Here is a 57,671-nt window from a genome sequence, read left to right on the forward strand (position 1 = left end):
GTCAGTTGAGCGCGCGGACCGCTAGCAGGCGGACCCCCGGGCAGGCCCCGCAGACAGGAGAGGCCATGAGGAAACGCAACTGGAAGGCACCGGCGGCGGTGGCGGTGAGCGCCGCGCTCGCCTTCGCCGGCGCGCCGGCCGCCACCGCGGCCGGCCGGCACCCGACACCGGAGCAGCGGGCCACCGCGCTGGTCGCCCGGATGACCCTCGACGAGAAGATCACCGAGCTGCACGGCGTGCAGAACGCCGACCACCAGCGCTACGTGCCGGGCGTCGACCGGCTCGGCATCCCGCCGCTCGCGGTCACCAACGGGCCGGCCGGCGTCGGCCCCGGCGACGATCCGGTGCAGCAGCCGGCGACCGCGCTGCCCGCGCCGATCTCGCTCGCCGCGTCGTTCGACACGTCGCTGGCCCGGCAGTACGGCGTGGTCACCGGCGCCGAGACCGGCGACCTCGGCGAGAACGTGCTGGAGGGCCCGGACGTCAACATCGCCCGCGTCCCGGTCAGCGGCCGCACCTTCGAGGGCTACGGCGAGGACCCCTATCTGGCCGGGCAGCTCTCGGTCGGCAACATCAAGGGCATCCAGAGCCAGGGCGTCATCGCCGAAGTCAAGCACTACGCCGCCAACAACCAGGAGACCAACCGGGGTTCGGTCAACGAGATCATCGACGACCGCACCGAGCACGAGATCTACCTGCCGCAGTTCGAGGCATCGGTGAAGCAGGGCGGCGCCGGCGCGGTGATGTGTGCCTACAACCGGGTCAACGGCCCCTACAACTGCGAGAACGACCACCTGCTGCAGAACGTGCTGCGCGGCCAGTGGGCCTTCGACGGGTTCGTGCAGTCCGACTTCGGCGCCGCGCACAGCACCGTGGCCTCGGCCGAGGCCGGCATGGACCTGGAGATGCCCACCGGCATCTACTACGACACCGCGATGCGGCAGGCGGTGCAGTCGGGCCGGATCAGCGAGCGGTCGATCGACACCCTGCTGGTGGACCGGTTCGCGACGATGATCCGCCTCGGGCTGTTCGACCGGCCGGCCGGCACCTCGCCCGTCCCGATCGCCGCCGACGGCGCCTTCGCCCGTGACGCCGCCGAGCAGGGCACCGTACTGCTCAAGAACAGCGCGGCCCAACTCCCCCTCGACGCCTCCGCGTTGCACTCGGTCGCCGTCATCGGCCCGTACGCGGGCGCGGCCAAGACCGGGGGAGGCGGCAGCTCGCAGGTCAAGCCCGAGTACACGGTGGATCCGGTCGACGGCATCCGCGACCGGGCGGGCGCCGCGGTGAGCGTCGGCTACGACAGCGGCGCCGACCCGGCCGCGGCCGCCGCGCTCGCGGCGAAGTCCGACGTCGCGGTCGTCATGGTGGGCGACGACGAGACCGAGGGCCAGGACAAGCCCAGCATGGCGCTGTCCGGCAACCAGGACCAGCTGGTCGAGGCGGTCGAGGCGGCCAACCCGCACACCGTGGTCGTCGTCAAGAGCGGCGCCCCGGTGCTGATGCCGTGGGCCGCCGAGGTGCCGGCCGTCGTCGAGACCTGGTACCCCGGCGAGGAGGACGGCAACGCGGTCGCCGCCGTGCTCTTCGGCGACGTCAACCCGTCGGGCAAGCTGCCGGTCACCTTCCCCCGCTCGGCCGCCGACGTGCCCGCGCACACCCCGGAGCAGTACCCCGGCGTTAACGGCACGGCCGTCTACTCCGAGGGCCTGGACGTCGGGTACCGGTGGTACGACTCGCAGGGCATCGCGCCGCTGTTCCCGTTCGGATACGGCCTGTCCTACACGACGTTCGCCTTCAGCCACCTCAAGGTGACCCCGGTGCTCACCCCGGACGGGCAGGTCACCGTCGGCGCCGACGTGACCAACACCGGCAGCCGCGCCGGGGCCGAGGTCGCCCAGGTCTATCTGACCGACCCGGCCTCGGCGGGCGAACCGCCCAGGCAGCTCAAGGGGTTCGCCAAGGTGCAGCTCGCGGCCGGCCAGACGAGGCACGTCTCGTTCACGCTCGACCAACGGGCCTTCTCCACCTGGGAGTCGGCCGCCCAGCAGTGGGGCACCCATGACGGCCGCTACACCGTCTCGGTCGGCGACTCCTCCCGCGACCTGCCGCTGGCCGCCGCCGTCCAGGTGCGGAGCACGTTCGGCGCGCAGGGTGTGGACGTCTCGGCGCCGCCGGTCGCCGCGCCCGGCAGCACCGCCACCGTCACCACGAGCTTCACCAACACCGGCGACCTGCCGGTCGCCCAGGTGTCCACCGCCCTGCACCCGCCGGCCGGTTGGACCTCAGCGGCGACCAGCCCGGCGTCGTTCGCGGTCGTCGCACCGCGCAGCACCGTACGTACGACCTGGCACGTACGCGTACCGGCCGACGCGGCGCCCGGCAGCGGCACGATCGACGCCACGGCCTCGTTCGGCGGCCCCCGCCACGGCACCTCCGCCGCGTCCGCGGTCCTCCAGGTGCCGCACGCCTCGCTGGCCGCCGCCTACGACAACCGGGGCGTGACCGATGACGCGGACCCGTCGGCCGGCGCGTTCGTGGACAGCGGCAAGACGTACTCGGCTCAGGCGCTGGCCGCGGTGGGAGTGCGGCCGGGACCGGTGACCTATGCCGGTACCTCCTTCACCTGGCCCGCCGCCGGCAACGGACAGCCGGACAACGTCGAGGCCAACGGCCAGGTGGTGGCGTTCAGCGGATCGGGCGACTTGCTGGCCTTCCTGGGTGCCGCCGCCAGCGGCACTCACGGCGGCACCGGCACCGTCTACTACACCGACGGCAGCAGCCAGCCGTACTCGCTGTCGTTCTCCGACTGGTGGACCCCGGCGGCCGGCGACCAGGTGGTGGCCACAGCGGGCTATATCAACGCGCCGACCGGCCGCTACGAGCACACCGCCGACCTCTACTACGCGGCGGTGCCGTTGCAGGCCGGCAAGACCGTGCAGGCCGTCGCCCTGCCGGCGACCGGATCGTCGCCGAGCCCCGGCCTGCACATCTTCGCGATGGCAGCCCACTAGTGCGCGGGCCGGCCCCTCACCGGGGCCGGCCCGCCACTCCGCGCACAGAGCACCAGAGCACCAGAGCACCGAGCACCAGGCAGAGCACCAGACGGAAGTGCGCAACGTGACCTTGTGAACTCGCTCCACGCCGGCCGTCTCCTCCCGCCGGCCCGAACCAACCGGAGGCAGTCCTATGGCCTTGACCAGATCGTTCCTCATAGCGGGCGCCGCGACCTGCGCGATGCTCGCCGCCGGCGCCGGCGCCGGCGTCGGCGTCGGCGGCAGTGCGGCGGCGAGCGGCCCGCACGCGGTCGGAACATGGGCGGCCAGCCCGATCCAGGGAGCCACCAGCTCGACATGTCCCGCCGGACCCGGCGGGCTCACCGACCAGACCGTGCGCGACATCGTCTTCGCCGCCGTCGGCGGCGACCGGGTGCGGGTGCGGCTCAGCAACGTGTTCGGCACGGCGCCGCTCACCGTCGCCTCGGCGTCGGTGGCAGTGGAGGGGAGCGGGGCGGACACCGTGCCCGGCACGATGCGCGCGCTGCGCTTCGGCGGCGCGCGGAGCGTCACGATCCCGCCCGGCGCCGAGGTGAGCAGCGACTGGGTGGGCCTCAAGGTCCGCCAGCTCCAGAACCTCGCGGTGAGCGCCTACGTACCGCACCTGGACGGTCCCGCGACCTTCCACACCGAAGCCCACCAGACCAACTTCCTCTCCGGTACTGGCGACTTCGCGACGGAACCCGGCGCCGCCGCGTTCCCGACGACGATGTCCTGCTGGATGTTCGCCGACGGCGTGGACGTCGTCCCTTCGACCTCCCGGCTCGCTGGCTCGGTCGTGGCGTTCGGCGACTCCATCACCGACGGGTCCGGGTCGACTAGCGGCACCAACCACCGCTGGCCGAACTACCTCGCCGGCCGGCTTGACGCCCTGCCGGGGCGCACCCTGTCAGTGGTGGACGAGGGAATCGGCGGCAACCGGGTGCTCAGCGACGCCGGCACCTCCGGCGTCAGCGCCCTGTCCCGGTTCGACCGCGACGTGCTCGCCCAGCCGGGCGCCCGCGACGTCATCCTCCTCGAAGGCATCAACGACATCGGCCAGAGCGACATCGGCACCACCCCCAAGGTCACGGCGGCCGACCTGATCGCCGGCTACCAGCAGCTCATCGACCGGGCGCACGCGGCCGGCCTGCGGATGTTCGGGGCGACGCTGACGCCGTTCAAGGGCGCCGGCTACTGGTCGGCCGAGGGCGAGGCGACACGCGACGCGGTGAACCGCTGGATACTCGGCAGCGGCGCCTTCGACGGCACGATCGACTTCGCCGCCGCGACCGCCAGTCCGGAGGACCCGCAGGTCTACGACCCCGCCTATGACAGCGGCGACCATCTGCACCCGAACGAGGCCGGCTACCAGGCGATGGCGCGGACGGTGGACACGTCCATGCTGGTGAACCCGCTGAACCAGCCCGAGCCGGTCAGGCAGACGCTCGGCGCGCAGTCGGTCGGCCTGTCCGCGCCGCACATCGTCGCCCCGGGCGCGGGGACCCGGGCGACGACGACCTACACGAACAACGGCGACCTGCCGGTCGAGCATGTCCAGGTCGGGCTGACGGCGCCGGCCGGGTGGACGGCGCGGGCGACCAGCCGCTCGTCGTTCGCCGTGGTGCCGCCGCACACGTCCGTACGCACGACGTGGAGCGTCGGCGTGCCAGCGGGCACCGCGCCGGGGCATTTCGTGACGAGCGCCGTCGCCTCCTACCGCTGCGCCTCGGGCACCGGCACCGCGGCCGCGCCCAGCGACATGAGCGTGCCGTTCCCGTCGCTCGCCTCCATCATGAACAACCAGGGCGTGACCGATGACGCGGACCCGTCGGCCGGCGCGTTCGTGGACAGCGGCAAGACGTACTCGGCTCAGGCGCTGGCCGCGGTGGGAGTGCGGCCGGGACCGGTGACCTATGCCGGTACCTCCTTCACCTGGCCCGCCGCCGGCAACGGACAGCCGGACAACGTCGAGGCCAACGGCCAGGTCGTGGCGTTCAGCGGATCGGGCGACTCGCTGGCCTTCCTGGGCGCCGCCGCCAGCGGCACTCACGGCGGCACCGGCACCGTCTACTACACCGACGGCAGCAGCCAGCCGTACTCGCTGTCGTTCTCCGACTGGTGGACCCCTGCGGCCACCGACCAGGTAGTGGCCACGGCGGGCTATATCAACGCGCCGACCGGCCGCTTCGACCACACCGCCGACCTCTACTACGCGGCGGTGCCGTTGCAGGCCGGCAAGACCGTGCAGGCCGTCGCCCTCCCCGCCACCGGAACCTCCCCGAGCCCCGGCCTGCACATCTTCGCGATGGCCACCACGCAGTCTGCGCCCGACCAGACCCCGGACGCCGCCCATGGAAGGACGTCATGAACAACGCCCCAGAAACGCCCGGTTCGGCCCTCGTCCCGACCCGCCGGCAGGTGCTCTCGCTCGGCGCGGCGACCGCCGCCGCCCTGGGACTGCAACGCCTCGGCGTCGCACACGCCGACGCCCCCGGCCGGCCGGGCGGCCAGCTGGACGGCGCCCGGGTGCTCCAGTCGCTGAACGGCACCTGGGACTTCCTGCCCGCCGCGGCCGGCGCCGCCTACCCGCCGCCGGACACCGGCTGGGCCGGCATCCCGGTGCCCGCCGAGTGGAACATGAACTCCGGCCCGTTCGCGACCAGTTGGAACGCCTACGACCTCTTCGAGACGCCCGCCGACTGGAACGACGCCGACACCGCCTGGTACCGGCGGAGCGTCACCGTGCCGGCCAAGGCGAAGGGGCAGCGGATCGTGCTGCGCTTCGAGGCGGTCAGCTTCGAGGCCACCGTCTTCTGCAACGGCGTGCAGGTCACCTCCCACCAGGACGGCCTGCTGCCGTTCGAGGCCGACGTCACCGACCACGTCACCTTCGGCGCCGCGAACACCGTGCACCTGCTGGTGCGCTCGCCCGGCGCGGCGGCCCGCCAGCCGGACGGCTTCCACCACCCGGCCGGGTCGTGGTGGGGGCAGGAGGCGGCCGGGATCTGGCAGGACGTGTGGCTGCTGGCCCGCAACCCCGTCTCCGTCGCCGGCACCGCGATCGTCACCTCCGTCACGGACAAGAAGTTGACCGCCACCACCGACCTGCGCAACGACTCCGCCGCCGACGCCGCCGTGCGGGTGGAGCACACCGTGTGGGACGGCGCCCGCCAGGTGTTCCGGCTGAGCAGCCAGGTCACCGTGCCCGCCGGGGGCACCGCCACCGTGGCCGCGGCCACCGGCTGGCGCACCCCGAGGCTGTGGGGGCCGGACGATCCGCACCTGTACGAGCTGCGGGTGGACGTCCGCGGCACGGCGAACGGCCCGGTGCTCGACTCCGCCGTCGAGCGGTTCGGCTTCCGCGAAGTCACCGTGGACGGACCGGCGCTGCTGCTCAACGGCGAGGCGCTGATGCTGCGCGGCGACTCCTGGCACTACATGGGCTCGGTCCAGAACAGCCGCGCCTACGCCGAGATGTGGATGCGGATGGCGAGGGCCGCCGGCGTCAACTACATGCGGCTGCACGCCATGCCGTACCCGCCGGTCTACTACGACGTGGCCGACGAGCTCGGCATGCTGATCGTCGGCGAGTCCGGCATTTACGGCTCGTCGGGCAACTACGCCATGAGCGCCGACGACTTCTGGGCCAACTGCGCCACCCACCTCACCGACCGGGTGGTCCGCGACCGCAACCACCCCTCGATCATCGCCTGGAGCGCGGAGAACGAGATGCTCGCCGCCTTCGGGCAGAGCTGGGTGCCGCAGGTCGCCGCGCTCAAGGCGCCGGTGCTCGCGCAGGACACCACCCGCCCGGTGTACTTCGAGGGCGACGGCGACCCGCAGAGCATGGGCGACCTGCGCAGCACCCACTACCCGCTGGAGATCACCACCGGCAACACCGCGATACCCGAGTCCGGCCGCGCGCTGGCCCCCGGCCAGTCGCGCGGTGACGAATGGGACCGCAAGAAGCCGTTCCTGATCAGCGAGTTCAGCTCCATGTACTACGCCAACCCGTCCGACGTCAGCGCGATCGGCGGCCCGGCGGCATACGCGGACCTCGACGGGCTGTGGTCCGCGCACGCGCTGACCCTGCGCGCCCAGATCGAGGGCTTCCGGTACGCCGGGATCACCGCCATCTCGCCGTGGAACACCGTCTGGTACGGGATGCGTCCGCTGCCGTTCAACGGCACCTCGGTGCCTGCCGCAGACCCCACCGGGTCCGGGCCGCGGCTGAAGCGGGTCGGGCCGTACGCGGCCACCCTCAACCCCGGCTTCCAGCGCGGTCTGCCCGACTACGCGCCGAACCCGATCCACGACGCGGTGGCCCGGGTCTTCCAGCCGGTCGCCGCGCTCGCGCTGGACTACCGCACCCACTACTTCGGCGGGAGCACCCTTTCGAAGGACCTGATGGTCTGCAACGACACCTCCAGCACTGCCACGTTGACAGTCGGCTGGACGCTCAGCGGCCGGGGCATCCCCACCCGCAAGGGCTCGGCGAGGACCACCGTGGCCGCCACCGGGCGCGGCACCGTCACCGCGAAGCTGGCGCTGCCGAAGGTCGGCAGGCCCACCGCGGCCACCTTGCGGATCAGCGTCACCGGCGACGGACGCTTCACCGACGAGATCGCGCTGACCCTGTACCCGGCCGCCGCCGCGAAGCTCGGCTCCCCGCTGAAGGCGGCCGTGCTGGAGGGGACTTCGGGCGGCCCCACCACCCAGGCGCTGACCGCGCTCGGCGTCACCGCCAGGACCGTCACCGGCTTCGCCTCGCTGCCCGACCCCGCCTCCGGCGAACTGCTGGTGGTCGCCGAGGGCGCGGACCCGGCCGCGACCACCGCCGACGGCGCCGCCGTGGCCGCCTTCGCCGCGGCCGGCGGGCAGGTGCTGATGCTCGCGCAGACCGCGTTCCCGCAGATCCTGCCCTGGCCGCAGTTCACCACCGGCAGCCCGCAGACCGTCACCCATGTCGCCGCGCCGCACCACCCGGTGCTCGCCGGGATCGGCGCCGACGACCTGCGCTGGTGGCAGACCGGCGACGAGACCGTCACGTCCAGGGTGCTGCTCAAGCCCCGGTTCGGCAGCTTGCTCTCGCTCGCCGACTCCGGGCCCGCACTGGTCGGCACCGCGCTGGCCGAGGCCAGGTTCGGCAAGGGCCGCTATCTGGTCTGCCAGTACCCGGTGGTGGCCGCGCAGGCAGCCGAGCCGATCGCCGCCGCGCTGCTGCGCAACCTGCTCCGGTATCTCGCACGACCGGCCGTGCCCACCGGCCGGTTCGGGGTGCTGGCCGCCGACGACAAGAGCGCGGCCGTCGTCACCCTGAAGGCCGCCTCCGCCGACCTCACCGTGCTCACCGCGATCGACACCGGCGGCCTCGCGGCCCTGGACGTCCTGCTGGTGGACGCCTCGGCCGGCAACGAGGCACCGCTCGCGTCGCTGAAGGCGGCGGCCACCGACGTCACCGCGTGGACCAAGGCCGGCGGCACCCTGTGGATCAACGGCGCCACCCCGGACACGCTGCCTTCCGTGGCGCCGTTCCTGCCGCAGGGCGCGAAGCTCGACCCGGTCGACGCCGACCACACCCACGGCGCCGTCGTCACCGGCGACTCGCCGCTGACCAGCGGTCTGAACAACGCCGACCTGGACCGGCCGGGCGCCGGCGCCGCACTGGTGTCGTTCACCGTGCGGGCGAAGGGCGGGCACAGCGCCGTGGACACCAGGGCGGTGGCCTGGACCCTGTTCAGCGCCGGCAACGAGCAGACCAAGTACGGCAAGGCCGCACACAGCACCCTCGGCTTCACCGCGGGCAGCGCGCTGTGGCAGACGGCCGCGGGCAAGGGCTCGGTGATCGTCGACCAGCTGCTGTGGGCCGACAAGAACGCGCTGCCCGCGCAGGTCGGCCTTGCCTCGCTGCTGGCCGCCAACACCGGAGCCGCCTTCGCCGCCGGAGCCGGCTCGGGCGAGCTGCCCACCGACGGCTGGAAGGGCTTCACCAACCCCGCCGCCGGCAACCCGGGGGACGCCTACGACCGCAATCCCAGCACCCGCTGGACCTCCGCCGCGCTCCGGGAGCCGGGCATGTACTACGGCCTCGACCTGGGCGCCGCGCACATGCTCGACAAGATCGTCTGGGACGCCTCCGCGTCGAGCGGCGACGCCCCCAGCGCCGCCGACCTGCTGGTCTCCACCGACAACACGACCTGGACCACCGTGCTCAGCCTCCCCGACACCACCCCGTACACCACGGGCGGTGTGATGACCCTGAGCTTCGGGCCGGTGGAGGCCCGCTACTTCAAGGTCGTCAACACCAAGGCCGCCGGCAAGTACCTGTCCGTGCACGAGATCTACGTCTACGAGACGCGGTAGCTTCCCACCAGCCACCGCCGTCCCCCACCCCCCATGCACCCCATCCCCCCACCCGGCCGGCCCGGACCCCGCGTCCGGGCCGGCGAAAGGACATGAATCCCATGTCACACGCCATACCCGCCCGCCGAGGCCGCCCTTGGCTCCCGCTCGGCGCGGCCGTCACGGCCGCCGCCCTCTGGTGGGCCTCGCCGGCCGCCGGCTGGGGCGCCTCCCACACGGACGCCGCCTCTGCCGCCGTCGTGGACACCGGAGGCGCCACCCTGTCGCACCGGGGCGCCGGCACCACCGGGGCCCTCGGCGTCACCTTCGGCTTCGAGGACCGCACGATCAAGGGCGGCCCGTACGACAACCAGGGCAACCAGATCTACAACCTCCCGATGTACGACGCCGCGAAGTCGTCGGCCGCCGACTTCTGGCTGAGCTCGGTCGAGCAGCTGGTCGCCGCCGGGGTGGACTACGTCGCCGTGGACACCCGCGGCTACCTCCCCGGCAGCGCCGTCCCCAACCAGGGCGGCGACCCGCGGGCGCTGACCGACCTGGTCGCCGCGATCAGCAAGGCCGGCGCGGCGGGCAAGCTGAAGATCGCGGCGTTCGACGACATCCCGGCCTCGATGACCGACAAGAAGAACCAGGTCAAGCACCACTCCGGCGGCTACGCGCCGCCGTTCGACATGGGGGACACCACCGGAGCCGGCGAGGGCGGCTACCAGTACCTGTGGGACAACGACCTCAAGGCGTTCTACCAGGCGGTGCCCGACAGCATGCTCTACAAGGTCAACGGGCAGCCGCTGGTCTACCTGTGGTCCGACAACTCCTTCGCGTTCAGCAACCAGGGCAACGGCAACTCGGCCCGGCTGCTGACCTACGTACGCGGGCAGGCGCAGGCGCAGTTCAAGGAGAACCCGTACTTCGTGGTGGACCAGTCCTGGGTCAAGAACGACCCGGCGGTGTCCTCGGTGGCGAACGGCCAGGACGGCTGGTTCGGCGTCCCCAGCCCCACCTACACCAACATGACGCTGAACGGGACGACGACCGGCGCCACCGTGCCGAGCTTCCACTTCGTCAACGGCTCGTCCAATATGGTGATCGACCCGGCCCACGGCCAGACGTTCGTCAACGACCTGGTGAACACCGTCGGCAAGAACGACGCGCTCACCCTCGTCGAGGGCTTCACCGACTGGCCGGAGAACGCGGCGCTGTGGCGCACCGAGAACGCGCCCTACGCCACCACCCAGCGCGACTACCCGGGCCAGGACATCAACATCCTGCGGCGCTACTCCAGGACGCCCTTCCCGGCGACCAGCACCGTGCAGGCCGAGACCGCCGACAGCGTCGGCGACAGCACGCCCGCCAACACCCTCGGCGTCTACCGCGACGACGCCCTCGACGTCCAGACGACCGGTGACACCGGCGGCGGCTGGAACGTCGGCGCCATCGCCACCGGCGAGTGGGAGCAGTGGAACGAGGTGCCGATGCAGGGCACCCAGAACCTGAAGGTGCGGGTCGCCAGCCCGCTCACCGGGGCGCAGGTCCGCTTCGTGGGGACGGCGTGGCCGGACCGACGGTGAACGTCCCGACCACCGGAGGCTGGCAGACCTGGCAGACCGTCGACGCCGGCACGTTCCAGTTCAACGCCGGCACCTACCACACGGTCAGGCTCGAATACGTCAAGGGCGGCCTGAACGTGAACGACTGGCAGGCGGTCGCCCAGTAGGCATTCGCACCGGGCCGCCCACCGGCCCGCCCGCCGCCGATCCCGCTCCCTGACCTCACAAAACGCGGTGCTGCCTCGTCCTGGGTGGTGAAGGCACGTTTCCGGGATCAGGGAGATGATGGTCATGCGGGTGTTCGTGGCGGGCGGAGCCGGTGTGCTCGGGCAGCGGCTGGTGCCGCAGTTGGTGGCGCGGGGACACCAGGTCACGGCGACGACGACGAGCGCGGCCAAGCTGGAGCTGCTGGCGAAGCTCGGCGCCGACGGCGTGCTGATGGACGGACTCGACGCGCTGTCGGTCGGCGAGGCGGTGGCCAGGGCCCGGCCGGACGCGATCGTGCACCAGATGACCGGCCTCAGCCTCGGCCACGCCGGCAAGCCCGACCTGAAGCACTTCGACCGGTGGGCGGTGCCCACCATCCGACTGCGCACCGAGGGCACCGACCACCTGCTCGCCGCCGCCGAGGCGACCGGCGTGCCGCACTTCGTCGCGCAGGGCTACGCCAACTGGAACGGCATCAGGCAGGGCGGCTGGGTGAAGACCGAGGAGGACCCGCTCGACCTGCTCAAGGGCACCGCGGGCCAGAACTCGATGGCGGCGCTCCAGCACGTCGAGGAGGCGGTCGGCAGGGCCGGCGGCACGGTCCTGCGCTACGGCGGCTTCTACGGCCCCGGCGCCACCGACGACCAGGTCGAGCTGATCCGCAAGCGGCAGTTCCCGCTGGTCGGGAGCGCGGCCGGATACTCTTCATGGGTGCACCTGGACGACGCGGCGAGTGCCACGGTGCTCGCCCTGGAGCAGCAGGCGCGGGGCGTGTTCAACATCGTCGACGACGATCCCGCGCCGGCCGGCGAGTGGCTGCCGTTCCTCGCCGAGTGCGCGGGGGCCAAGCGGCCGATGCGGGTGCCGAAGTGGCTGGCCCGGCTGCTGGCCGGCGAGGTGGCGGTGATCATGATGACCGAGGGGCGGGGCTTCTCCAACGCCAAGGCCAAGCGGGAGCTGGGCTGGCAGCCGACCTACCCCTCGTGGCGGCAGGGCTTCAGGGAAGGGCTGGCATGAGGCCGGACGAGGAGTTCCAGGAGCTCCGGCCGCTGCTGTTCTCGATCGCCTACCGGATGCTGGGCAGCGTCAGCGAGGCCGAGGACGCGGTCCAGGAGAGCTGGCTGCGCTACGAGTCGTCCCGCACCCCGCCCGCCTCGGCCAAGGCGTTCTTCTCCGCGGTGGTCACCCGGATCTCGATCGACGTGCTGCGGTCGGCCCGGGTGCGGCGCGAGGAGTACGTCGGGCCGTGGTTCCCCGAGCCGCTGCTGACCGACCCCTACCAGGACCCGGAGCGCTCGGCGGAGCTGGCCGACTCTGTCTCGATGGCGGCCCTGCTGCTGCTCGAACGGCTCAGCCCGCTCGAACGCGCGGTCTTCGTGCTGCGCGAGGTGTTCGGTTTCAGCTTCCGGGAGGTCGCCTCGGCGGTGCAGCGGTCGGAGCCGGCCTGCCGGCAGCTCGCGATGCAGGCCCGCCGGCACATGGAGGCCGGCCGGCCCAGGTTCCAGGCCGACCGCAAGGAGCGCGACGAGCTGGCCGGACGGTTCTTCGACGCCTTCAAGGAGGGCGACGTGGACGGGCTGCGGGAACTGCTGGCCGCCGATGTCCTGCTGGTCGGCGACGGCGGCGGCAAGGCACCGCAGTGGAAGAGCGCCATCCTCGGCGTCGACGACGCGATCAAGGTGTTCGCCGCGCTGATCCAGCCGTTCTTCCGGATCGGCGGCATCCTGGAGGTCCGCCAGGTCAACGGGCAGCCGGGCGCGGTCTTCCGCGACCGGGACGGCAAGGTGGTCAACACCTGGACGCTGGACATCTACGACGGCCGGATCCAGACGATCCGCTCGGTGATCAACCCCGACAAGCTCGCGCACGTGGGCCCGGTCGCGGACGCCTGGGCGGTGGTCCGCGAGACGACCCGCTCCGGCCGGGACACCTAGCAGAACAGCGGCAGGCGGTCGGCGTCCGCGCCGAGCAGTTCGCGTTCCGCCGCGGTCAGCGGGATCCGTCCGGTGGCCTTGCGGGCGTGGAGGGCGTCGTCCCGGCCGGCCACCGGCACCGGCCGGCCGAGCAGCCCGTCCAGCGCTCGGCGAACCTCGGCGAGCCCGAGCACGGACGGGCCGGGCGCGTCGGGCAGCGACCCCGTCAAGTCCAGGTGGTGGACGGTGGCCTCCACCGCGAGCCTGCGCAGCAGGTCGGCGCCCCGCAGCGCGTGGCCCTGTGTGCCGACCACCTGACCCGGCTCCACCCCGGAGCCCGCGTGCACCATCGCGGCGGCGGTCTCCAGGTACAGGCCGCGCAGCTGCCCCGGTTCGAGGAACGTTCCGGCCACCACCCGCGCGACCGGCCCGGCGGAGCTGAGGACGCCGGCCCCGTCACGTTCCATGCCGTCCGTGATCGGGTCGGCGCCCGCCGGGACGGAAGGGTGGGGGAGATGGGGAAGGGCCGGCCCCGTGCCCGGCCCTCCCCGGCTCTGCGCGCGGTGAAGCGCGGTTCAGCGGTAGAGGCGGATGTCGGCCAGGCTCCACCAGCTGCCGGCCGTGCCGGTCTGGGTCACCCGCAGATAGCGGGCGCTGGTGGTGCGGCGCAGATCGACGCCGGTGAGCTGGCCGGTGCCGGCGCCTGAGGCCACATCGGACCAGTGCGTGCCGTCGTCGCTGACCGAGAGCCGCCAACCGCGCCCGTAGTCACCGAGGTTGTCGCCGCTGTCGAGGGCGACCTGCCGGAACGCGGTACGCCTGCCGAGGTCGAGCTGCACGTACTGGCCGGGGGCCTGGGCGGCGCCGCTGGTCCACCTGGTGGTGCCGTCGTCGTCGGTGAGCACCGCGGCCGGGCCCTGGCCGGCGGGGGAGGCGGTCGCGGTGGCGCCGCTCAGGTCCAACTGGTGGGCGGTGGAGCGCAGTTGATCCGAGGCGGGCCAGGTGAAGGTGGCGAGGGCACCGCCGGGCAGCGTGTAGTCGAAGGACCGGCCGCCGACCGCGACGGTGAAGGAGTGCGGGTCGTCGTTCTCGTTGTGGACCACGAGGGCGGTGGAGCCGTCGGGGTTGCGGAAGGCGACATCGGTGAGCTGGCCGTTCCAGCCGGTGGCGCCGTAGCTGGTACTGGCGATCCGGACGGCGCCGGGTTTCACGAACTTCGACAGGTGGCCGATCGTGGAGTACTCGGCGTTGGTGGTGACGGTGCCGTCCGGACCCACTGTGAGCAGCGCCGTGCAGGTGTCGCAGCCGCCGTTGTGCGGACCGCCCGCCGGGTCGAGGGCGAGGTTCCAGTCGGCCACGGACTTGGCCCAGTTGCGGGTGGTGCCGACCGTGATGGTGCGGGCGTGCCAGGTCAGGGTGCCGCGGAAGATCTCGGCGGGGGTGTCGGTGGCGCCGTGCGAGCCGGAGCACTCGGTGAACCAGATCCCCTTGTCGGGGTGGGCGTCGTGCAGCGCGCTCTGCGCGCTCGGGTCGCCGGAGTAGCAGTGGTAGGCGGTGCCCGCCACCCACTTGGCGGCCGGGCCGTCCAGGATCTCGTACGGGTAGTCGGTCTGCGGGTCCTCGCCGAGCCGCTCGGCGGTGGCGATGTCGTCGGGGTGCGTGGTCCAGTTGTGGTCGTAGGCGAGGATCTTGGTTCCGGGGCTCGCCACCCGCAGCAGCGGGCCGAGCGCCTCGATGACCTTGGCCTCCTGCTGGACCGGCAGGTCGGTGCCCGGATACGCGTTCGGCGCCCGGTTCTGCGGCTCGTTCTGGACGGTCAGGTAGTCCACCGGCACATCGGCCGCGCGATACGCCTGGACGAACTTCACCAGGTAGCGGGCGTAGGCCTGGTAGACCGCCGGGTCGTCCTTGAGGTGGCCGCCGACCAGCGAGTCGCTGTCCTTCATCCAGGCCGGCGGGCTCCACGGCGTGGCCAGCACGGTCAGTTGCGGGTTGAGCCGCTCGGCCTGCCGCAGCAGCGGGAGGATCTGCTGCTGGTCGTGGGCGATGCTGAAGTGCCTGAGCCCGAAGTCGGTCTGCCCGGCGGGCATGTCGTCGTACGTGTAGTGCGCGGCCGCGGCGGTGAAGTCCGATGAGCCGACCGGCTGGCGCAGGAAGCTGATGCCGATGCCCTGCCGGGGGTCGAACAGCTTGCGCATCGCGGAGTCCCTCGCTGCGCCGGGCAGTCGGCTCAGTACGGCGGCGGAGGAGTCGGTGAGCGCGCCGCCGAAACCGTCCATCCGCTGGTAGGTCCGGCTGGGATCGACCGTGATCGTGGTGAGGTCGGACCCGCCGGAGCGGAAGGCGACGGGCTGCTGCGGGCTCAGTTGCTCGCTGTCGTCGGCGGTGGTCAGCCAGACCGAGGCCCGCGGCGCCGGCGGCGGGCCTGGGCGGTGGTGGGCCGGCCCGGTGGTCGCGGTGGCGGGCAGGCAGCTCAGACACAGTGCGGCGGCCGTGAGCCCCGCCGCGCCGAGTGCGCGTCTCATGGGTGGGTCTCCTTGCTGACGTGGGCGGCGGCACCAGCCGTGAAACGATGTGAAACACCGCAGAAACCAACGCGATGGCTCACAGCAAAGCCGCGCCGCGCTCGCCGTGTCAAGGTTCGTGCCGAGCCCTCAACCGAGCCTGAGGGCGAAACAATTGGCTGTAACAAAACGGTCCGCCGGTCAGCGCCGCTGTTTCGCCCGGAGGCCGCACTTTTTTCGTTTCGGCCTCTTGACCCGCCCCACGCGCTGCCCCCACAGTGCGCAGCGACCCCCACATCGGAGTGACGAATGAATCCGCAAGGACACCAGCCCGAGCAGGACCGCCACCGCCGGAAACGTTTCCGCGCCCTCCGCGTGCCACGCGGGCGCAGCCGCAGGACGCTGCTGTCGGTTTCGGCACTGGCCACCGGCGCCCTGCTCGCCACCACCGCACTGACCGCGGCCGGCGCGCCCACCGCGACCGCCGCGGGCACCGCGGTCCAGGTGTACTTCAGCTCGGAGTCGCGCGCGGCCGGCTTCGGCCCGAGCAACGCCAACTGGTTCAGCGACCCGGCGACCGGCCTCGCGGCCACCCCGTACCAGCTGTCCAAGCAGGCCGACCTGAGCACCACCGCCGCCTCCGGCACCCCCACCATCACCGCGGACACCGGCACCCGCTACCAGTCCGTGCTGGGCGTCGGCTCCTCGCTGGAGGAGTCGACGATCTACAACCTGTCCCGGATGAGCCCGGCGGTGCGGACCGCCGCCCTGCACAAGCTGGTCGACCCGGTGAACGGCGCCGGGTTCAACATCGCCCGCATCCCGCTGGGCACCAGCGACTTCACCTCGCGGCAGTTCTACACCTACGACGACGGCGCGGCCGACCCCGGCCTGTCGCGGTTCTCCATCCAGAAGGACATCGACTACAAGATCATCTCCGTCCTCAAAGAGGCCAAGGCGATCAACCCGAACCTGCTGCTGTTCGGCAGCGTGTGGAGCCCGCCGGCCTGGATGAAGACCAACAACAGCCTGCTGGGCGGATCGCTGCCCGACTCCAACATCGGGGTACTGGCCACCTACCTGCGCAAGGCGGTCACCGCCTACGCCGGACAGGGCCTGCCGCTGTACGCCGTCACCATGCAGAACGAGCCGCTGTTCAACCCGTCGGACTACCCCGGCATGACGCTGTCGGCCGACCAGGAGCGCCGGGTGGCCGTCGACCTGCGCGGCGAGCTCAACGCCAACGGCGCCGCCGACACCAAGATCTGGGCCTTCGACCACAACTTCTCCGACGGCGCCAGCTACACCGCCGGGGTGATCGGCAGCCCCGGCGCGCCCAGCGACGCGTACAACGCCGTCGACGGCATCGCCTTCCACGACTACGGCGGCGACCCGTCGGCCATGTCCCAGGTCAAGGCGAGCTATCCGGCCAAGACGGTGGGGATGACCGAGCGTGCCGTGTGGGGGACCGCAGGCGCCGACCGCATCGTGCAGTACTTCCGCAACCAGTCGATCATGTACGAGGACTGGGTCACCATGCTGGACCAGAACCGCGGCCCCGAGCAGTGGTCCGGATCGCCCGACCCCAGCATGCTCATCCAGTCCGCCGGCAGCCCCGACACCTACTGGGCGCTGCCCGACTACAACATCATCGCCCAGTTCTCGAAGTTCGTCGCCCGCGGCGCCACCCGCGTCCAGACCAACAACGGCGGCAGCGGCAGCGTCACCAACGTGGCGTTCATGAATCCCGACGGCACGCTGGTGACGGTGGTCGTCAACCAGACCGGATCCGACCAGCCGTTCACCCTGCGGGCCGGCAGCCAGCAGATCAGCAGCACGCTGCCCGCCAAGACGGTCGGCACGTACCTGTGGCCGGGAGCGACCAGCGGCGGCGGCAGCACCACCGGGCCGGTCGACTCCACCAAGTGGTACACGGTGAAGAACGCCAACAGCGGCAAGTGCGTGGACGACTCGGCCGGCTCCACCACCAACGGCGCCGCCGTCCAGCAGTGGAGCTGCGTCGCGGGCAGCACCAACCAGCAGTGGCAGTTCCAGCCCACCGACAGCGGCTACTACAAGGTGGTCAGCCGCAACGCGGCGAGCGCCGCGTGGGACGTCACCGGCGGATCGGGCGCGGGCAACGGCGCGAAGATCCAGCTGTGGTCGTACGGCGGCGGCACCAACCAGCAGTGGAAGCCGGTGGCCGGCAGCAACGGCACGTACACCCTGACCCCGCGCAGCAGTCCCGGCAGCTGCCTGGACGTCACCGACGTCTCGACGGCCGACGCGGCCCGCCTCCAGCAGTGGACCTGCACCGGCGGCCCCGCCCAGTCCTTCACCCTCACCGCCCAGTAGGCCGGTCATCCGGACCCGCGGCGGCGGACGCGAACTGCCGCCGCGGGTCCGGGTGTTCCCACCCGCCGCGACCGTGGACGGCCGCGGCAGCGATCCCCGTGCCGGTGCGCTGGCTACCATCGCACTCACCGGACCGCACCCGAGTGACAGGCGATGGCATGGGCCGCAGCGAAGACCTCCACACCGAACAGGCCGACGACTCCGCGAAGGTGGCGGTGGACAGCCTGCGGGTCGGGCAGGTGCTGCGCGCCCGCCGACACGTCACCGAGGCGGACATCGCCGCCTTCGCGGCCCTGGTCGGCGACGAGGGCAGCCACCACATGCAGGGCGCCGAACGGATCATGGCACACGGCCTGCTGACCGCCTCGCTCGCGACGAAGATCGGCGGCCGGATCGACTTCATCGCCCAGCACATGTCCTGGCACTTCCTGCGCCCGGTCTGGGCGGGCGACACGATCAGCGCGGAGGTCGGCGTGCGCGCGGTGCGCGAGGCGAGGTCGGGAACGGGCCTGGAACTCGACGTCGTCATCGTCAACCAGCACGGCGACGAGGTGCTGCGCGGCGAGAGCACGGGAGTCGTCCGCGGTTAGCGGGGGACTGACAGATCGTCGCCGGGGTGGTTAGGATGATCGTGATGACTGACTCCTCGAAGGGAACGGGGGAATCTTTCGCGCAAGGTGAGTGCTGATGGCACCTGCTTCCGCGAACGAGATTCCCGCCCGCATCTTGATGTGGCAGCGCGTACGCGAGTACGCCGTGCCACCGTCCATGATCGAGACCGCCACCGCACGACGTGCGGCCGGCGACTGGGCGGGGGCATGCGCCGCCGCCCGGATCGATGTCGACCTCGATCTGCGCGCCGTGCGCCACCGCCACGGCACCGAAACCTCCACCCGGCTGCGTACGGATCTGCGCCTGCTGGCGCCTGAGCTGCTGCGCTGGCACATGCCCCGGATCGCCCCCGACGGGCTGCTGCGGCCCGGCCTGACCGTCTCCCTCGCCCGCTACGGGCCGCCCGGCGGCACACCGCTCCAGCTGGTGGTGCGGACACCGCCGGCCTGGGCGGACGCCGGACAGCGGATGTCCCTTGACGTCTGGGACGGCCCGGGCCCGGCCGCCCCGGGGCACCATCCGCACCCCCATCCCGACCGGCGGTTCCGGCTCGACCTGCACCGGCACCTGTGGGATTCCGCGCGGAGCGGCGAACTGGCCCGGCGGTCCGGTGCGGGCCTGGCACCGTTCACCGGGCTCACCGGTCCGCCCTGCGCAGCCGGCCGGCCGGACCTGCCCGCTGAGTGCGCCGGCCCCGATTCGCCGTGGGCGGTGGGGCGTTGGGCCGACGAGGCCGAGCTGCTGCTGCGGGCCGAGGGGCTGCCGCGCGGGGCCTTCACCGTACGGTTCGACGCGCACCGCCGTGCCGTGCTCGAACTCGTCGCCCCCGACGACAGCCACGCTCCGGCCTTCCGGCCGCCGCGCGAAGAGTTGCCGCCGCAGGAGGCCGCGGTGCTCCCGGTGCTGCCGGAGGCGGCGGCCCGGGCGCTGCCCGACCTGGAGCTGCTGGCGTACGGGCTGGTCGCGGCCGAACGGCTGCATCCGCTCGTGGCCGCGGCACTGGACGGGTTCGGCTCGCCGTCGTCGGACGCCGCCGCCGAACCCGGTGATCCGCGACGGGTGGAGTGCCGGGGCGAGATCCACCGGATCGCCCTGCGGGACGGGGAGTTGACCGCGGTCGACCACGAACCGGCCGAACTGCGCCGGGAACAGCTGCTGGTGGAGCTCGGCGGGCCGCCGCTGCCCTGCCTGCGGGTGATCGACGCGGCGCACCGCAGCCCGGAGGCGCTGCCCGCGGTCAGGGAACGGCTCCGGCACGGTGACGCGGCCGGGGCACTGGCCGTGGTCGAGGCGCTGCTCGGCCCCGGTGCGATGCTGCGTGCCGGGCCGCTCAGGGACGAACTGGAGTCGGCCGCGGCCCGCCGCATCGAGCACGGGCTCTTCCGTGCGGGTCTGGCGGCCGGGCGGCCCGCCACCGGGGCGGCGGGGGAGCGGAACGCCTCCGGCCCGGGGTTCGTCAAGGTGAACCACCGTCCCCGGATCGAGCGCTACACGGCACTGGCGATCCGGAACAAGCGGAGCAGCCGGCCGCGGCCCCGAACCGTCCTGGCCTGCTGAGCGCGCCACCGGCCTGCCCGGCGGCCGTCCGCCGCACCGAAATCCCGTTCACACGCTGAGCACCGAGCACTGACTGCCGCGCGCATTCGGCGCGCCGCACGCACGACGAGATCCGGGACGGCCCGTTCCGTCCCCCTACCCCAACCAAGGTGATGCCCATGACGTCCAGCACATTCCTGCCCGCACCCGCACCCGCACCCGCACCCGCGACCGTTCCCGCACCCGCACCCGCATCCGCACCCGCACCCGTTCCCGCGACCGCGACCGTTCCCGCGGCATCAGACGACACCGCGACGGCCGCCGACCGCCAACTCGCCGTCGCCGACGCCCTGTTGACCCTGCTGCGGACGACCACCACCGAGCCGCGCCCCGACGAGCAGCTCGAAGCGCTCACCCTGGCCGTCGCAGCCGACCTGCCCGTCCTGCTCTGGGGCGAGCCGGGCATCGGCAAGACCGCGGCCCTGACCCGGCTCGCCGACTCCCTCGGCCTGCCGCTGACCACGGTGATCGCCAGCGTCCACGAGCCGTCCGACTTCTCCGGCCTGCCCATCGTGGGTGACGACCCGGCCGTTCAGGGGGTGCCGATGGCGCCGCCGCAGTGGGCGGTGGACATCGTGCGGGCCGGCCGCGGGCTGCTCTTCCTCGACGAACTGTCCACCGCCACCCCGGCCGTCCAGGCCGCGCTGCTCAGGGTCGTCCTGGAGCGGCGGGTCGGCACGCTGCAACTGCCGCCGGGCGTAAGGATCGTGGCCGCCGCCAACCCGCCCGCGTCGGCGGCCGACGGGTGGGAGCTGAGCCCGCCGCTGGCCAACCGGTTCGTGCACCTGTACTGGACGCACGACAAGGAGGTGGTGGTGCGCGGGCTCGGCGGGGTCTGGCCCCGGGCGGAACTGCCCCGGCTCGAACCGGAGTCGCTGGCCGAGGCGGTGGAGCTGTCCCGGCGCGCGGTCTGCGGCTTCCTGAAGGCCCGGCCGACCCTGATCCACCGGCTGCCGACCACCGAGACGCGGCGCGGCGGCGCCTGGCCGTCACCCCGCAGCTGGGAGACCGCGCTGATCCTGCTGGCCTTCGGCACCGCGGCCGCCGTCTCCCGAGAGGTGCTCGCGCTGCTGGTGCGGGGCGCGGTCGGGGACGGCCCCGGGCTCGAACTCCTCGCCCACCTGGACCGGATGGACCTGCCCGACCCGGAGACGCTGCTCGCCGATCCGGCCGCCGCCGAACTGCCGGAACGCGGCGACCTGCGGCAGGCGGCACTGGAGGCGGTGGTGGCCGCCGTCGGGGCGCGGCCCAAGCGGGAGCGGTGGGAGGCGGGCTGGGCGGTGCTGGTCCGCGCGCTGGAGACCGGCGCGCCGGACCTGCTGGTCGGCCCGGCGACGGCGCTGGCCGGGCTGCGCCGCGACGACTGGGAGCTGCCCGACGCCATGGACCGGCTGGCCTCGGTGGTGGGCCTGTCCCGGCAGGCGGACCGCTCGGTGGAACGGGTCGCGGCGGCGGCCGGGTCCGGCTGGACGGCGGGTGCGCGCCGATGACGGAGACTGCGAAGCGCCCGGCGCCGAAGCCGCGGCCCCGCCCGCTGCCCGCACCCCCGCGCCGGGCGCGGCCCGCCGTCCCGAGCCTGCCGGCCGGCCCCGCCGCGCCCCGACTCCCGCTGGACATGGACAAGTTGCTGGCCGCCCGGCTGCACGCGGTGAAGGTCCGCCCCTACCTGGCCGCCGCGCTCTTCGCGCTGCGGGTGGTCGAGGACCGCTCCGTGCCGACGATGGCGGTGGACGCGCACTGGCGCTGCTACGTCTCGCCCGGCTTCGTGGCCCGGCTGCCGGTGGAGGAGCTCGCGGGCGTCTGGGTGCACGAGGTCTCCCATCTGCTCAGGGACCACCACGGCCGGGGCGAGCGCTACGCCAGGGAGCACGAGGAGCACGAGGAGCACGAGGAACACGAGGAGCCCGAGGAGCACGGACCGGCCGGGGCGGGGGCTCCCGAGGCAGGCGGCCTGGGCAGGCTGCGGCGCAACATCGCCGCCGACTTCGAGATCAACGACGACATCTACGGCGACGGCCTGCTCCGCCCGGCCGGGGTGGTGCTCCCGTCGATGCTCGGCCTGTCGAACGGGCTGCTGATGGAGGAGTACCTTCGGCAGGCCTCGCTCTCCGGGCTCGCCGCCGCCCTGTCGTGGCTCGACTGCGGCAGCGGCGCCGACGGCCATCGGCGGCCCTGGGAGCTGGGCCCGGACGGGGCAAACGGGCTGACCCGACAGCAGCGGGACGCCGTCCGCTTCCGGGTCGCCGAGGGGATCAAGGGCTGGCCGGGCGACGCCCCGGACGGGTGGCGGCGGTGGGCGGACGAGGCGTTCCACCCGCCGCAGCCGTGGCGGAAGCTGCTGCGCGCGGCGGTCCGCTCGGCGGCGAGCGCGCCGGGCGCGGGCGAGGACCACAGCTACCGGCGCCCGTCCCGCCGCTCGGCGAGCGTCCCCGGGGTGCTGCTGCCGAGCCTGCGCCGCACGCCGCCCCGGGTCTGCGTCGTGATCGACACCTCCGGGTCGGTCAGCGACGCCGAACTGGGCAGCGCGCTGCTCGAGGTGGCGGCGATCGGCCGCGCGGTGGGCGGCCGCCGCGACCTGGTCTCCGTGATCTCCTGCGACGCGGCGGCCGGGATCGCCGTGCCGCTGTGCCGCGCCGAGAGCATCGAGCTGATGGGCGGCGGCGGAACGGATCTGCGCTCCGGGTTCGCCCGGGCGCTGCGCTCCCGGCTCAAGCCGCAGGTGATCGTCGCCCTGACCGACGGCCAGACGCCCTGGCCCTCCGAGCAGCCGCCCTGCCGTACCGTCGTCGGCCTCTTCCCGCGTCCCGCCCGCGGCGTGGACGAGCAGGACCCCGACCACGTCCCGGACGGCCCGCCGCCCTGGGCCCGAGTCGTCACCATCGGCTGAGATCGGCTGAGATCGGCTGAGAGGGACACGTCGAAGGGGCGGTGCGGTGGCGGCCGCGCGCCGCCGCCACCACCTACGGATTCACCACCGCCTACGGCTTGACCGCGACCCGGCCCTCGTCCATCCGGAGCAGGAGCAGCTGCGCCCCGGTCTCCTCCAGGAACTCGTCCACGGCCTCACGCGAGCCCTGCCACCACCCGTAGTCGTCGATCAGCAGGACACCGCCGGAGGCGAGCCGGGGGTAGAGGTGCTTGAGCTCGTGCTTGGTCGACTCGTACCAGTCGGTGTCGAGGCGCAGGATCGCGATCTCCTCGGGCGCCTCGGCCGGCACGGTCTCCTCCACCAGCCCCTGGCAGTAGTGGACATGCTTCTCGGGGTACTCGAGCTTGCTGAACGACTGCTGCACGTCGTCCAGCGTGGCGACGGCCCAGATGGGGCGGTCCTTGCCCTGCTTGGCCATCAGGTCGGCGGCGGCCTCGCCGTCCCGGCGCAGGTCGCGGTCGGTGGGCGGCGGCATTCCCTCGAAAGTGTCGAAGAGGTACAGGTCGCGGTCGGTCACCCCGGCCGTCATCAGGGTGCGGGCCGCCGCCTGCATGCTGCCGCCGCGCCAGACGCCGCACTCCACGATGGAGCCCGGAATGTTGTGCTTGGTGATGTGCCGGACCGCGAGGATGAAGGCGTTGAGACGCTCGGGCGAGGTCATCGTGTACGGCCGGACCGCCTCGATGACCGCGCGGGCCTCGTCGTCGTAGTCGGCCGGCAGCTTCAGCGGCCGCGGTCCCGCCGGCGCGGCGGGCTTCGGCTGCGGTTTGGGCTGCGGCTTGGGCGGTGCGGGGCGGCGCAGTTCGTAACCCGTGAACTTCACCAGGGATTGATTGAGCGTTCGTTTCCAGGCCATGGAGGGCAACCTAGCGCGGTTCGCCGTTCGGGCGTAGCCGTCCACGTGGTCCGGGCCGTTGGCCCGGTTCTACATGACGTAGAGTTCGCCCACGGTCTGTGTGAGCGTTCTGTCATGTACGCCCCCGCTTCCCTCGCCGGGGTGCGCGCAAGTGGAATGAGCTAGACTGTGACGCTTTGTGAGGTCCGCGATTACTGACAGAGGTGCCTGTGCCGAGAGTGACCCCTCCCGTGGGTGAAGAGCCGGTGGGTCATGTGTCGGGCGCCGAGCCTGACATGAGCGTCGTCGTCATCGTCTACAACGACGCCGGGCGACTGCCGGCCGCGGTGCGGTCGGTACTGGACCAGTCGCTGCGCAATGTCGAGGTCGTCATCTCCGACGACTGCTCCACGGACTCCTCCTACCAGGTCGCGCAGCGCTTCGCGGCTGAGCATCCCGGACGGGTCAGGGCGATCCGGCTCGCCGAGAACAGCGGCGGCTGCGGCGAACCCCGCAACCAGGGAATCGCGTTGGCCCGCGGCCGCTACGTGATGTTCCTCGACAGCGACGACGTCCTCGACCGGCACGCCTGCCGCAACATGCTGGAGGCCGCCGAGCGGACCGGCGCCGACCTGGTGTCGGGCAAGTGCGTACGGGTCCAGGTGGACAGCCGCAACGGCAAGCGCGAGGACTGGTACCCGTGGCTGTACCGGACCACCCGCACCCTCGACTCGATCGCCGAACTCCCCGACCTCTTCGTCTTCGACACCCTCTCGACCAACAAGTGCTACCGGCGCCAGTTCCTGATCGAGAATCAGCTGACGTTTCCGAGCGGAATCCACTACGAGGACCTCCTGTTCTCCGCCCAGGCGTACCTGGCGGCCAACCGGATCGCGCTGATCCCCATCGAGGTCTACCGGTGGAACGTCGTTGCCAAGGCGGCGACCAAGTCCATCAGCAACCGCCGCCACGAGATCCGGAACTTCGCCGACCGGATGGAGATCCACCGCAGGATCGACGCCATCTTGAAGGCCCGCGGCTTCGACGGCCTGCGGCTGCACAAGGACATCAAGTTCCTCAAGCACGACCTCGTGCTGTACCTGCGGGATCTTCCCTTCCTCGACGACGAGTACCGGCTGCGCTTCGCCGAGATGGCCAACGACTACACCCGTGACTTCCCGGAAGAGGCGTTCCAGGCACTCGACCCCATTCACGCCATCTGCGCGTACCTCCTGCTCCAGGAGGACTGGAAGAACCTGATGCCGGCCATCGACACCCTGATCAACCGGGCGAAGGTGTCCTCCACGCTGATCGAGCGGGACGGCCGGATCTACTGGTGCGCCGACCACCTGGACGATCCGCGGGCCAGGGCCGTGCTCGACGTCACCGACCGCGGCTACCACGCCATGCCGCTGACCTCCATGGCGCTGCGCAACCAGCTCACCGGCTACCAGGAGAGCCCGACCGGCGTCGTCCTGGACGGTGCGCTGGTCAACCCGCTCGGGCTGATCGGGCCGGAGGCGGCCCTGAGCGCCGAGCTGGAGTTCAAGGCACGGCGGCGCAGCCTGCGCAGCTACCGGATGCCGGTACAGACCCTGACGTACGAGGGCGACTCCATCTCCTGGCACGCCGACGTCCCGCTGCGGCGCGTGCTGCGCCCGGTCGGCGTCTTCGACGAAGTGTGGGACGTACGGCTGCTGTTGACCGCCGGCGGCGAGACGACCACCAGCAGGATCACCGCGGGCAACACGTACCTGGAGGAGGCCGGGGCGATCACCGTCCGCCCCTACCTCGGCCGGGTGACCGCGGACCGGCTCAAGCCGGAGGTCTCGTCCAGGGGGCACCTCGCCTTCGTCCTGGCACAGGAGGGTCCCACCGCCCGCCGCGGCAGATCGCTGATCGACCGCAACCTGCGCGGCCAGGCCGCCCGTTCGGCCAAGAGCGCCGTGCGCAGGACCCGGGCGGCCAAGCGCCGGCTGGACTCCGGGAACACCAAGATCCGGGCCTACCACCGGATGGTCCGGCTGCTGCCGGTGCGCAAGGGCACCATCGTCTTCGAGAGCCACCTCGGCAAGCAGTACAGCGACAGCCCGCGGGCGATCTACGAGGAACTGCGCCGCCGCGGGGTGCCGATGAAGCCCGTCTGGTCGTACGCGGGCAAGGCCCCGAAGGACTTCCCCGACGACGCCGAGCTCGTCCAGCGCTGGTCCTGGCCGTATCTGCGCGCCCTGGCCCAGGCCGAGTTCTGGATCGACAACCAAGGGTTTCCGCTCAAGCTCAGCAAGCGGCCGGAGACCACGTACATCCAGACCTGGCACGGCTCGGCGCTGAAACGGATGGGCTTCGACGAGCCCGGGTACCGCGTCATGTCCGAGACCGGCCAGCGCGACTACCAGCGGGCACTGGACCGCTTCGACCACTTCGTGGTGCGCGGCGAGCACGACGTGCGCACCCTGGCCCGGGCCTACCGGGTGCCTGAGCAGAAGCTGCTCCGGGTCGGCTACCCGCGCAACGACGCCCTGGTCAAGGGCCGCGACACCGCCGAACCCGGCCCGCAGGCACGGCAGTTGGCCGAGAGCCTGGGCCTGCGCCCGGGGCTGCCGGTGCTGCTGTACGCGCCGACCTTCAGGGCCGGTCTCAACGGACGGGTGCGGGCCTTCGAAATCCCCTTCGACGCCGAGGAGTTCGCCGACCGCTTCGGCGACCGGTACACCCTGCTGATCCGCACGCACTACCTCAACAAGCTGACGCTGCCGCCGTCGGTCGCCGGCCGGGTCATCGACGTCACCGCGGTCCCCGACATCACCCCGCTGCTGCTGCTCGCCGACGCCCTGATCACCGACTACTCCTCGGTGATGTTCGACTACGCGCTCCTGCAACGGCCGATGTTCTTCTACGCCTACGACTGGGAGGAGTACGCGCACGACATCCGCGGCACGTACTTCGACCTGCTGGACACGGCGCCCGGCCCGGTCGCCCGCACCCAGGAGGAGCTGTTCGACGCGCTCGGCGACCTGGTGGCCGTCCGGTCGCGTTACGGCGGCGAGGTCAAGGAGTTCATGACCGGCTTCGGCGAGTACGACCGCGGCGACGCGGCCGCCCGGATCGTGGACCGGTTCTTCGGCGGCAAGGACGGCAAGAGCGGCAAGGGCGGAACCGGCGGCAAGGCCGAGTCCGGCAGCGAGAGCGAAACACGCAGCGAGAGCGAAACACGCAGCGAGAACGAGACCCGCGGTGAGGCCGAGACCCGCAGCGAGGGCACCGCGGAGGAGAGCCGATGACGGCCCGGCGTGAGATCTTCTTCGTCGCCAACGAGGTCAACGAGCTCGGCGGGGTGGCCCGCTGGCAGGCCCAGATGGCCGGCCTGTTCGCGGAACGCGGCCACAAGGTGACCGTGGTCGGCATCTCCCCGGCCGACGTCCCGATGGACCTCGGCGACCACCCGCCGTTCGACAGCGTCACGCTCTACGACGTACGGCCGCCCGCCCGCCCGGGTCCCGCGTCGCTGTCCGACCGGCTCTCGCTGCGCGCCCGCCGGCGCGAGTCGGCCAGGAAGAAGGGCGTGGAGCAGAGCGCGGAGCGCCTGTCCGAGCTGTTCCGCGCGGCGGCCCCCGGAGCCATGATCATCGTCACCCAGGTGTGGGCGATGGAGTGGGTGGCGCTCGCCGACACCACCGGGCACAAGGTGATCGGGATGAGCCACGAGTCGTACGCGTACTCCTGGCAGTCCTCCCGGGCGCAGCGGATCGAGCGGTACTTCAAGGACGTGGACCGGCTGGTCCTCCTCACCCAGGAGGACGCCGACCTGTGGGCGGTCCGCGGCATGGACAACGTCGGCTTCATGCCCAACCCGCTGCCGACCATGTCGGCGGTGCCGTCGCCGCGCACCGCGAAGGTGGTGGCCAGCGTCGGCCGGCTCAGCCACCAGAAGGGCATCGACATGCTGCTCGACGCCTGGGCGGAGGCGGCACCCCGGGTGCCCGGCTGGCTGCTGCGCATCCACGGCGCGGGCGAGCTCGACTCCGCGCTGAAGCGGCAGTGCACCGAACTCGGGCTCGACGGCTCGGTGGAGTGGGCCGGCCAGACCGCCGACGTGCCGGGGGCGCTGCGCGGCGCCTCGGTGTTCGTCCAGAGCTCGCGCGGCGAGGGCTTCCCGCTGGCGCTGCTCGAAGCCATGGCCTGCGGACTGCCCTGCGTCGCCTTCGACTGCGCGCCCGGCGTGCACGAGATCATCGAGGACGGTGTGGACGGCCTGCTGGCCCGCCCGGGTAACACCTCCGAGCTGGCCCGTCAGCTCGTCCTGCTGATGGACGACACCGAGCGGCGCGACGAGATGGCCGAGCTGGCCAGGACCAACGTGCGGCGCTTCACGCCGGATTCGATCACCCGCCGGTGGGAAGAGCTCTTCGACCTCCTGGAGCGCTGAACCGCCCCGCCCGGCCCCACCACCGGGCCGCCGCGCCACCAGGCGTCCAGCCGCCGCGGCCACTGAGCCCATCAGCCGATCGGTTGATGGGCTCAGCCGTGCGGCCCATCCGCCGGCGTCCGCGGAAAAGGGCCGGCCGGCCGATGGGGCCGCGCCCGCGCCGCTGCCAGGCTGACATCAGCGACCCGGAGACCGTCCCGGGGCTGGAGAGGACGCCACGGATGCCCGCGGTCATCGAGGTGCGGAACCTGCACAAGAAGTACGGGGCCGACGTGGCCGTCGAGGACGTCTCGTTCACCGTCCGGCAGGGCGAGATCTTCGGGATCCTCGGCCCCAACGGCGCCGGCAAGACCACCACCGTGGAGTGCGTCGAGGGACTGCGGACCCCTGACCGCGGCGAGATCGACGTGCTCGGCCTCGACCCGCGGCGCGACCGCGCCGAGCTGACCCAGCGGCTCGGGGTGCAGCTCCAGGACGGACGGCTGCCCGACAAGCTGACGGTCGGCGAGGCGCTGCGGCTCTACCGCTCCTTCTACCGCAGGCCCGCCGACTCCCCGGCGCTGATGGACGCGCTCGGCCTGGCCGGCAGGCACCGGACCCGGTACGCGGACCTGTCAGGCGGCCAGAAGCAGCGGCTGTCGATCGCGCTCGCCCTGATCGGCAGCCCCGAGGTGGCGGTACTGGACGAGCTCACCACCGGCCTCGACCCGCAGGCCCGCCGAGACACCTGGGGCCTGATCCAGGACGTCCGCGACCGCGGGGTGACGATCGTGCTCGTCACCCACTTCATGGAGGAGGCCGAGCGGCTCTGCGACCGGGTGGCGGTGATCGACCGCGGCCGGGTCGTCGCGGTGGACAGCCCGACCGCACTGACCGAACAGGTGCACGGCGGCCGGCGGATCCAGTTCCGGCCGTCGGTCCCGTTCGAGGACGGCCTGCTGACCTGCCTGCCCGACGTCACCGGGCTCACCCGCCGCGGCGACCTCGTCGTGGTCACCGGCACCGGCGACGCCCTGAACGCGGTCACCTCCGTACTGGCCCGCAACAGCATCGTGGCCGAGCACCTCCGGGTGGACCAGCCCAGCCTGGAGGACGCCTTCGTGGCGCTGACCGGCAACCCGCCGCCCGGCACCGGACCGGCCGTCGCCGAGCCCGGCACCGAACCGCGCTGACCGACCGAACCGCAGGAGGAACACCACATGCCGGCCACCACCTCAGCCGGGCCCGTGCCGCCCGTCCCCGACCGGGGCGCGGTGCTGGGACGGCTCGCGCTCACCGAGCTGAAGTTGTTCGTCCGGGACAAGGCGGGCCCGGCCTTCGCGATCGGGCTGCCGCTGGCGCTGCTGATCGTCTTCGGCAACATCCCGTTCTACAACCAGGACCGCGACAACCTCGGCGGCTACACGCTGCTCGACGTCTACGTGCCGATCCTGGCCGCGTTCTCGCTGGCCACGCTGTCGTTCAACGTCATCCCCGCGGTGCTGGCCGGCTACCGGGAGAAGGGGGTGCTGCGCCGGCTGCGGACCACCCCGGTCGGCCCGGCCCGGGTGCTGGCCGCCCAGCTGCTGGTCAACCTGGCGACCGCGGCCGTCTCCATGACCGGCGTGCTGCTGGTGGCCAGGCTCGCCTTCGGCGTGCGGCTGCCCCGCCAGCTCGCCGGATACCTGATCGGCGTGGTGCTCGCCGCGCTCGCCCTGTTCGCGATCGGCCTGTTCGTCGCCGCGGTCTCGCGCGGCGCCCAGGCCGCCAACGCCGCGGGCGTGGCCCTGTTCTACGTGATGATGTTCTTCGCCGGGCTGTTCCTGCCGATCGCCGCCATGCCGGCGCCGCTGAAGCACATCAGCCGGGCCGCCCCGCTCGGCGCCGCCGTGCAGGCGCTGACCGACGCGACCGAGGGACACTGGCCCCATCCGCTCCAGCTGGTCACCCTGGCCGGCTACGCCGTTGTCTTCGGCGCGGCCGCGGTGAGATCGTTCCGCTGGGAATGAACCTGACCTGGAAGGCAGCAATGAGCACACCGGCAACGGCGGCCCGCGCGGGCCGCCAGGAGGAACGGCTGCTCCCGCTGGTGACGGTCGTGCCCTACGCGGTCCTGGCCGCGCTCGTCGTGGTGACCGCGATCGCCAGGCGCGGGGCCGGCGGATCACTGCTGATCGACCTCGGCCTGTGCGCGGCGGCGGCGCTGTGGGTGCTGTGCATGTTCACCCTGCGCCCCGGCTGGTGGGAACGGGCGGTGCCGATGGCGGTGTTCTTCGTCGGCCTCGTCGTGCTCATCGGGGTCCTGGTCCTGCGGGACCCGTGGTTCGGCCTGTTCACGCCCGTCCTGTACTTCTACGCGTTCGGCGTCGTGTCCTGGCCGTGGCGGCTTCCCGCGGTGGCCGCGGTCGCGCTGGAGTCCGGCTACGCGCAGGCCTCCCCGATGCCCCAGGACAGCGCCGTCGGCCTGGCCGTCCTCGCCGTGGTGCTGGCCGTCAACGTGATCTGCATGTGCGGATTCGCCTGGTGGGAATGGGACAACGAGCAGAAGAACCAGGAGCGGAAGACGGCCCTCGATCAGGCCCGGGAGGCCAACCAGCGGCTCCAGGCGACGCTGGCGGAGAACGCCGGGCTGCACCGGCAGCTGGTGGCCCAGGCCCGGGAGGCCGGGGTGCTCGACGAGCGGCAGCGGATGGCCAGGGAGATCCACGACACCCTGGCGCAGGGCCTGATCGGGATCATCACCCAGCTGCAGGCCGCCGAGCAGGCGGGCGGCATCCCCGACCGGTGGAAGGCGCACTTCGCAGTGGCGACCAGGATGGCCAGGGAGAGCCTGGCCGAGGCCAGGCGGTCGGTGGACGCGCTGCGCCCGCAGCCGCTGGAGACCGCCGGGCTCGGTGATGCCCTGACCGGGGTCGCCGACCGCTGGTCCGACCTGCACGGGATCGGCGTCCAGGTCAGCGCCACCGGGACGGTCCGGCTGATGCGGCCGGAGGCCGAGCTCGCGCTGCTGCGGGCGGCCCAGGAGGCGCTGGCCAACGTGGCACGGCACGCCCGCGCCACCGCGGTCACGCTGACGCTGCGCTACCTGGAGCACGAGGTCACGCTCGACGTGTGCGACGACGGACGCGGGTTCGAGACGGCGGCGGCCCGGGTGCCCGCACCGGTGACGGCCGAGCCGGGACCGGCGGGCGCGGAGGCGGCGGACGCCGAGCCTGCGGCCGGGACGGGCGGCGGGTTCGGGCTGAAGGCGATGCGGGAGCGGATCGAAGGGCTGTCCGGCACGCTGGCGGTCCGGTCGGAGCCCGGATCGGGGACGACGGTCTCCGCCCGGCTGCCGCACGAGACGGCCGGTGCCGGCGCGTGAACTCCGTGAACCCGGGCGGGACCCCTGCCCCGGCCCCGATCAGGCTGCTGATCGCCGACGACCACCCCGTGGTGCGGGACGGCCTGAGCGGCATGTTCGCCGCCGACCCGGCGTTCGAGGTGGTGGGCGAGGCGGCCGACGGCGCCGAGGCGGTCCTGCTGGCCGGCCGGCTCGCACCGGACGTCATCCTGATGGACCTGCGGATGCCCGGCACCGACGGGGTCACCGCGATCACCGAGCTGGCCAGGGCCGGCAGCGCCGCCCGGGTGCTGGTCCTGACCACGTACGACACCGACAGCTACGTACTGCCGGCCATCGAGGCGGGCGCGACCGGCTACCTGCTCAAGGACGCGCCGCGGGACGAGCTGCTGCGGGCGGTGCGGGCCGCCGCCAACCACGAGGCGGTGCTGTCGCCCTCGGTCGCCGCCCGGCTGATGAACCGGGTCAAGGCGCCCGTCCCCGGGCTGCTCAGCCCGCGCGAGCACGAGGTCCTGACGTGGGTGGCGGCCGGTGCCACCAACCGCGAGGTGGCGGCCCGGCTGCTGATCAGCGAGGCCACCGTGAAGACCCACCTGCTGAACGCCTACGGCAAGCTCGGCGTCAGCGACCGCGCGGCGGCGGTGGCCGAGGCGTTCAACCGCGGCCTGCTCACCCCGCGCCGGCCGGAGCAGCCCTGACCGTCGGCCGGAGCAGCCCTGACCACCCGCCGGGGCGCCCCGGCCTGACCGCCGGCCGGGATACTCGGGCCTGACCGTGCACCGGAGCAAGTCCCGGCCGCGGCGCGGCGAGCCGCCCCGGCCCACGGCTTACGCCCTTGGCGTCGACTACGCCTGGAGCAGCGCCGCGTTCTGCCGCTCCAGGACCTTCGACACCCCGCCGCGCCAGCCCTCCGCGAGCGGCTCCGACACCACGTCGGGGAAGATCTCCTCCTCGCCGTTCTCCACCCCCGCGAGGATCGCCGCCGCCACGGACTGGGCGGTGGCCTTCGGAATCGGCAGGTCGCGCACCATGTCGGTGTCGGTCGGCCCGGTGAGGGCCACCGACACGCTGACGCCCCGGGCCGCCAGCAGCGCCCGCAGCCCGACGCTGAGCGAGAACGCCGCCGCCTTCGACACCGAGTAGGCGGGCATGACCGGCACCGAGGCCAGCGCCGCCAGCGACACGTTGTTCACCACGGCCCCGCCGGACCGCTCCAGCAGCGGCAGGAACGCGGTGGTCACACCGAACGTGCCGAACAAGTTCACCGCGAGATGGTCCCGGAGCGCCTGCTCGTCGGTCAGGTCGTCCAGGACGCACACCCCGGCGTTGTTGACCAGGATGTCGAGCGACGAGCCGACCCGCTCGACCGCCCGGGCGATCTGCTCCCGGTCGGTCACATCGAGGGCCAGCCTGGTCACCCGCTCGTCGGAGTGCTCGAACGGCTGCCGGCTGCCGGCGTAGACCCTGGTCGCGCCCCACTTCAGGGCCTCGTCGACCAGCGCGCGGCCGATGCCGCGGTTCGCGCCGGTGATGAGCACTGTCTTGCCTTGGATGGTCGTCATCACAATCTTCCTCGTCATCGCGTTGCCGATAACGCCCGGCGCGTGGCCGCGGCGGGCGTGCTGCACACCGGTGTGACGCGATGGCGGACGGTTGTTCGTCGCCGAACCGGACCGTCCGGCGGCCTCAGGAAAAAAAGTGCGGGCGGAGCGACGAGTCGGCGGGCCCTGACGCGTCTCCATGACATGACAGATCCATCGGTTTCGCTGAGCCGCCCCGACCAGGACGGCTTCGTGCAGATGGCGGAGCGCCATCGACATGAGCTGGAGGTGCACTGCTACCGGATGCTCGGCTCGCTCCAGGACGCCCAGGACGCCGTCCAGGAGACGTATCTGCGGGCGTGGACGCGGCTCGACACCTATGCGGGGCGGTCCACGTTCCGCGCCTGGCTGTACGGGATCGCCACCCATGTGTGCCTGGACGCGCTGCGGCGGCGCAAGTCCCGGGTGTGGATCAGCGACCTGGCGGGCCCGGCCGACCCCAAGGCCGAGCCGGCCCCGTTCGCGGACCTGCCGTGGCTCCAGCCGTACCCGGACCGGCTGCTGGAACCGCCGGCCCCGGCCGACGGCGAGCCGGAGGCCGTGGTCACCGCGAAGGAGACCATCGAGCTGGCGTTCCTCGCGGCGATCCAGCAGCTCACGGCCCGGCAGCGGGCGGTGCTGATCCTGCGTGACGTGCTGGACTGGTCGGCGCGGAACACCGCCGCCGCCCTGGACATGACCGAGACCGCCGTGCACAGCGCCCTGCGCCGGGCTCGCGGCACCCTGGGCTCCCAGCTGCCCAAGAGCCGCACCGAGTGGCGCGGCGAGCCGACCCCCACCGAGCGCGGCCTGCTGCGGGACTTCATCGCGGCCTGGGAGCGGACCGACACCAGCGCCCTGGTCGAACTGCTGCGCGCCGACGCCCGCTTCGTCATGCCGCCGCGCCCCACCTGGTTCCTCGGCCGCGACACCATCGGCACGTTCCTCGACGGCCATGTGTTCGCCGTCATGGGCACCGACTGGCGGCTGCTGCCCACCAGCGCCAACGGGCAGCCGGCCTTCGGCCTCTACTGGCGCTCCGCGGACAGCGGCGACCACCGCCCGTTCGCCATCGGCGTGCTGCGGGAGGAGCGCGGCGGGATCGGCGAGATCGGGATGTTCCTCCAGCCGGAGCTGTTCGCCGCGTTCGGCCTCCCGGAGGCGGTGCGATGACCGACGGCCGGCCGGCACATCCGCCGCGACCGGCCGCCGAAAGGTGTCACGAAACGCGCCGCTGATCTGTCACCGAGGGGAACGGCGTCCCACGAGGGGCTGCCCGACGACGACACAGCCACCACAGAAGCGGAGCAATCGTGTTCGCCGCCTACCTCACGGTCACCATCATCGGCGCGGTCTTCAACGGCGCCGCCGCCGTCACGTACCTGATCGGCCATGAATACCCCAAGACCCAGGCGGACATGAAGGGCCTGCCCAGGAAGTGGGTGCCGGTGCTCGGCATGCTGCTGGCGGCCGGCACCGTGGGACTGCTGGCCGGGCTCGCCGTGCCGCTGCTCGGCACCCTGGCCGCCTGCGGGCTGGTGCTCTACTTCATCGGCGCGATCATCGCCCACCTGCGGGTGGGCTCCCGCAACATCGTCGGCGGCATCGTCTTCCTCGCCACCGCGGCGGCCGTCCTGGCGCTGGGCCTGGAACACCACGGCGCCATGTGATCCGCGGGAGCCCGCCCAGCAACCCGTTCAACGGGAGGCCGCAAGTCCCGGGCGCGTGCCAGGATGCTCGGCGTGTCTGATCGCGCGCTGAGCTTCGGAGTGATGGCGGAAGCCTACGAACGGTACCGGCCGGGATATCCCGGCCGGCTGTTCGACCTGGTGGCGGACTACGCGGGCCGGCCGATCCGCACCGCGCTGGAGATCGGCGCGGGCACCGGCAAGGCGACCCGGCTGTTCGCCGGCCGCGGCGTCGCAGTCACCGCGACCGAGCCCGACGCGGGCATGCTCGCCGAGCTGCGCAAGCACGTACCGGCCGGCGTCAAGGCGGTGCGGGCCGCGTTCGAGGACCTGCGGCCGGGCGAGCGCCACGGCCTGGTCTACGCGGCGGCGGCGCTGCACTGGACCGACCCGGCGGGCCGCTGGCCGCGGATGGCCGCGCTGCTGGAGCCGGGCGGGGTGTTCGCCTCGTTCGGCGGCCCGTTCCAGCCGGCCGACCCGGCCGTGCGGGAGACGGTACGCGTGGCCCGGGCGCCGTTCCTGGACAGCGACGACGTGCCGTCGCCCCACGGCACACCCCCGGAGCAGGCCATGCAGTGGCCCGGTACGGAACTCGACCGGTCCGCCTGGTTCACCGACGTCCGGCAGGCCGTGATCGAACGGCGGCTGACGATGAGCGGGCCCGACTACGTCGGCCATCTCTCCACCGTCTCGGCCTACCTGGTGCTGCCGGCCGCCGACCGGGAGCAGGTGCTGCGCCGGATCAGGCAGGTGCTCCCCGAGCGGGTGGAGATCGCCGCCGACATCACCGTCCACCTGGCCCGCCGCCGCTGCGAGCCGTAGCGGCCCGTCGCCGGCGCCCGGCGGTCAACTCGCTTCCTGGCCCGGCAGTTGGCGGCGGATGTCGAGCAGGTGGTGGCGCACTTCGTGCAGGGTGTGCAGGGCGAGCCAGCGCACCGAGCGCTCGGCCGGCTCGGGGTAGGTGTAGATCAGGACGCGCTCCCAGCCGGCGGCCGGCAGCCGGTCCAGGACGCCTGCGAACAGCAGCGCCGCGTCCTGGAGTTGGCGGGAGACGTCCGCCGGCCGCTGCTCGGCGTAGCCGTCGTGCTCGACCCGCTCGTCGCGACCCATCGGCTCCGCGACCGGCGACTCGTGGCGCAGCGCGGCCAGCGCGCGCTCCCGCTGGACGAGCAGCATGTCGCGTACGTGGCAGGCGTATTCGAGCGGCGACCACACCTCCGCCGCCGGCCGCCGGCGCAGCGCCGAGGGGTCGGCCGCCAGCAACCGCGCGTAGTCCTGCGCGTACTCCATGATCCGGGTCGAGACCTCGGGAGCCGAGGCGAGGTCGTAGCTGAATCCGCACTCCGTGCAAGCCGTCACGCCCCGACGTTAGCAAGACCGGCGCGGAGCGCCGGCCCGGCGGGTCAGCGGTCCTTGGACAGGGCCAGGAGTTCGGCGAAGATGCCGTTGCCGGCGGCGAGTTCGTCGAAGGTGCCCTGCTCGGTGATGCGGCCGTGGTCCATGACGATGATGCGGTCGGCGACGCGGGTGTTCTCCAGTTGGTGGGTGACGACCAGGGTGATCCGCTCCCGCGAGACGGCCTTGAGCTCCTCGAAGATCTGGTGCTCGCCGCGCGGATCCATCTGCGAGGTGGGCTCGTCCAGGATCAGCAGATCCGGCCCCCGGTACAGGGCCCGCGAGCAGGCCAGCCGCTGCCACTGGCCGCCGGAGAGCTCGGCGCCGCCGAACAGCTCCCTGGCCAGCAGGGTGTCCAGCCGGTCGGGCAGCTTCTCCACCGCCTCGCGCATGCCGACCGCGTCCACCGCCTCCCAGACGGCGGCGTCGTCACGGGTGCGCGGCTGGCCCAGCGTGACGTTCTCACGGGTCCGCAGCGGCCACTGCGCGAAGATCTGCGGGACGAGACCGCAGCGCGCCCACACGCTGTGCGGGTCGGCGTCGGCCAGGTCGGTGCCGTTCCACCTGACACGGCCCTTTTCGGCGAGGTAGATGCCGGTGATCAGCCGGCTCAGGGTGGACTTGCCCGAGCCGTTCTCGCCGACGATCGCGACGATCTCACCGCGCCGCAGCGTCAGGGACACATGGTCGACGGCCGGCTCGTCCTTGCCCGGGTAGCCGAAGACCACCTCCTCCAGCCGGATCTCCTCCACCGGGCCGCTGACGGTCAGTTCGCCGCGGTCCGGGGCCCGTTCGGCCGCCATGTCGAGGAAGGACTGCATGTCGGCGAGGTACAGGCTGCTGTGGAACATCGCCGCCCCGCTGACGATGACCTGCGACAGCGCGCCCAGCACGCTCTGCACGGCGACGACCGCGGTGGCCACCAGGGCGAGTTCGACCCGCCCGGACACCGCCAGCCATCCCAGCGTCGTCCAGGTGGCCACCAGGAAGAGGCCGCCGAGCGCCGACGAGGCCAGCGTGATGCGCAGCTTGCGCGGCGCGGTGGCGAGGGTTCGCCGGTCGATGCGCTGGGACAGGGCGCGGTACCAGTACAGGAGGTAGTCGGTCATCCCGTTGGCGCGGACCTCGTCGCCGTACCGCGACTCGGTCGACCACCAGCGCATCATGCCGCGCACGTTGCGGTCGCCGACGTTGGCGTAGTGGGTGGCGTAGTCCACCCGGGCCGACAGCACCGCGCCGAGGCCGGCCGGCAGCACGGCGAGCAGCAGCAGCGGCAGCATCAGCGGTTTGAGTACGGTCAGCACTCCGGTCGCGGCGGCCATCCGGATCAGCGCGGCGGTGAAGGTCCTGGCGTCCTGGACCATCATCTGGGTGCGGATGACGCCCATTTCGGCGGCCTCGTGCCGGTCGGCGAAGCCGTCGACGCCGTAGGCGGTGGCCTCCACCTTGCAGACGGCCTCGACGAGCGCGGCGTCGGCCGCCGTGGTCAGGCCGGGCGTGATCCGGTCGTCGGCGAACGTGGCGAGCGCCGAGGCGATCCGCACGGTGGCCGCCGACAGCGCGACCACCACCAGCGCCGGCAGCGCGGTGTGCAGCCGGTCGGCGACCGGCGCCGTGCCGACCAGCGGCTTCATCGCCCGGGCGGTGCCGGTCAGCAGCAGCCCGGAGGCGAGTCCGGTGGTGATCTGGCAGCACAGCAGCAGGATCACCGCCCGCCGGTCGATCGCCCAGGTCATCCGGCCGGTCTTGCCGAGCACCGAGGGCAGCCGGGCGCACAGGGCCCAGAACGACACCCCGCCCAGCGGGTTCTTGCCCCAGTGGCCGTTGAAGGTGATCTCGGCGGGGGCGGGGTGCGGCAGCCGCCCGTCGGCGGTGCCGCCCGCTCCGTCGCCGGTGAGGTCGCCGGTGAGGTCGTCGGCGGGGGAGTCAGCGGTGGAGTCGGCGGTGGAGTCGGCGGGGGAGGCCGGTGCGGGTACGGTCACCGCGCCACCTCCGGCGCCGCGGACAGGCCGTCGTGCCGGGCGCCGGGCGCCGGTAAGAGTCGGGTCGGCAAGGGTCCTCCTGGAGGGTGCGCGATTCGGACAGGTGCTCGGTTCAACGCTTCCAGCCGAGTCGCCGTAACGGGTCGCCCGCGCGGCAGATTCAGCCGATGAGACGAACCCGGCGCATGCCCGCTCGTTGGGACAGGCGAAGGAACTCGCGGCGAATCCGGGGCCGAACGTCCGCCCGGCGGTCGGCGCCGGTCCCCGCAGCAGTGAAGTGCGCGGGCGCCCGGCCGGGCACGCCGGCCCGGTGGGGCACGCGGTGACCGCCCGCGCGGTCTACGGACGGTCGGTGAGCGCTTCCGCCAGCCGGTCGGCGAACACGGTGAGCCGGTCGAGCACCTCGCCGCCGCGCGCCATCCGGAAACCGTGCCTGCGCCCCCAGAACGCGGCCCGCACCGCGTGGAAGCAGGCCCACCCCTGGACCCGCTCGCGATCCAGCTCCGCCGTCTCGGCGAAGACGTCCAGCACCCGGTACGCAGCCCGGCGCGGATCGTCCGCCTCCAGCAACGTCAGCGCACGCGCCTTGAGCAGCGTGCCGCCGTCGTACGCCGGGTCTCCGACATAACCCTTGGGATCGACGGCCAGCCACGGCTCGCGGTCGGCGCGCAGGATGTTCCCCGGGTGCAGGTCCCCGTGCACCAGGGTCTCCGGCTGCTCCCGGCCCAGCTCGCGGACGGCCGCCACCGCGGCGTCCACCACCCGCGCGGGCATGGTGTGCGGCAACTCCACAGAGTCCGTGCGCAGTTCCCGCTCCCAGTCGCCGGCCTGGTCGCGCAGCCGGGGCAGCCCGGCGGGCGCGGGAACGGCCAGCCGGAGGCTGATCCGCCCCGCGACCGCCACCACCTCGTCGCCGTCCTCGACGGTCGCCAGGGTCGTCGGCCGGGCCCGTTCCAGCAGCATCGCGAACCGCTGGTCGTCGCGCTCGTGCAGCGACACCGCGCCGCGCCCGTCCCAGGCGGCGAAGGCGTCCGGCTCATGGACGTTGCCGGGATGCGGGAAGGACACCTTCAGCGCCGCGGTCGCCCCGGCACGCCGCCGTACCGGGACGATCACCCCGACGCCCCCGTGCATGACCGCGCCGTCCGGCACGCACCCCCAGCCTTCGAGCAACTCCTCCAGCAGACCGGGCAGCGCGGCCACCCAGGCCGCGCCCGGCTCTCCCTCACGCCCGACGGTGCCACGCGCGAACGCCTCAGGTACCTCGATCATCCGAGCACTCTACGCAGCACCGCGGGCGCCACCGTCAGTCGGCCGACGACACCAGCGCCAGGTCCGGCAGCTGTCCGCCCTCCGGTGCCGCGTCCCCGGCCTCGGCCGGCTCGACGGCCATGTGCGGCAGCCGCTTGTCCAGCCAGGCGGGCAGCCACCAGTTCGCCGTACCGAACAGGTGCATCAACGACGGCACCAGCACCGTCCGCAGGATGAACGCGTCCAGCGCGACCGCCCCCGCCAGCCCGATGCCGAACATGCCCAGGACCCTGACGCCGCTGAGCGCGAAGGCGCCGAAGACGCAGATCATGATCACCGCGGCCGAGTTGATCACCCGGCTGGTCTCGGCGAGGCCGACCCGCACCGCACGCGCGCTGTCCCTGGTGTGGACCCACTCCTCGTGCATCCGGCTGACCAGGAAGACCTGGTAGTCCATCGACAGGCCGAACAGCAGTGCCAGCATGATCACCGGCAGGAAGGCGTCGATCGGGCCCTCCCTGGTCGCCCCCAGCAGGCTGCCGCCCCACGCCCACTGGAAGGTCGCGACCAGCACGCCGAACGACGCGCCCGCCGCGACCATGTTCATCACCGCGGCGGTCAGCGGGACGACCACGCTGCGGAAGGCGAGCAGCAGCAGGACGAAGCCCAGAGCGATGATCACCCCGATGAAGATCGGCATCTTGCTGCCCAGCACCGACGCGAAGTCCTTGAAGGTGGCTGTCTGACCGCCGACGTAGGCCCTCATGGTGGTGCCGCGCTCCGCGGCCGGCACCACGTCGTCCCGCAGGTGGTCGATCAGCGTGCTCGTGGCCTCGTCCTGCGGCGAGGTCGTCGGCACCGCGCGGACCAGCGCCACCGTGCTGTTCGGCCGCATCGGCATCGCGGCGGCGTAGGCGATGCCCTCGGTGTGGTCCAGCGTGCTGACCAGGCTGCCGAGCGCCGCCTTGTCCCCGGCGCCGCCCGGCACCTCGGCCAGGATCGTCAGCGGGCCGTTGAAGCCGGGCCCAAAACCGGCCGCGAGCATGTCGTAGGCCTTGCGGGTGGTGCTGGAGGTCTGGTCGTTGCCCTGGTCGGACGAGCCGAGCCGCAGCGAGAAGGTCGGGATCGCCAGCACCGCCATCACCACGATCGCGACGGCGGCCAGCGCCTTCGGGCGCCGCTGCACGAACGACGACCAGCGCATCGCGGCACCGACCGCGTCCCCGGTCCGCGGCCCGCTCGCCGCGAACTTCCGCCGCTGGCGGCGGCTGAGCACCCGCATCCCGAACACGCCGAGCAGCGCGGGCAGCAGCGTGATCGCGGCCAGCACCGACACCACCACGGTCATCGCGGCCGAGATCGCCACCCCGTACAGCAGGCTCAGGCCGACGGTGAACATCCCCAGCAGCGCGATGCAGACCGTGCCGCCGGCGAAGAGCACCGCACGGCCCGAGGTGTTCACCGCCGTGACCGCCGACTCCTCGGGCGACTTCCCGCTCAGGATGCCCTTGCGGTGCCTGGTGACGATGAAGAGCGCGTAGTCGATGCCGACACCGAGCCCGACGAGCATCGCCAACTGCCCGGCGAAGTCGGGCACGTTCATGGTGTGCGTGAGCAGGGTGATCATCGACGACGAGATGCCGATGGCGAACAGTGCCGTCAGAATCGGCGTCAGCATGCCGAACAGCGAGCCGAACGCCAGGAAGAGCACGACGGCCGCCGCTCCGATGCCGACGAACTCGCTCAGCCCGGCCGGCGGCTCCTCGACCGTGGCGACCACGTCGCCGCCCACTTCGACCTTGAGCCCGTCGGTGCGCGCGCTGTGCGCGGTGTCGACCAGGGCGTGGACCTGTGACTTGTCCAGCTTCGCGCCCAGTACGTCGTACGTCACCGTCGCGTACGCCGTCCTGCCGTCCTTGCTGACCTGCGTGGATCCCGCGGGGTCGTACGGGCTGACGACCTGTCCGACGTCCTTCTGGTGCTCGATCCTGTCCAGCATCGAGGTGATGCGCTGCCGTACCGGGGCGTCCCGTACGGAACCGGCGTCCACGTGCCACACCACGGTGTCGGACTCGCCGGACTGCTCGTGCACGGCTTTGTCCAGCAGGTCCATGACCTTGCTCGACTCGGTGTGGGGGAGCGAGAACACATTCGAGTAGGTGTCGCCGGCGATCCTCCCCGCGGTGCCGGCGCCGAGCAGCGCCGCCACCCACAGCACGATCACCAGCCATTTGTGCCGGAAGCACCATCGCGCCAAAGAGGCCACGATCCATCCCCCATCCAAGTCGTCTTCACACATGAACTTGTCCGCTGATCCACTCGCCCCCCTTCAGACTCAGTGGGCGCCGGGCCCTGACCAAGCCGAAACGACTTCTCTCAAGGAACTCCAAGGTTCACGGCCGCCCCGGCGTCACGGGTTGCAGATACTTGACGGCATGAAGACAGCTGTCGGCAGCGCACCCACGGTGCTCGTCGTCGAGGACGAGCCCGGAATCGCGGACATCCTGCGGATCACTCTCAGCTACAACGGCTTCACCGTGCACTGCGCCGCGACCAGGCGCGAAGCGCTGGCGGCGGTCCGCGAGCACCGCCCCGACCTCGTCCTGCTGGATGTGATGCTGCCCGACGGCAACGGCTGGGAGGTCTGCCAGGCGCTGCGCGCCGAGCGGGCGGCGGACCCCGCCGGCGACGAGCTCGCCGTGATCTTCGTGACCGCACGGGACGATCCGCGGGAGGTGGTCGCCGGGCTCGCCCTCGGCGGCGACGACTACATCACCAAGCCCTTCGGGATCGACGAGGTCGTCGCCCGGGTGCAGGCGGTGCTGCGCCGCACCCGGCGCGACACCGGCGGCACCGACCGGGTGCTGCGGCACGGCGACCTGGAGATGAACGAGGCCACCTACTCCGTGTGCCGGGCCGGCCAGCGCGTCGAGCTGACGCCCACCGAGTACAACCTGCTCCGGCACCTGCTCCGGCACGCGGGGCAGATCGTCTCCAAGGAGCAGCTGCTTCAGCACGTGTGGCAGTACGAGACCGTCGTGCCCTCGACGGTCGTCGAGACGTACATCTCCTATCTGCGGCGCAAACTCGACCGCTTCGGGCCGTCGATGATCGAGACCAGGCGCGGTATCGGCTACGGGCTCCGGGCAGTGGAACAGGCGTGACGGCGTGACCCGCCGCCGGCTGCTGCCCCGCCCGAAGACCCTGCGCGCCCGCCTCACCCTCGCCAACGTCGCCTTCGTGGCGCTCGGGCTGCTGGCCACCGCCGCCTTCAGCGTGATGGCCACGTACACGGTGCTGGGCAGCGAGATCGACCACACCCTGCGCGAATCGCAGCGCTCGGTGAGCAGCGCGCCGGTCACCACCGACGCACTGCGGAAGCTGTGCACGCTGGCCGACATCCTGCAGGACGGCAAGGACGGGACCGACGGCGGACTGTCCTTCGCCAAGGCCTTCAAGCAGGACCTCTTCGTGGTGCTCGACTCCGACGGCCGCAACTCCTCGGTGTGCGAGAACAGCGGCGGCGCCGGCAGCCGGATCCGCCAGGACCTGACCCGCGCGCTGCCGGAACCGGCCGCGCTCGCCCGCAGCGGCAAGGCCGTCAACGTCCGTGCCGACGGTACCGACTACCGGGTGGTCGTCACCCGGCTCAGCGACGGCAGCATGATTGTCCAGGGCATGCGCTACAGCGGGCTGGAACACGCCGTCCACAAGCTCCTGGTCTGGGAGTCGGCCGCCGGCCTCGCGCTGCTCGGGCTGCTCGCCGTCGGCTCGCTGACCGCCGCCAGACGGCGGCTCAGCCCGCTGGAGACCATGGTCGAGACGGCCTCCGCCATCGCCGAGGGCGACCTGTCGCGGCGGATCGCCACCGCACGCCACGGATCGAGCGAGGTCCGCGAACTGAGCACCGCGCTCAACGCGATGCTCCAGCAGATCGAGACCGCGCTGACCGAGAGCGAACGCGCCACCGCCCAACTGCGGCACTTCCTCGCCGACGCCTCCCACGAGCTGCGCACCCCGCTGGCCTCCGTCCAGGGCTACCTCCAGCTCTACGAGAAGGGCATGCTCGACGCCGGCGAGAAGGACCGGGCCCTGCACCGGGTCTCCGCCGAGGCACTGCGGATGAGCCGGCTGGTCGACGAACTGCTCGCGCTGGCCCGGCTGGAGGAGCGCCCGGCACTGGACTTCCGGCCGGTCGACGTCTGCGCCCTGGTACGGGACGCCGCCGCCGACCTCGCCGCGCAGCAGCCCGGCCGCCCGCAGACCCTGCTGCTTCCACGCGACGGCCGCGCCGTGCACGCGCTCGGTGACGAGGCCGGGCTGCGGCAGGTCATCGGCAACCTGCTCAGCAACGTCCGCGTCCACACGCCCCCGGACGCGCGGCTGGTCATCGAGGTCGGGGGCGACGAGTCCGCGGTGCGGCTGCGGATCGCCGACTCCGGGCCCGGGCTCGACCCGAAGGACGCCGCCCGCGCCTTCGACCGCTTCTTCCGGGCCGACCCCGAACGGGCCCCCGACACCGGCGGGGCGGGCCTGGGCATGGCCATAGTCCAGGCCGTCGTCCAGGCGCACCACGGCACGGTCACCCTGGACACCGGCCCCGGGCAGGGCCTCACCGTGCACATCACGCTGCCGCCGGCCGGCGCGTCCCCTCCCGCTGCCGCTCCGGTAGGAGAGCTGGCGGCCAAGGACCGCGCGATGCATTGACGCGACCTGTTCGGTGACCTATGGTGCCCGAAAATGTTGGTGGATTACTCGAAACTTTCGGCCATCAACAGGCGACCCCCCACGGTCGCCCCGGGCCCCTGGCGCGCGCCGGCCTCGCTCCGGCATCAGCTCCCGGCAGGTGCCCTCCCCCCACACAGAGGAGAGATCGGCATGGCATGGTTCAAGAGAGACACCCGCCGCAGAGCCACGGCGGCGACGATCGCCGGTGCGGCGGCGGGCGTGGCACTGGCCCTCCTGGGCATGGGCACGTTCGCCACCCACGCCGCGGCGGCCGGTTCGCTGGGGTCGGCCGCGGCGCAGTCGGGGCGGTACTTCGGTACGGCGGTGCCCACGGCGAAACTGGGCGATCCGGCGTACTCCACGATCCTCGACCGGGAGTTCGGCATGATCACCCCGGAGAACGAGATGAAGTGGGACACCACCGAGCCGTCCCGCGGGAGCTTCAACTTCGGGCCCGCGGACCAGATCGTCAGCCACGCGGCGGCCCACGGCCAGAAGATGCGCGGCCACACCCTGGTCTGGTACCAGCAGCTGCCGGGGTGGGTGTCGGGCCTGTCCGCGTCCGACCTGCAGTCCGCGATGGACAACCACATCACCCAGGAGATGACGCACTTCAAGGGCAAGATATACGCCTGGGACGTGGTCAACGAGGCGTTCGCCGACGACGGCAGCGGCCAGCACCGCAGCTCGCCGTTCCAGGACAAGCTCGGCAACGGGTTCATCGAGCACGCCTTCCGCACGGCCCGCTCGGTCGATGCGAACGCCAAGCTCTGCTACAACGACTACAACATCGAGAACTGGACCGACGCCAAGACCCAGGGCGTCTACAACATGGTCAAGGACTTCAAGTCCCGTGGTGTGCCGATCGACTGCGTCGGCTTCCAGAGCCACTTCGGGGCCGGCGGACCCCCGTCCAGCTTCCAGACCACGCTGTCGAACTTCGCCGCGCTCGGAGTGGACGTCCAGATCACCGAGCTCGACATCGCCCAGGCCCCGGCGTCGGCCTACGCCAACACCGTCAACGCGTGCCTGCACGTGGCCCGTTGCACGGGCATCACCGTGTGGGGCATCCGCGACAGCGACTCCTGGCGCAGCGGCGACAACCCGCTGCTCTTCGACAGCAGCGGCAACCCCAAGCCCGCCTACACCTCGGTCCTGAACGCCCTCAACGCCGCCACCGGCACCACGACCGGCGGGACGACCGACGGCGGGACCACCTCGGGAACGACCAACGGCGGTACCACGTCCGGAACCACGTCCGGAACGACCGACGGCGGAACGACCTCCGGAACGACGGACGGCGGATCCAGCACCGGCGGAGCCGGGGGAGGAGCGTGCACGGCGACGTACAGCACCACGAACTCCTGGTCGGGCGGTTACCAGGGGGAGGTCAAGATCACCGCGGGCAGTGCGGCGATCAGCGGCTGGACCGTCAGATGGACCCTGTCCGGCGGCCAGAGCATCACCCAGGTCTGGAACGGAACGCTGACCACCAGCGGTTCGACGACGACGGTGGCCAACGCCTCCTACAACGGGTCACTTCAGCCGGCGGCCTCCACCACCTTCGGGTTCCTCGCCAACGGCTCGCCCTCGACCCCCTCGCTCACCTGCACCGGCTCCTGACACATACGTGAGCGTTGTGATGGGGCAATGCTCACCGCCGCGCCGCCCGTCCCTGCTCTCCCCGGCAGGTGCGACGGGCGGCGCGGCGCGCTCGGCCGGCAACCGTCGTCGAGGGCCGCCGCCGGGCGCGCGGACCATTGACAGGGTCGGCGGCCGGCTGCATTGTGGGAGCGCTCCCACGTGTTCCCCCCACCGCGTGCACAGCCCTCTCAGGAGGACGCCATGCCCACCGTTCCCAGACCCGGACTCCGCCTCCCGCTGTCCAGGGCCGCCACCGCGCTGGCCGCCCTCCTGCCCCTGGCGCTGACGATGATCGCCGCCACGCCGGCCGCACCCGCGCAGGCGCCGGCCGCGCACTCCGCCGCGACCGTGCCCTCCGCCGCGACCGCGTCCTCGTACAACTACGCCGAGGCACTCCAGGACTCGATGCTCTTCTACGAGTCCCAGCGCTCCGGCAAGCTGCCCGCCGACAACCGGGTCGGCTGGCGCGGGGACTCCGATCTCACCGACGGCGCCGATGCCGGCATCGACCTGACCGGCGGCTATCACGACGCCGGCGACGAGGTGAAGTTCGGCTTCCCCATGGCGTTCTCCATGACCATGCTCGGCTGGGGTGGCCTGGACGAGGCGCCCGGCTACGCCGCGAGCGGCCAGAACACGTATCTGCTGCGCAATCTGCGCTGGGGAGACGACTGGCTGCTCAAGGCGCACCCCTCGCCGAACGTGCTCTACGGCCAGGTCGGTGACGGCGGAAGCGACCACGCGTTCTGGGGGCCGCCGGAGGTCAACCCGTCGCCGCGGCCGTCCTTCAAGATCGACGCGTCGTGCCCGGGCTCGGACCTCGCGGGCGAGGCCGCCGCCGCGCTCGCCTCCTCGTCGATGGTCTTCAAGGCCAGTGATCCGGGGTACGCCGCCACCCTGTTGACCAACGCCAAGCAGTTGTACACCTTCGCCGACACCTACCGCGGCACCTACGACAAGTGCGTCACCGCCGCCCAGGGCTACTACAACTCCTGGAGCGGCTACTGGGACGAGCTGGTCTGGGGGGCGATCTGGCTCTACCGGGCCACCGGCGACAGCACGTATCTCACCAAGGCGGAGACGTACTACGCCCAACTGCCGAAGATGCAGCAGACCACCACCCCCGAGTACAACTGGACGCTCGCCTGGGACGACAAGTCCTACGGCGACTACGTGCTGCTCGCCGAACTCACCGGCAAGCAGAGCTATGTCGACGACGCCGAGCGCTGGCTCGACTGGTGGACCACCGGCGTGGACGGCAAGAAGGTCGCCTACTCCGCCGGCGGTGAGGCGTTTCTCGACACCTGGGGCTCGCTGCGCTATTCCGCCAACACCGCTTTCGTGGCCCTGCAGTTCAGCGGCTGGCTGAGCGGCCGCGGCACGGATGCCGCCAGAGCGCGGACCTACCACGACTTCGGCGTCCGGCAGATCGACTACGCGCTCGGCGACAACCCGGCCGGCGAGAGTTACGAGATCGGGTTCACCAACTCCGGTACCAACAGTGCCTGGCCGCGCAGTCCGCACAGCAGGGCAGCGCACGGCTCCTGGTCCCAGTCGATGACCGAACCCGCCGCCACCCGCCACCTCGACTACGGCCTCCTGGTCGGCGGCCCGGGCTCCGCCGACGACGGATTCTCCGACGACCGCGCCAACTACGGTGAGACCGAGGGCGCACTCGACTACAACGCCGGATTCTCCGGCGCGCTGGCAGCACTCGCCGCGGAGTACGGCGGCACCCCGCGGGCGGACTTCCCGCCGAAGGAAACACCGGACGGCCCGGAGGAGTTCCTGCAGGCGGCGGTCAACGCGGCGGGCACGAACTTCTACGAGATCAAGGCCCAGGTGGTCAACAAGTCCGGCTGGCCGGCCCGCCACCTCACCCACGGCAGCTTCCGCTACTACTTCACCCTCGATCCCGGCACCAGCCCCTCCCAGGTGACGCTGACCTCGGCGTACAACCAGTGCTCCGCCCCGAGCGGCCCCACCCGGTACACCGACACCGTCTACTACGTGACCGTGAGCTGCGAGGGCCAGGACATCGCCCCGGCCGGGCAGTCCGCCTTCCACCGCGAGGTGCAGTTCCGGCTGGCCTTCCCCGGACCGCACGATCCCGCCGGCGACTGGTCCTACCAGGGGGTCTCCACCACCCCCGGCTCCGCCCCGGTCACCGTGGACGACATGGTGCTCTACGACGGCGGCACGGCGGTGTGGGGCAACGCGCCCGGCTCGGGCGGCACGCCGCCCGCGTCCACGCCGCCGTCCGCGCCCGGCGCCCCGGTCGCGTCCTCGGCCACCGCCACCTCGGTCACCCTTGCCTGGCCCGCCGCGACCCCCGGCAGCCGGCCGGTGGCCGGCTACCAGGTGTTCACCGACAGCGGCTCCGGCCCGGTGCGCGCCGGCGCCGCGACCGTCACCGGAACCACGACGACGATCACCGGACTCACCCCGGCGACGACCTACGCCTTCACCGTCAAGGCGGTTGACGACACGGGCGTCGCCTCGGCCGCGTCCCCACCCGCGACCGTCACGACGAAGCCGGCCGCGTCAGGTGCGGTCTGCGCGATCGCGTACACCGTCACCAACGACTGGGGCAACGGCTTCCAGGCCGACGTCAAGATCACCAATACCGGACCGGCGGCGGTCAACGGCTGGACGGCCGGCTGGACCTTCGGCGGCGACCAGCGGATCGGCAACGCCTGGGGCGGCACGGTGAGCCAGAGCGGCCACGACGTCACGGTGCGGGACGCGGGATACAACGCCACGGTCCCGCCGGCCGGATCCGTCGACGTCGGATTCACCGCCACCTACAGCACCGGCAATCCGGCACCACCGCAGTTCACCCTCAACGGGAGCACGTGCACGACATCCTGACCGAAAGTTTCGACAGCCGTATCGGGTGCGGCCCGACGCCCCGGCTTCGGGCCGCCGCCCTGCGTACACGCCAGTCGTCCCTGTGGCTCCCGCTCACGAGGTGCGGCGCCGGGGCGTCTGGGAGCGGAAGGTGTGGCCGAGCTCCGGGCCGAGCCCGAAGTAGTGCCGGAAGTTGTAGATCAGCGGGCTCCACGCCGCCGGGTCGATGTGCTGCGTGCCCGATACGACGATCCGCGGGTCGGCGTGCACCCTGAGCACCCGGGCCTCGACGATCAGGAAGTCACCGGCCGCGTCCGGCCGGGCCGCGGCCACCCGGGCCTCCATCTGGATCGGGCAGCCGGCGACCCGGGGCGGTCCGACCAGGTCCGAGGGCTGCGGACACAGCCCGGCGGCGCCGAACTTGTCCGCGGCGAAGCGGAACGTGCCGCGCTTGCCCGCCGGCACCGGGTCGCGTCCGGTCAGCGGCGCCAGCCGTTCCACCGCGGGCCACTGCTCGGGCGCGGGGAGGTTGATCACCAGGTCGTGCCTGCGGCGCAGGTTGTGCGCTGACTGCCCCTCGGCGCCCACGCCGAGCACGATCACCTGACCCAGCGCCCAGGCCGAGGACATCGGGGCGAGATTGGCCGAGCCGTCCTCGTTCTCGGTGGTCAGCAGGACGACGGGGGTGCCGAAGTACAGAATGCTCGGCGTGACGGCCAGGTGGTCGGCCGCCGGGGCGGCGGCCGTGCTGCTGGGGCTCGCGGTATCCATGCCGCCGACCGTAGGGCCGGGACGCTTCGGCGGCGGCCGAAGGATCACGGGTGCACGATGGTGGGGATGAACCGCCATGACGCGAACTCCGAGGGCCGCGACCTGGCCGCCCTGGCCAGGCTGCTGGCCGACGGCACCAGGGCCGGCTTCTGCCTGGCCCTGCTGGACGGCAGGGCGTGGACCGCGGCCGAGCTGGCCCGGCACGCCGGAGTGGCCGCCTCGACCGCGACCGAGCACCTGAACCTGCTGGTCAGCGGGGGACTGCTGGTACAGGAACGGCAGGGCAGGCACCGCTACGTCCGGCTGGCCGACCCCGCCACCGCCGAGATGATCGAGAACCTCGCCTCGATGGCCCCGCCGCGCGCCGAGCCGCCCCGCTCGCTGCCTTCGGTGAGCCGCAATCGGGCGCTGGCCCGGGCCCGTACCTGCTACGACCACCTCGCCGGCACGCTCGGGGTGGCCGTCACCGAGGCCATGACCGAGCGCGGGCTGCTCGACTGGCGGCGCGGACTGGCCCTCACCGGCGACGGGGCCGACTGGCTCGACGAACTGGGCATAGCGCTGCCGCCCGCCACCCGGCGGCCACCGGTCCGCTCCTGCCTGGACTGGACCGAGCGCCGCTCCCACCTGGCCGGCTCCGTCGGCGCCGCCCTGTGCAGGCACGCCTTCGACTCCGGCTGGATCACCCGGATCGGCACCGGCCGCGCCGTCGCACTCACCGGTACCGGCCGGCGCGCCCTCGCCGAGCAGTTGGGCCTGGCCGACGAGGCATATCCGCCGCTCAGCGGAGGACCTCCTCGACCGGCCCCGCGCCGTGCTCCGGCACCGGCGCCGGCAGCAGCGGGCCGGTGCGGGACTCCGCCCACCGCACCGCCGGGCCCATCGCCACCCCGGCCGCCAGGAACGCCGCACCCAGCACCAGCCAGCCCGGCGTTCCCCAGGTGAGGATCAGCGTGGTCAGCAGCAGCGGGCCGATCATCCTGGCTATCGCCGTCCCGCTGCCGTAGAAGCCCTGGTACTGGCCCTGCTTGTCCGCCGGGGCCAGCGAGAACCCGATCTCCCACGAGCCGGAGCCGAGCAGCATCTCGCCGACGACCTGCACCCCGGCCGCCGCGACCAGCACGACCCCCGCCAGCCACGCCGACGTACCGGCCGCGGAGAGCGCGAACCCGCCGCAGGCCACCAGCATGACGACACCGGACAGCCGTACCGCCCGGGCCGCGGAGCCAAGATCGCGCACCCTGGCCGCCATCCTGACCTGGAAGAGCACCACGCTCGCGGTGTTCAGCACCAGGAGCGTGGAGACCATCCAGCCGGGCGCCGCGGTGTGCCGGACGATCCACAGCGGCATGACGACGCTGAGCACCGGCATGTACAGCAGCATGATCATGTTGAGCAGCGACACCAGTGCGTACGGCCGGTCCTTGAGCACCGCCAGGTGCGGTTCGCCCTTGACGTGCGCGGCCGCGACCGCGCCCACGGACGGCAGCCGCAGCAGGATCAGCGCCGCCAGCAGGAAGCTCGTCCCGTCGAGCGCCAGCGCCGTCAGGTACGTCGCCTTGGTGTCCACCTGGAGGGCCACACCGCCGAGTGCGGCGCCGACCGCGAGCCCGGCGTTGACCGTCGACTGCAGATAGGCCCTGGTCTCGGTGCGACGGGCGGGCTCCACCAGCCCGGCGAGCAGCGCCTGCCGGGCCGCCGCCAGGCCGCACTGGCAGCACGCGTAGAGGACAGCGGCGACCAGGAAGGCGCCGAAGGAGTCGACGAACAAGAACGCGCCCACCGCGAGCCCGGTGGCCGCCGACAGCAGCGCCGCCAGGCCGCGCGGGCCCCTGCGGTCGGCCAGATGCCCCAGCGGCACGCCCACGACGGCGCCGACCGCCCACCCCAGGGTCAGCGCCATGCCGATCTGCGCCGGCGACAGGCCCACGATCCGGCTGAAATACAGCGTCGAACAGACGTAGTAGGCGCCGTCGCCGACCGAGTTGGTCAGCTGCGCCAGCGCGAGCGTCCGCGGCGGCCCCTGCGACGGGATGATCCGGATCATGCACGTTCCTCCCCCGGCCGAGTGGCGGCGCCACCGGATCCACCTGCGTTCTTCCGCGTTCTTCGGACCTGCCCGCACGTGGTGCCGTGCGCGATCCCCGCACCGTACAGCGTGCGTTGATCGATCCGGATCCGAATCAGATAGAACCACGGGGGTATGACATCCAGCCATACACGCGTATCTCACGGGTATCGGGACGGGGGAGAGGCCGCCGGCCGCGGCACGTCTGTGCGGTACCGGCGGCCGGCGCCGGCTACGCCACCGAGGCGGATGCGGGCGCCGGCTCCCACGCGAAGCCGTCAGGGTCGGTGAACTCCCCGGTGCCGCCGCCGATCGCGAGCCGGTGCGACCCGGTGCCGTCGGGGGCGACCCCGGCGTCCTTGGCCAGGGCGCGGCGGCCGTAGAGCGCCAGCTTGACCGGGCTCGACGGCACCGCGAACTCGACGTACTTGCGGCCGAAGCTCTTTCCCACCGTCAGCCCGCGGCCGACGTAGAACTGCTTGCTCGCGACCATGTCCTCGACGCCGAGCAGCAGCACGAACTGGTCGATCTTCCCGGTGGCCGGCCCGGAGTCCTTCTTCGCCGAGGTCGCGATCTTCCAGAGCGCCCCGTCGGGGGCCCTTACGACACCGCCGTAGCCCCAGAACGACTTCGAGACCGGCTTGACCGCCGTGGCACCGGCGTCGAGGGCCGCGCCGACGAGCGCGTTGACGTCGGCCGGCTGCGCCACCGTGAGCGACAGCGTGAACCCGCGGAAGCCGGTCGTCGGCGCCTCCGAGGCGCGCAGCCGGACCTGGGAGCCCAGACCGAAGGCAGCGGTGTAGAACTGCTGGGCGGCGGCGGGGTCGGCCGCCTCAAGGGTGATGGATTCGATGGAGGTCATGTTTCGAAGCTATGCGCCACCCCCTGCCCGGTGCTTCTCGAATCCTGACCGGTTCCCGACACGTCCCCCGACCGCCGGCGCCCACCGGTCGGTTGCCCGGACCGCTGGCGCCCAGCGGCCCTGATTGGGCAGGATGGCGGCCATGGGTTTCTTGGTGGGCGCATGCCTGGCCCTCGTCGTCGGGACGGTCGGCGCGGTCAGGTCGGCAGCGCGGGAGCTGGCCTTCCGGCGGGCCAGACGGCAGGGCGTCGAACTCCAGGCGGACGTCGTGGACAACGAGCCGACCAGCTCGGGCAACCGCGGCTCCTACAACCTGGCCCCCGTCGTCCGCTATCACCTCGACGGCCGCCGGTACACGTCCACCGTGGTCAACGCTTCCGGCGCGCCGGGCGGAGTCGGAGGATCGATGACGATAGTCGTCCACCCCGACCACCCGTACGCCCCCTACGACCGCTACGCGGGCATGGGCGCGATGGCACGCGGCTGGCTGGCGCTCTTCGCGCTGTCCCTGGTGCTGATCGCCGTCGCCCTCGCCTCGCTGTGACCTGACGGCCGCGCCCACCCGCGGACACCTGACGCCGGAGCGCGCCGCGGCGGTTCAGCCCTCGGGCAGCCGCCAGTCGAACGGGAAGATCTCCCGCTCCCAGTGCGAGGTCCCCGCCAGGGCGGCGGCGTTGGACGGCGTACGCAGCAGGCAGCGGTTGCGGACCAGCTCGCGGCGCTCCTCAGGAGTCAGCAGCGTGCCGGGTTCCCCGACGGCCTCGTCGGAGTCGATGTCCTCGTCCACCCCGGCGTTGACGCGCCTGGCGCCCGCCCCCGTGCGGCAGTCGACCCGGAAGTCGGTACGCCACTGCGAGTTGTGGCCCCAGCCGAGCGACAGGTCGACCGTGGGCCGGTTGCGGCGCAGGAACGTCCAGTACAGCGGGAAGCGGTCGGCCACACCGCGTTCGGCGTGCCGGATCCCGGCCCTGACCCGCACGCCGGCCCGGCTGAAGAGCAGCGGCCCCAACCACAGCCCGGGCCAGAGGAGTTCGGTGACGGTGACCGGCTCGTCCGGGTCCTGCGCCTGCTCGACCTCCACGATCTCGTGGAGGAAGGGATCGAACGCGCCGGTGCCGGTGAACGGCTCCATGCCGAGGCCGGTGAACAGCTCCAGGTACTGCGCCGTCCCCACTTCAGGCCACTGCTCGGGCGGATGCAGTTCATGGGCGACGGGCACGCCGCCGATGCCGCCGGGTGCCGGCTGGAGCGGCGGCTGAAGGGCCAGCAGCAGCACGTCGCTGACCCGGCTCAGGGCGTAGAGCTCCCAGCTCAGGTCCTGCCGCTCGGTGTCCGGCCCGTCGAAGGGCTCCCGGCACAGCCGGGACGCGGCCCGCGAGAGCGCGGCCCGGTAGCCGTCCTGGGCCCGGCGCAGCCACGGCGCCACCACCGAGGCGTAGGCGTCCTGCCCGGCCGCGTCGTCCCGCAACGACCGGTAGAGCCCGCGGGCGTAGACCGGTTCCTGTCCCTCATCCATGCGCGCACAGTACCGAGGGCGGCAGCCCGGCATCGACTGCATTCCCCGGCGCCCACGAGGCCCGAGTGACGCCCGCCCGGGGCCGATTCAGGCCGCAGGGCCGGTACGGGCGTACCGGCCGGGCGTGGTGCCGACGACCCGCTTGAAGTGCCGGGTCAGATGCGACTGGTCGTGGAATCCGGCGGCGGCCGCGGCCTGCCCGGGCGGCTGCCCGTCCAGCAGCAGCCGGCGCGCCAGGTCCACCCGGCGCGAGGTCAGGTACTGGTGCGGGGCGATGCCGAAGGCGCCGGTGAAGGCGCGCACCAGATGCGCGGGGTGCGCGTGCACCAGGCGCGCGGCCTCCTGCAGGGTGACGCCCGCGGGCATCCGCTCGTCGAGCAGATCGCGCAGATCCCTGGCGACCCCGAATCCGGGCCCGGCGCTGCCCGCGCCCTGCCGCGGGCGCAGGTGCTCGCGCAGCCGCCGGCTGATCAGCGCGAGCCGGCTCTCCGCCTCGAACTCGTCGCCCCGGTGCATCAGCGCCGCGTGCAGCTGACCGACCCGGGTGCGCAGCACGGGGTCGGTGATGTCGGGGCCGTCCACCGCCGGCCCGATGAAGCGCTCGTCCAGCTGTGTCATGTCGAGGTAGAGCACCCGCTTGCGGAAGCCGTACGGGGTGGCGGACGAGCCGTTGTGCGGCACCTGCGGCGGCAGCAGGCTCACCGTGTCGCCCGGGGTGCCGCGCTCGTAGCGGTCCAGGTCGTAGCGGACGGCGCCGTCGTCCACGATCAGCAGCGTCCAGGCGTCGTGGACGTGCATCGGGTAGGCGTGCTCGGTGAAGTGGGCGTGGAACACCTCCACGACGCCCGCGACCGGCGGGCGCCAGGCCGAGATCTCCTGCCGAGGTGCCACGCAAACAACGTACAAGACGCTGACCTCGCGCACCGGCCAGTCTCAGAGCATGAGAACCGAGAACGAGACCCGGGCCGCCGATGGCAACGAGACCGGGGCTGCCGCCGGCACCGCCCCGGCCGCCGCCCCCGTGCGCTTCGACACCAAGATCACCGTCCTGCTGCGGGACGACCTCGAGACGTGGCAGCGGCTGAACGTGACCGCCTTCCTGGTGAGCGGCCTCGGCACGGTGGCGCCCGAGGTGATCGGGGAGCCGTACGAGGACGCCGACGGCACCGGCTATCTGCCGATGTTCCGCCAGCCCGTCCTGGTGCTCGAAGGGTCCAAGGAGACCCTGACAGCCGCAAACGCCCGAGCGGTGTCCCGCGGGCTGCCCACCGCGCTGTTCACGTCCGACCTGTTCGGCACGGGCAACGACCGGGACAACCGCGCGGCGGTCCGCGCGGTGCACAGGGACGGCCTCGACCTGGTGGGTCTGGCCGTGCACGGCCCCCGCAACGCCGTGGACAAGGTCTTCAAGGGCGCGCACATGCACCCGTGACCGGCTCCCGCTTCGCCCCGGCGGTCCTCCCGGCCTACCCGCCGAGCCGCTGGTCGCGTACCTCGGCCCAGCGCAGCGAGTCCCGGATGCCCTCGGCGACGGTGAACCGCGGTTCCCAGCCGAGCAGCCGCTTGGCACGGTCGCTGCGGGTGAAGGCACCGGCCACGTCGCCGGGTCGCGGACCTGACTCGGTCACCGCGACCGGCGGGGCCACCACGCTGTTGAAGGCCGCCACCAGCTCGGTGACGGTGGTGCCGGTGCCCGTCCCGAGGTTGATCACGCAGGAGCGCGCGCCGGCCAGCGCGGTGTCGAACCGCTGGAGCGCGGCGACATGCGCGGTGGCCAGATCCCAGACGTGCACGTAGTCGCGAATGCCGGAACCGTCCCTGGTGGGCCAGTCGGTGCCGGTGACCTGGAACGGCACCCCCTCGTCGTGCGCCTCGATCAGCTTGCCCAGCGCGTGGCTCGGCCGGCGCAGCTGGAGCCCGGTGCGCAGCTCGGGGTCGGCGCCGATCGGATTGAAGTAGCGCAGCGACAGGATCCGGATCGGCTGGGTGGCGGCGATGTCGGCGAACATGCCCTCGCAGACGGCCTTGGTACGCGCGTACGGGCTCTGCGGGGCGAGCCCGGACTCCTCGTCCACGCTGAAGTCGTCGCCCGGCCGGTAGATCGAGCCGGACGAGCTGAAGATCATCTGCCGGCAGCCGTTGCGGATGAGGTGGCCGACGAAGTCCAGGCTCTTGGCCACGTTGGCCCGGTAGTAGCCGATCGGGTCGCCGACGGAGTCGGGCACCACGATCAGGGCCGCGCAGTGCACGACCGCCTCGATCTCCGGATGCTCGGCGAAGATCCGGTCCACCACTGCGCCGTCGGCGATGTCGCCCTGGTAGAAGGCGCGGCCCTCGGTGAACTCCCGGCGGCCGGTGACCAGGCTGTCCAGGATCACCGGGGTGATCCCGGCGTCCAGGCAGGCGGAGGCGACGGTGCTGCCGATGTATCCCGCGCCGCCCGAGATCAGTACCTTCATGTCAGGGTTCAGCCCTTTCTTCTGCCTGCTGACCAGGTGGTTCGTGCGGCGAGCCTAGCCTTTCCGCGGCGGGCGGCCGCAGCGGCGTCCGGCGCACCGCACCCGGCGCGGTCCGGCGGTCAGAGGGCGGCGAGCAGGCCGTCGAGCGGTGCGGGCACCCGGCCGGGTTCCAGGGCCTCGACGAGGACCCGGCCGTAGCGGATCTTGCGGCCCTTCTTGGTGCCGAGGAAGCGCCGCAACTGCTGCTGCGCGCCGCGTTCGCGCTGCGCGGGCTGGTTCAGGAACGTCCGCAGGGCGCGCACGTCGCCCTCCGCGTGGACGAGTTCCCGTACCCGGTCCACGCCCAGCGCGCGGATGAGCTCGTCCTCCAGGTCCGCCGCGCAGACGAAGAACTCCGGCCGCGCCACCCCGGCCTCGGCGAACGCGCGGGCGTAGTAGCCGCGTTCGCCCTCGTCGCACAGCCCGGTGAGCCGGAGGCCGAGGCCGGCCGGACCGAGCAGCCGGACGAACCGCCGTACGCTCATCGCGCCGCCCATCGGCAGCACGCAGATCCCCTCGGCCGCCAGATCCCGCCCGCGTGCCGCGGCCAGCGCGTCGAGCGCCGCGACGTCGCTCAGCCCCTCCAGCAGGACTACCGCCCGGACCGGCAGCCTGGCGGCGAGTTCCCGCGCGGCCCCGCCGGGCTCGCCGGGCTCGCCGGCGGCCCATGCGGTGACGGTCTTGCGGAAGGACTCCATGTCGGCCATGAGGGGAGTCTGCGGCCTTCCCGGCCATCGCGACAGGCAGTTTCCGCCGGCCGGCTACCGGGCCGGCGATGCGTCGGTGGAGAGCGGGTGGTTGTCGTCGGGGCCGAAGCCCTGGATGCACGCCGTCTGGCTGCGGTGGGGGAGGCGTGCGGGGAGCGCGTGCGCTGCGCGGGTCCGCGGGAGGAGTGGCGAGTGCGCGGTCAGGTGGTGGCCAGGAGCAGGTCCTCTCCGCTGGAGGGGCGGAGTCCGTCGGTGCGGCCGGTGAAGTAGCGCTCGGCGAGCGACGGTCCCGGCACGTGCCGGACGTCTTTGAAGCCGGCCGCGCGGGCCAGCGCCAGCATTTCCGGCGGGGTGTAGAAGCTGACGAACGGCGTTCCCGATGCCTGCGCGCCCTTCTTGCTCGCTCGCAGGCCCGGGCGGTCGGCGTCGTCGAGGAGTTCGGCCGGCAGCAGGAAGGTCATGGCGAGCGTCGAGCCGGGTGCGA

44 protein-coding genes and 1 pseudogene (2 of these 45 cut by a window edge) are annotated in these 57,671 nt (G+C 72.5%); 29 read left to right on the forward strand and 16 right to left on the reverse strand.

Annotation, left to right across the window (positions count from 1 at the left end; genetic code table 11):
• The 8 genes from ACQPW6_RS38290 to ACQPW6_RS38325 form a co-directional block, all read left to right on the forward strand.
• Window positions 1-9, forward strand: the 3' portion of a protein-coding gene (locus tag ACQPW6_RS38290) for a GH92 family glycosyl hydrolase (protein WP_433894332.1). Its footprint begins 3,168 nt before the window's first position; 9 of the gene's 3,177 nt are visible here — the last part of the coding sequence; its start codon lies off the left edge, out of view; its stop codon occupies window positions 7-9.
• A gap of 56 nt (window positions 10-65) precedes the next feature.
• On the forward strand, window positions 66-3,014 hold the full coding sequence (locus tag ACQPW6_RS38295) for a glycoside hydrolase family 3 C-terminal domain-containing protein (RefSeq protein WP_433894333.1): 2,949 nt from the start codon (window positions 66-68) through the stop codon (window positions 3,012-3,014).
• Between the two features lie 175 nt (window positions 3,015-3,189).
• A complete protein-coding gene (locus ACQPW6_RS38300; RefSeq protein WP_433894334.1) occupies window positions 3,190-5,406 on the forward strand; it encodes a GDSL-type esterase/lipase family protein in 2,217 nt (738 codons plus the stop codon).
• Window positions 5,403-9,401 (forward strand): sugar-binding domain-containing protein, encoded by a 3,999-nt coding sequence (locus ACQPW6_RS38305; RefSeq protein WP_433894335.1) that lies wholly within the window; start codon window positions 5,403-5,405, stop codon window positions 9,399-9,401. The genes ACQPW6_RS38300 and ACQPW6_RS38305 overlap by 4 nt, the downstream gene beginning before the upstream one ends.
• A gap of 101 nt (window positions 9,402-9,502) precedes the next feature.
• Window positions 9,503-10,969 (forward strand): DUF5010 domain-containing protein, encoded by a 1,467-nt coding sequence (locus ACQPW6_RS38310; protein ID WP_433894336.1) that lies wholly within the window; start codon window positions 9,503-9,505, stop codon window positions 10,967-10,969.
• Window positions 10,951-11,115, forward strand: coding sequence for a carbohydrate-binding domain-containing protein (locus ACQPW6_RS38315; RefSeq protein ID WP_433894337.1), 165 nt, complete (start codon window positions 10,951-10,953; stop codon window positions 11,113-11,115). Before ACQPW6_RS38310 ends, ACQPW6_RS38315 begins: the two co-directional genes overlap by 19 nt.
• Before the next feature lie 115 nt (window positions 11,116-11,230).
• Complete coding sequence (locus ACQPW6_RS38320; protein ID WP_433894338.1) at window positions 11,231-12,172, forward strand: NAD-dependent epimerase/dehydratase family protein; 942 nt, start codon at window positions 11,231-11,233, stop codon at window positions 12,170-12,172.
• Entirely contained in the window at window positions 12,169-13,089 is a 921-nt protein-coding gene (locus tag ACQPW6_RS38325; RefSeq protein WP_433894339.1) for an RNA polymerase sigma-70 factor, read from the forward strand. Before ACQPW6_RS38320 ends, ACQPW6_RS38325 begins: the two co-directional genes overlap by 4 nt.
• Here ACQPW6_RS38325 and ACQPW6_RS38330 read toward each other — a convergent pair.
• Both ACQPW6_RS38330 and ACQPW6_RS38335 read right to left on the reverse strand, forming a co-directional pair.
• The gene (locus ACQPW6_RS38330; protein ID WP_433894340.1) at window positions 13,086-13,535 is read right to left on the reverse strand and encodes a hypothetical protein; all 450 of its coding nucleotides are present in this window, start codon (window positions 13,533-13,535) and stop codon (window positions 13,086-13,088) included. The two genes, ACQPW6_RS38325 and ACQPW6_RS38330, sit on opposite strands and share 4 nt — an antisense overlap.
• A gap of 108 nt (window positions 13,536-13,643) precedes the next feature.
• Window positions 13,644-15,593 carry a glycoside hydrolase family 30 beta sandwich domain-containing protein gene (locus ACQPW6_RS38335; protein WP_433894341.1) on the reverse strand — a complete coding sequence of 650 codons (1,950 nt, stop codon included), beginning with the start codon at window positions 15,591-15,593 and terminating at the stop codon, window positions 13,644-13,646.
• A gap of 288 nt (window positions 15,594-15,881) precedes the next feature.
• On the opposite strand from ACQPW6_RS38335, the gene ACQPW6_RS38340 reads away from it, so the two are divergent.
• The 5 genes from ACQPW6_RS38340 (at window position 15,882) to ACQPW6_RS38360 (ending at window position 23,022) form a co-directional block, all read left to right on the forward strand.
• Window positions 15,882-17,927 carry an RICIN domain-containing protein gene (locus ACQPW6_RS38340; RefSeq protein WP_433894342.1) on the forward strand — a complete coding sequence of 682 codons (2,046 nt, stop codon included), beginning with the start codon at window positions 15,882-15,884 and terminating at the stop codon, window positions 17,925-17,927.
• A 158-nt stretch (window positions 17,928-18,085) separates the two neighbouring features.
• Window positions 18,086-18,517, forward strand: a complete 432-nt coding sequence (locus ACQPW6_RS38345) for a hypothetical protein (protein ID WP_433894343.1) — start codon at window positions 18,086-18,088, stop codon at window positions 18,515-18,517.
• 97 nt (window positions 18,518-18,614) lie between these two features.
• Window positions 18,615-20,096, forward strand: a complete 1,482-nt coding sequence (locus tag ACQPW6_RS38350; protein ID WP_433894344.1) for a hypothetical protein — start codon at window positions 18,615-18,617, stop codon at window positions 20,094-20,096.
• A 158-nt stretch (window positions 20,097-20,254) separates the two neighbouring features.
• Entirely contained in the window at window positions 20,255-21,625 is a 1,371-nt protein-coding gene (locus ACQPW6_RS38355) for an AAA family ATPase (protein WP_433894345.1), read from the forward strand.
• A 125-nt stretch (window positions 21,626-21,750) separates the two neighbouring features.
• Window positions 21,751-23,022: a vWA domain-containing protein gene (locus ACQPW6_RS38360; protein ID WP_433894797.1), complete on the forward strand. Its 1,272-nt coding sequence runs from the start codon at window positions 21,751-21,753 to the stop codon at window positions 23,020-23,022.
• Window positions 23,023-23,113: 91 nt separating this feature from the next.
• On the opposite strand, the gene ACQPW6_RS38365 is transcribed toward ACQPW6_RS38360, so the two are convergent.
• Entirely contained in the window at window positions 23,114-23,920 is an 807-nt protein-coding gene (locus tag ACQPW6_RS38365; protein WP_433894346.1) for a TylF/MycF/NovP-related O-methyltransferase, read from the reverse strand.
• Window positions 23,921-24,195: 275 nt separating this feature from the next.
• Here ACQPW6_RS38365 and ACQPW6_RS38370 point away from each other — a divergent pair, with 275 nt between their 5' ends.
• From ACQPW6_RS38370 to ACQPW6_RS38395, 6 genes are all read left to right on the forward strand, one after another.
• Window positions 24,196-27,180: a bifunctional glycosyltransferase/CDP-glycerol:glycerophosphate glycerophosphotransferase gene (locus tag ACQPW6_RS38370; RefSeq protein ID WP_433894347.1), complete on the forward strand. Its 2,985-nt coding sequence runs from the start codon at window positions 24,196-24,198 to the stop codon at window positions 27,178-27,180.
• Window positions 27,177-28,325 carry a glycosyltransferase gene (locus tag ACQPW6_RS38375; protein ID WP_433894348.1) on the forward strand — a complete coding sequence of 383 codons (1,149 nt, stop codon included), beginning with the start codon at window positions 27,177-27,179 and terminating at the stop codon, window positions 28,323-28,325. Before ACQPW6_RS38370 ends, ACQPW6_RS38375 begins: the two co-directional genes overlap by 4 nt.
• Before the next feature lie 221 nt (window positions 28,326-28,546).
• On the forward strand, window positions 28,547-29,497 hold the full coding sequence (locus ACQPW6_RS38380; protein WP_433894349.1) for an ABC transporter ATP-binding protein: 951 nt from the start codon (window positions 28,547-28,549) through the stop codon (window positions 29,495-29,497).
• A gap of 27 nt (window positions 29,498-29,524) precedes the next feature.
• The gene (locus tag ACQPW6_RS38385) at window positions 29,525-30,313 is read left to right on the forward strand and encodes an ABC transporter permease (protein WP_433894350.1); all 789 of its coding nucleotides are present in this window, start codon (window positions 29,525-29,527) and stop codon (window positions 30,311-30,313) included.
• 20 nt (window positions 30,314-30,333) lie between these two features.
• Window positions 30,334-31,668: a sensor histidine kinase gene (locus ACQPW6_RS38390; RefSeq protein ID WP_433894351.1), complete on the forward strand. Its 1,335-nt coding sequence runs from the start codon at window positions 30,334-30,336 to the stop codon at window positions 31,666-31,668.
• The gene (locus ACQPW6_RS38395) at window positions 31,665-32,345 is read left to right on the forward strand and encodes a response regulator (RefSeq protein WP_433894352.1); all 681 of its coding nucleotides are present in this window, start codon (window positions 31,665-31,667) and stop codon (window positions 32,343-32,345) included. The genes ACQPW6_RS38390 and ACQPW6_RS38395 overlap by 4 nt, the downstream gene beginning before the upstream one ends.
• A 147-nt stretch (window positions 32,346-32,492) precedes the next feature.
• On the opposite strand, the gene ACQPW6_RS38400 is transcribed toward ACQPW6_RS38395, so the two are convergent.
• On the reverse strand, window positions 32,493-33,209 hold the full coding sequence (locus tag ACQPW6_RS38400) for an SDR family NAD(P)-dependent oxidoreductase (RefSeq protein WP_433894353.1): 717 nt from the start codon (window positions 33,207-33,209) through the stop codon (window positions 32,493-32,495).
• Between the two features lie 183 nt (window positions 33,210-33,392).
• Between ACQPW6_RS38400 and ACQPW6_RS38405 the strand changes: the two genes are divergently transcribed.
• From ACQPW6_RS38405 to ACQPW6_RS38415, 3 genes are all read left to right on the forward strand, one after another.
• Window positions 33,393-34,400, forward strand: coding sequence for an RNA polymerase subunit sigma-70 (locus ACQPW6_RS38405; RefSeq protein WP_433894354.1), 1,008 nt, complete (start codon window positions 33,393-33,395; stop codon window positions 34,398-34,400).
• Between the two features lie 140 nt (window positions 34,401-34,540).
• Window positions 34,541-34,897 carry a DoxX family protein gene (locus tag ACQPW6_RS38410; protein ID WP_433894355.1) on the forward strand — a complete coding sequence of 119 codons (357 nt, stop codon included), beginning with the start codon at window positions 34,541-34,543 and terminating at the stop codon, window positions 34,895-34,897.
• A 63-nt stretch (window positions 34,898-34,960) separates the two neighbouring features.
• Window positions 34,961-35,737, forward strand: a complete 777-nt coding sequence (locus tag ACQPW6_RS38415) for a class I SAM-dependent methyltransferase (protein WP_433894356.1) — start codon at window positions 34,961-34,963, stop codon at window positions 35,735-35,737.
• Window positions 35,738-35,761: 24 nt separating this feature from the next.
• On the opposite strand, the gene ACQPW6_RS38420 is transcribed toward ACQPW6_RS38415, so the two are convergent.
• From ACQPW6_RS38420 to ACQPW6_RS38435, 4 genes are all read right to left on the reverse strand, one after another.
• Complete coding sequence (locus ACQPW6_RS38420) at window positions 35,762-36,274, reverse strand: DinB family protein (protein WP_433894357.1); 513 nt, start codon at window positions 36,272-36,274, stop codon at window positions 35,762-35,764.
• 44 nt (window positions 36,275-36,318) lie between these two features.
• Window positions 36,319-38,046 (reverse strand): ABC transporter ATP-binding protein, encoded by a 1,728-nt coding sequence (locus ACQPW6_RS38425; protein WP_433894798.1) that lies wholly within the window; start codon window positions 38,044-38,046, stop codon window positions 36,319-36,321.
• 585 nt (window positions 38,047-38,631) lie between these two features.
• A complete protein-coding gene (locus ACQPW6_RS38430; protein ID WP_433894358.1) occupies window positions 38,632-39,564 on the reverse strand; it encodes an aminoglycoside phosphotransferase family protein in 933 nt (310 codons plus the stop codon).
• A gap of 34 nt (window positions 39,565-39,598) precedes the next feature.
• Window positions 39,599-41,842: an MMPL family transporter gene (locus ACQPW6_RS38435; RefSeq protein WP_433894359.1), complete on the reverse strand. Its 2,244-nt coding sequence runs from the start codon at window positions 41,840-41,842 to the stop codon at window positions 39,599-39,601.
• 136 nt (window positions 41,843-41,978) lie between these two features.
• On the opposite strand from ACQPW6_RS38435, the gene ACQPW6_RS38440 reads away from it, so the two are divergent.
• From ACQPW6_RS38440 to ACQPW6_RS38455, 4 genes are all read left to right on the forward strand, one after another.
• A complete protein-coding gene (locus ACQPW6_RS38440; protein WP_433894360.1) occupies window positions 41,979-42,707 on the forward strand; it encodes a response regulator transcription factor in 729 nt (242 codons plus the stop codon).
• 4 nt (window positions 42,708-42,711) lie between these two features.
• Window positions 42,712-44,250 carry a sensor histidine kinase gene (locus tag ACQPW6_RS38445; RefSeq protein WP_433894361.1) on the forward strand — a complete coding sequence of 513 codons (1,539 nt, stop codon included), beginning with the start codon at window positions 42,712-42,714 and terminating at the stop codon, window positions 44,248-44,250.
• A gap of 171 nt (window positions 44,251-44,421) precedes the next feature.
• Complete coding sequence (locus tag ACQPW6_RS38450) at window positions 44,422-45,894, forward strand: endo-1,4-beta-xylanase (protein ID WP_433894362.1); 1,473 nt, start codon at window positions 44,422-44,424, stop codon at window positions 45,892-45,894.
• Between the two features lie 222 nt (window positions 45,895-46,116).
• Window positions 46,117-48,786 (forward strand): glycoside hydrolase family 9 protein, encoded by a 2,670-nt coding sequence (locus ACQPW6_RS38455; protein ID WP_433894363.1) that lies wholly within the window; start codon window positions 46,117-46,119, stop codon window positions 48,784-48,786.
• A 93-nt stretch (window positions 48,787-48,879) separates the two neighbouring features.
• Here the strand turns inward: ACQPW6_RS38455 and ACQPW6_RS38460 are convergent, their stop codons facing one another.
• Entirely contained in the window at window positions 48,880-49,536 is a 657-nt protein-coding gene (locus tag ACQPW6_RS38460; protein ID WP_433894364.1) for a flavin reductase family protein, read from the reverse strand.
• A 66-nt stretch (window positions 49,537-49,602) separates the two neighbouring features.
• Here ACQPW6_RS38460 and ACQPW6_RS38465 point away from each other — a divergent pair.
• Window positions 49,603-50,304 (forward strand): annotated as a pseudogene (locus ACQPW6_RS38465) (ArsR/SmtB family transcription factor); the annotation flags it as partial.
• Between the two features lie 13 nt (window positions 50,305-50,317).
• Here ACQPW6_RS38465 and ACQPW6_RS38470 read toward each other — a convergent pair.
• Both ACQPW6_RS38470 and ACQPW6_RS38475 read right to left on the reverse strand, forming a co-directional pair.
• The gene (locus ACQPW6_RS38470; protein ID WP_433894365.1) at window positions 50,318-51,583 is read right to left on the reverse strand and encodes an MFS transporter; all 1,266 of its coding nucleotides are present in this window, start codon (window positions 51,581-51,583) and stop codon (window positions 50,318-50,320) included.
• A gap of 253 nt (window positions 51,584-51,836) precedes the next feature.
• Window positions 51,837-52,466 (reverse strand): glyoxalase, encoded by a 630-nt coding sequence (locus ACQPW6_RS38475; RefSeq protein ID WP_433894366.1) that lies wholly within the window; start codon window positions 52,464-52,466, stop codon window positions 51,837-51,839.
• A gap of 142 nt (window positions 52,467-52,608) precedes the next feature.
• On the opposite strand from ACQPW6_RS38475, the gene ACQPW6_RS38480 reads away from it, so the two are divergent.
• Window positions 52,609-53,010, forward strand: coding sequence for a hypothetical protein (locus ACQPW6_RS38480; RefSeq protein WP_433894367.1), 402 nt, complete (start codon window positions 52,609-52,611; stop codon window positions 53,008-53,010).
• A gap of 54 nt (window positions 53,011-53,064) precedes the next feature.
• On the opposite strand, the gene ACQPW6_RS38485 is transcribed toward ACQPW6_RS38480, so the two are convergent.
• Both ACQPW6_RS38485 and ACQPW6_RS38490 read right to left on the reverse strand, forming a co-directional pair.
• Window positions 53,065-53,982: a hypothetical protein gene (locus ACQPW6_RS38485; RefSeq protein ID WP_433894368.1), complete on the reverse strand. Its 918-nt coding sequence runs from the start codon at window positions 53,980-53,982 to the stop codon at window positions 53,065-53,067.
• 87 nt (window positions 53,983-54,069) lie between these two features.
• A complete protein-coding gene (locus ACQPW6_RS38490) occupies window positions 54,070-54,873 on the reverse strand; it encodes an AraC family transcriptional regulator (protein ID WP_433894369.1) in 804 nt (267 codons plus the stop codon).
• Window positions 54,874-54,922: 49 nt separating this feature from the next.
• Here ACQPW6_RS38490 and ACQPW6_RS38495 point away from each other — a divergent pair, with 49 nt between their 5' ends.
• A complete protein-coding gene (locus tag ACQPW6_RS38495; RefSeq protein ID WP_433894370.1) occupies window positions 54,923-55,414 on the forward strand; it encodes a DUF2000 family protein in 492 nt (163 codons plus the stop codon).
• A 34-nt stretch (window positions 55,415-55,448) separates the two neighbouring features.
• Here the strand turns inward: ACQPW6_RS38495 and galE are convergent, their stop codons facing one another.
• The 3 genes from galE to ACQPW6_RS38510 form a co-directional block, all read right to left on the reverse strand.
• Complete coding sequence (galE, locus tag ACQPW6_RS38500; protein ID WP_433894371.1) at window positions 55,449-56,441, reverse strand: UDP-glucose 4-epimerase GalE; 993 nt, start codon at window positions 56,439-56,441, stop codon at window positions 55,449-55,451.
• A 119-nt stretch (window positions 56,442-56,560) separates the two neighbouring features.
• Entirely contained in the window at window positions 56,561-57,187 is a 627-nt protein-coding gene (locus ACQPW6_RS38505) for a TOPRIM nucleotidyl transferase/hydrolase domain-containing protein (protein ID WP_433894372.1), read from the reverse strand.
• Window positions 57,188-57,387: 200 nt separating this feature from the next.
• Window positions 57,388-57,671 carry the 3' portion of a class I SAM-dependent methyltransferase gene (locus tag ACQPW6_RS38510; RefSeq protein WP_433894373.1) on the reverse strand. The gene runs 574 nt beyond the window's last position, so the window shows 284 of its 858 coding nt (coding positions 575-858); the start codon falls outside the window, past its right edge; the stop codon is at window positions 57,388-57,390.

This window comes from Streptomyces sp. CA-111067, from assembly GCF_050956065.1.
In the GTDB taxonomy this organism is placed as follows: Bacteria; Actinomycetota; Actinomycetes; order Streptomycetales; family Streptomycetaceae; genus Actinacidiphila.

Coding starts and splice junctions, on each gene's coding strand:
- ACQPW6_RS38295 (WP_433894333.1), top strand. CDS start 66: ATGAGGAAACGCAACTGGAAGGCACCGGCGGCGGTGGCGGTGAGCGCC.
- ACQPW6_RS38300 (WP_433894334.1), top strand. CDS start 3,190: ATGGCCTTGACCAGATCGTTCCTCATAGCGGGCGCCGCGACCTGCGCG.
- ACQPW6_RS38305 (WP_433894335.1), top strand. CDS start 5,403: ATGAACAACGCCCCAGAAACGCCCGGTTCGGCCCTCGTCCCGACCCGC.
- ACQPW6_RS38310 (WP_433894336.1), top strand. CDS start 9,503: ATGTCACACGCCATACCCGCCCGCCGAGGCCGCCCTTGGCTCCCGCTC.
- ACQPW6_RS38320 (WP_433894338.1), top strand. CDS start 11,231: ATGATGGTCATGCGGGTGTTCGTGGCGGGCGGAGCCGGTGTGCTCGGG.
- ACQPW6_RS38325 (WP_433894339.1), top strand. CDS start 12,169: ATGAGGCCGGACGAGGAGTTCCAGGAGCTCCGGCCGCTGCTGTTCTCG.
- ACQPW6_RS38330 (WP_433894340.1), bottom strand. CDS start 13,535: ATGGAACGTGACGGGGCCGGCGTCCTCAGCTCCGCCGGGCCGGTCGCG.
- ACQPW6_RS38335 (WP_433894341.1), bottom strand. CDS start 15,593: ATGAGACGCGCACTCGGCGCGGCGGGGCTCACGGCCGCCGCACTGTGT.
- ACQPW6_RS38340 (WP_433894342.1), top strand. CDS start 15,882: ATGAATCCGCAAGGACACCAGCCCGAGCAGGACCGCCACCGCCGGAAA.
- ACQPW6_RS38345 (WP_433894343.1), top strand. CDS start 18,086: ATGGGCCGCAGCGAAGACCTCCACACCGAACAGGCCGACGACTCCGCG.
- ACQPW6_RS38350 (WP_433894344.1), top strand. CDS start 18,615: ATGGCACCTGCTTCCGCGAACGAGATTCCCGCCCGCATCTTGATGTGG.
- ACQPW6_RS38355 (WP_433894345.1), top strand. CDS start 20,255: ATGACGTCCAGCACATTCCTGCCCGCACCCGCACCCGCACCCGCACCC.
- ACQPW6_RS38360 (WP_433894797.1), top strand. CDS start 21,751: ATGGACAAGTTGCTGGCCGCCCGGCTGCACGCGGTGAAGGTCCGCCCC.
- ACQPW6_RS38365 (WP_433894346.1), bottom strand. CDS start 23,920: ATGGCCTGGAAACGAACGCTCAATCAATCCCTGGTGAAGTTCACGGGT.
- ACQPW6_RS38370 (WP_433894347.1), top strand. CDS start 24,196: ATGAGCGTCGTCGTCATCGTCTACAACGACGCCGGGCGACTGCCGGCC.
- ACQPW6_RS38375 (WP_433894348.1), top strand. CDS start 27,177: ATGACGGCCCGGCGTGAGATCTTCTTCGTCGCCAACGAGGTCAACGAG.
- ACQPW6_RS38380 (WP_433894349.1), top strand. CDS start 28,547: ATGCCCGCGGTCATCGAGGTGCGGAACCTGCACAAGAAGTACGGGGCC.
- ACQPW6_RS38385 (WP_433894350.1), top strand. CDS start 29,525: ATGCCGGCCACCACCTCAGCCGGGCCCGTGCCGCCCGTCCCCGACCGG.
- ACQPW6_RS38390 (WP_433894351.1), top strand. CDS start 30,334: ATGAGCACACCGGCAACGGCGGCCCGCGCGGGCCGCCAGGAGGAACGG.
- ACQPW6_RS38400 (WP_433894353.1), bottom strand. CDS start 33,209: ATGACGACCATCCAAGGCAAGACAGTGCTCATCACCGGCGCGAACCGC.
- ACQPW6_RS38405 (WP_433894354.1), top strand. CDS start 33,393: ATGACAGATCCATCGGTTTCGCTGAGCCGCCCCGACCAGGACGGCTTC.
- ACQPW6_RS38415 (WP_433894356.1), top strand. CDS start 34,961: ATGCTCGGCGTGTCTGATCGCGCGCTGAGCTTCGGAGTGATGGCGGAA.
- ACQPW6_RS38425 (WP_433894798.1), bottom strand. CDS start 38,046: ATGACCTGGGCGATCGACCGGCGGGCGGTGATCCTGCTGCTGTGCTGC.
- ACQPW6_RS38430 (WP_433894358.1), bottom strand. CDS start 39,564: ATGATCGAGGTACCTGAGGCGTTCGCGCGTGGCACCGTCGGGCGTGAG.
- ACQPW6_RS38435 (WP_433894359.1), bottom strand. CDS start 41,842: ATGTGTGAAGACGACTTGGATGGGGGATGGATCGTGGCCTCTTTGGCG.
- ACQPW6_RS38440 (WP_433894360.1), top strand. CDS start 41,979: ATGAAGACAGCTGTCGGCAGCGCACCCACGGTGCTCGTCGTCGAGGAC.
- ACQPW6_RS38450 (WP_433894362.1), top strand. CDS start 44,422: ATGGCATGGTTCAAGAGAGACACCCGCCGCAGAGCCACGGCGGCGACG.
- ACQPW6_RS38455 (WP_433894363.1), top strand. CDS start 46,117: ATGCCCACCGTTCCCAGACCCGGACTCCGCCTCCCGCTGTCCAGGGCC.
- ACQPW6_RS38460 (WP_433894364.1), bottom strand. CDS start 49,536: ATGGATACCGCGAGCCCCAGCAGCACGGCCGCCGCCCCGGCGGCCGAC.
- ACQPW6_RS38470 (WP_433894365.1), bottom strand. CDS start 51,583: ATGATCCGGATCATCCCGTCGCAGGGGCCGCCGCGGACGCTCGCGCTG.
- ACQPW6_RS38475 (WP_433894366.1), bottom strand. CDS start 52,466: ATGACCTCCATCGAATCCATCACCCTTGAGGCGGCCGACCCCGCCGCC.
- ACQPW6_RS38480 (WP_433894367.1), top strand. CDS start 52,609: ATGGGTTTCTTGGTGGGCGCATGCCTGGCCCTCGTCGTCGGGACGGTC.
- ACQPW6_RS38485 (WP_433894368.1), bottom strand. CDS start 53,982: ATGGATGAGGGACAGGAACCGGTCTACGCCCGCGGGCTCTACCGGTCG.
- ACQPW6_RS38495 (WP_433894370.1), top strand. CDS start 54,923: ATGAGAACCGAGAACGAGACCCGGGCCGCCGATGGCAACGAGACCGGG.
- galE (WP_433894371.1), bottom strand. CDS start 56,441: ATGAAGGTACTGATCTCGGGCGGCGCGGGATACATCGGCAGCACCGTC.
- ACQPW6_RS38505 (WP_433894372.1), bottom strand. CDS start 57,187: ATGGCCGACATGGAGTCCTTCCGCAAGACCGTCACCGCATGGGCCGCC.